52 protein-coding genes and 1 tRNA gene (2 of these 53 cut by a window edge) are annotated in these 57,671 nt (G+C 37.4%); 20 read left to right on the top strand and 33 right to left on the bottom strand.

Annotated elements, in window-relative coordinates; translation table 11 throughout:
• Together VL047_RS08800 and VL047_RS08805 are read right to left on the bottom strand one after the other, a co-directional pair.
• Positions 1-705, bottom strand: partial view of a 2-oxoglutarate dehydrogenase E1 component gene (locus VL047_RS08800; RefSeq protein ID WP_325359755.1) — the 5' portion only. It extends 2,085 nt beyond the left edge of the window; 705 of the gene's 2,790 nt are visible here — the first part of the coding sequence; it begins with the start codon at positions 703-705; its stop codon lies beyond the left edge, outside the window.
• 151 nt (positions 706-856) lie between these two features.
• Positions 857-2,041: a deoxyribodipyrimidine photo-lyase gene (locus VL047_RS08805; protein WP_325359756.1), complete on the bottom strand. Its 1,185-nt coding sequence runs from the start codon at positions 2,039-2,041 to the stop codon at positions 857-859.
• 177 nt (positions 2,042-2,218) lie between these two features.
• Between VL047_RS08805 and VL047_RS08810 the strand changes: the two genes are divergently transcribed.
• Entirely contained in the window at positions 2,219-3,082 is an 864-nt protein-coding gene (locus VL047_RS08810; RefSeq protein WP_325359758.1) for a hypothetical protein, read from the top strand.
• 84 nt (positions 3,083-3,166) lie between these two features.
• Here VL047_RS08810 and VL047_RS08815 read toward each other — a convergent pair whose 3' ends face one another.
• The 6 genes from VL047_RS08815 to VL047_RS08840 form a co-directional block, all read right to left on the bottom strand.
• Positions 3,167-4,135 carry an FKBP-type peptidyl-prolyl cis-trans isomerase gene (locus VL047_RS08815; protein WP_325359760.1) on the bottom strand — a complete coding sequence of 323 codons (969 nt, stop codon included), beginning with the start codon at positions 4,133-4,135 and terminating at the stop codon, positions 3,167-3,169.
• A 24-nt stretch (positions 4,136-4,159) separates the two neighbouring features.
• Positions 4,160-4,774, bottom strand: a complete 615-nt coding sequence (locus tag VL047_RS08820) for an FKBP-type peptidyl-prolyl cis-trans isomerase (protein WP_325359762.1) — start codon at positions 4,772-4,774, stop codon at positions 4,160-4,162.
• Positions 4,775-4,914: 140 nt separating this feature from the next.
• Positions 4,915-6,705, bottom strand: a complete 1,791-nt coding sequence (locus VL047_RS08825) for an acyl-CoA dehydrogenase family protein (RefSeq protein ID WP_325359764.1) — start codon at positions 6,703-6,705, stop codon at positions 4,915-4,917.
• Between the two features lie 11 nt (positions 6,706-6,716).
• Positions 6,717-7,892, bottom strand: coding sequence for an acetyl-CoA C-acyltransferase (locus VL047_RS08830; protein WP_325359766.1), 1,176 nt, complete (start codon positions 7,890-7,892; stop codon positions 6,717-6,719).
• Between the two features lie 4 nt (positions 7,893-7,896).
• Entirely contained in the window at positions 7,897-10,323 is a 2,427-nt protein-coding gene (locus VL047_RS08835; RefSeq protein WP_325359768.1) for a 3-hydroxyacyl-CoA dehydrogenase/enoyl-CoA hydratase family protein, read from the bottom strand.
• 3 nt (positions 10,324-10,326) lie between these two features.
• Complete coding sequence (locus VL047_RS08840) at positions 10,327-10,773, bottom strand: MarR family winged helix-turn-helix transcriptional regulator (protein ID WP_325359770.1); 447 nt, start codon at positions 10,771-10,773, stop codon at positions 10,327-10,329.
• 113 nt (positions 10,774-10,886) lie between these two features.
• On the opposite strand from VL047_RS08840, the gene VL047_RS08845 reads away from it, so the two are divergent.
• From VL047_RS08845 to nhaA, 4 genes are all read left to right on the top strand, one after another.
• Positions 10,887-11,759, top strand: a complete 873-nt coding sequence (locus tag VL047_RS08845; RefSeq protein WP_325359772.1) for a cupin-like domain-containing protein — start codon at positions 10,887-10,889, stop codon at positions 11,757-11,759.
• 1 nt (position 11,760) lies between these two features.
• On the top strand, positions 11,761-13,542 hold the full coding sequence (locus VL047_RS08850) for a TrkH family potassium uptake protein (protein WP_325359774.1): 1,782 nt from the start codon (positions 11,761-11,763) through the stop codon (positions 13,540-13,542).
• Between the two features lie 20 nt (positions 13,543-13,562).
• Complete coding sequence (locus VL047_RS08855) at positions 13,563-14,240, top strand: TrkA family potassium uptake protein (protein ID WP_325359776.1); 678 nt, start codon at positions 13,563-13,565, stop codon at positions 14,238-14,240.
• Positions 14,241-14,305: 65 nt separating this feature from the next.
• Complete coding sequence (gene nhaA, locus VL047_RS08860; RefSeq protein ID WP_325359778.1) at positions 14,306-15,502, top strand: Na+/H+ antiporter NhaA; 1,197 nt, start codon at positions 14,306-14,308, stop codon at positions 15,500-15,502.
• Here the strand turns inward: nhaA and VL047_RS08865 are convergent.
• Positions 15,495-17,267 (bottom strand): long-chain fatty acid--CoA ligase, encoded by a 1,773-nt coding sequence (locus VL047_RS08865; RefSeq protein ID WP_325359780.1) that lies wholly within the window; start codon positions 17,265-17,267, stop codon positions 15,495-15,497. The two genes, nhaA and VL047_RS08865, sit on opposite strands and share 8 nt — an antisense overlap.
• A 166-nt stretch (positions 17,268-17,433) precedes the next feature.
• Between VL047_RS08865 and VL047_RS08870 the strand changes: the two genes are divergently transcribed.
• From VL047_RS08870 to VL047_RS08880, 3 genes are all read left to right on the top strand, one after another.
• Entirely contained in the window at positions 17,434-17,925 is a 492-nt protein-coding gene (locus tag VL047_RS08870) for a hypothetical protein (protein WP_325359781.1), read from the top strand.
• Positions 17,926-18,071: 146 nt separating this feature from the next.
• Positions 18,072-20,531, top strand: coding sequence for a PIG-L family deacetylase (locus VL047_RS08875; protein ID WP_325359783.1), 2,460 nt, complete (start codon positions 18,072-18,074; stop codon positions 20,529-20,531).
• A gap of 103 nt (positions 20,532-20,634) precedes the next feature.
• Complete coding sequence (locus VL047_RS08880; RefSeq protein ID WP_325359785.1) at positions 20,635-22,335, top strand: sodium:solute symporter; 1,701 nt, start codon at positions 20,635-20,637, stop codon at positions 22,333-22,335.
• Here VL047_RS08880 and VL047_RS08885 read toward each other — a convergent pair.
• The 3 genes from VL047_RS08885 to VL047_RS08895 form a co-directional block, all read right to left on the bottom strand.
• Complete coding sequence (locus VL047_RS08885; protein WP_325359786.1) at positions 22,308-23,027, bottom strand: hypothetical protein; 720 nt, start codon at positions 23,025-23,027, stop codon at positions 22,308-22,310. The genes VL047_RS08880 and VL047_RS08885 overlap by 28 nt on opposite strands.
• Before the next feature lie 320 nt (positions 23,028-23,347).
• Positions 23,348-25,507, bottom strand: coding sequence for a DUF5916 domain-containing protein (locus VL047_RS08890; protein WP_325359788.1), 2,160 nt, complete (start codon positions 25,505-25,507; stop codon positions 23,348-23,350).
• 19 nt (positions 25,508-25,526) lie between these two features.
• Entirely contained in the window at positions 25,527-27,167 is a 1,641-nt protein-coding gene (locus tag VL047_RS08895) for a carboxylesterase/lipase family protein (RefSeq protein WP_325359789.1), read from the bottom strand.
• 153 nt (positions 27,168-27,320) lie between these two features.
• Here VL047_RS08895 and VL047_RS08900 point away from each other — a divergent pair, with 153 nt between their 5' ends.
• Complete coding sequence (locus VL047_RS08900; protein WP_325359791.1) at positions 27,321-29,342, top strand: TonB-dependent receptor plug domain-containing protein; 2,022 nt, start codon at positions 27,321-27,323, stop codon at positions 29,340-29,342.
• Between the two features lie 171 nt (positions 29,343-29,513).
• On the opposite strand, the gene VL047_RS08905 is transcribed toward VL047_RS08900, so the two are convergent.
• From VL047_RS08905 to VL047_RS08920, 4 genes are all read right to left on the bottom strand, one after another.
• Positions 29,514-29,954: a nuclear transport factor 2 family protein gene (locus tag VL047_RS08905; RefSeq protein ID WP_325359793.1), complete on the bottom strand. Its 441-nt coding sequence runs from the start codon at positions 29,952-29,954 to the stop codon at positions 29,514-29,516.
• Positions 29,955-29,964: 10 nt separating this feature from the next.
• Positions 29,965-30,993 carry an NADP-dependent oxidoreductase gene (locus VL047_RS08910; RefSeq protein WP_325359795.1) on the bottom strand — a complete coding sequence of 343 codons (1,029 nt, stop codon included), beginning with the start codon at positions 30,991-30,993 and terminating at the stop codon, positions 29,965-29,967.
• Positions 30,994-31,307: 314 nt separating this feature from the next.
• A tRNA-Val gene (locus VL047_RS08915) sits at positions 31,308-31,385 on the bottom strand.
• A gap of 179 nt (positions 31,386-31,564) precedes the next feature.
• Positions 31,565-32,077: a hypothetical protein gene (locus tag VL047_RS08920; RefSeq protein ID WP_325359797.1), complete on the bottom strand. Its 513-nt coding sequence runs from the start codon at positions 32,075-32,077 to the stop codon at positions 31,565-31,567.
• Positions 32,078-32,224: 147 nt separating this feature from the next.
• Here VL047_RS08920 and VL047_RS08925 point away from each other — a divergent pair, with 147 nt between their 5' ends.
• From VL047_RS08925 to VL047_RS08935, 3 genes are read left to right on the top strand one after another with little or no spacing between them, the layout of a single operon-like run.
• Positions 32,225-33,133 (top strand): lysylphosphatidylglycerol synthase transmembrane domain-containing protein, encoded by a 909-nt coding sequence (locus tag VL047_RS08925; protein WP_325359800.1) that lies wholly within the window; start codon positions 32,225-32,227, stop codon positions 33,131-33,133.
• 46 nt (positions 33,134-33,179) lie between these two features.
• Positions 33,180-33,884 (top strand): SDR family oxidoreductase, encoded by a 705-nt coding sequence (locus tag VL047_RS08930; RefSeq protein WP_325359802.1) that lies wholly within the window; start codon positions 33,180-33,182, stop codon positions 33,882-33,884.
• 10 nt (positions 33,885-33,894) lie between these two features.
• Entirely contained in the window at positions 33,895-34,401 is a 507-nt protein-coding gene (locus tag VL047_RS08935) for a hypothetical protein (RefSeq protein ID WP_325359804.1), read from the top strand.
• 14 nt (positions 34,402-34,415) lie between these two features.
• Here the strand turns inward: VL047_RS08935 and lpxB are convergent, their stop codons facing one another.
• From lpxB to acs, 4 genes are all read right to left on the bottom strand, one after another.
• Complete coding sequence (gene lpxB / locus VL047_RS08940; protein ID WP_325359806.1) at positions 34,416-35,528, bottom strand: lipid-A-disaccharide synthase; 1,113 nt, start codon at positions 35,526-35,528, stop codon at positions 34,416-34,418.
• 267 nt (positions 35,529-35,795) lie between these two features.
• Positions 35,796-36,644, bottom strand: coding sequence for a 5'/3'-nucleotidase SurE (surE, locus tag VL047_RS08945; RefSeq protein WP_325359808.1), 849 nt, complete (start codon positions 36,642-36,644; stop codon positions 35,796-35,798).
• 72 nt (positions 36,645-36,716) lie between these two features.
• Positions 36,717-36,902 carry a CsbD family protein gene (locus tag VL047_RS08950; RefSeq protein ID WP_325359810.1) on the bottom strand — a complete coding sequence of 62 codons (186 nt, stop codon included), beginning with the start codon at positions 36,900-36,902 and terminating at the stop codon, positions 36,717-36,719.
• An 82-nt stretch (positions 36,903-36,984) separates the two neighbouring features.
• Complete coding sequence (gene acs, locus VL047_RS08955) at positions 36,985-38,907, bottom strand: acetate--CoA ligase (RefSeq protein ID WP_325359812.1); 1,923 nt, start codon at positions 38,905-38,907, stop codon at positions 36,985-36,987.
• 251 nt (positions 38,908-39,158) lie between these two features.
• On the opposite strand from acs, the gene rpmB reads away from it, so the two are divergent.
• The 6 genes from rpmB (at position 39,159) to bshC (ending at position 43,920) form a co-directional block, all read left to right on the top strand.
• Positions 39,159-39,392, top strand: a complete 234-nt coding sequence (rpmB, locus tag VL047_RS08960; protein ID WP_132222334.1) for a 50S ribosomal protein L28 — start codon at positions 39,159-39,161, stop codon at positions 39,390-39,392.
• Positions 39,393-39,481: 89 nt separating this feature from the next.
• Positions 39,482-39,664 carry a 50S ribosomal protein L33 gene (rpmG, locus tag VL047_RS08965; RefSeq protein WP_132222336.1) on the top strand — a complete coding sequence of 61 codons (183 nt, stop codon included), beginning with the start codon at positions 39,482-39,484 and terminating at the stop codon, positions 39,662-39,664.
• A 38-nt stretch (positions 39,665-39,702) separates the two neighbouring features.
• Positions 39,703-39,888, top strand: a complete 186-nt coding sequence (locus VL047_RS08970) for a DUF4295 domain-containing protein (protein WP_325359818.1) — start codon at positions 39,703-39,705, stop codon at positions 39,886-39,888.
• A gap of 104 nt (positions 39,889-39,992) precedes the next feature.
• The gene (gene ftsY / locus VL047_RS08975) at positions 39,993-40,958 is read left to right on the top strand and encodes a signal recognition particle-docking protein FtsY (RefSeq protein WP_325359820.1); all 966 of its coding nucleotides are present in this window, start codon (positions 39,993-39,995) and stop codon (positions 40,956-40,958) included.
• 1 nt (position 40,959) lies between these two features.
• Positions 40,960-42,291 carry a 30S ribosomal protein S12 methylthiotransferase RimO gene (gene rimO / locus VL047_RS08980; RefSeq protein ID WP_325359822.1) on the top strand — a complete coding sequence of 444 codons (1,332 nt, stop codon included), beginning with the start codon at positions 40,960-40,962 and terminating at the stop codon, positions 42,289-42,291.
• Positions 42,292-42,336: 45 nt separating this feature from the next.
• Entirely contained in the window at positions 42,337-43,920 is a 1,584-nt protein-coding gene (gene bshC / locus VL047_RS08985) for a bacillithiol biosynthesis cysteine-adding enzyme BshC (RefSeq protein ID WP_325359824.1), read from the top strand.
• On the opposite strand, the gene hemJ is transcribed toward bshC, so the two are convergent.
• From hemJ to VL047_RS09010, 5 genes are read right to left on the bottom strand one after another with little or no spacing between them, the layout of a single operon-like run.
• Complete coding sequence (gene hemJ, locus VL047_RS08990) at positions 43,917-44,456, bottom strand: protoporphyrinogen oxidase HemJ (RefSeq protein WP_325359827.1); 540 nt, start codon at positions 44,454-44,456, stop codon at positions 43,917-43,919. The genes bshC and hemJ overlap by 4 nt on opposite strands.
• Before the next feature lie 8 nt (positions 44,457-44,464).
• Positions 44,465-45,502: a uroporphyrinogen decarboxylase gene (gene hemE / locus VL047_RS08995; RefSeq protein ID WP_325359829.1), complete on the bottom strand. Its 1,038-nt coding sequence runs from the start codon at positions 45,500-45,502 to the stop codon at positions 44,465-44,467.
• Positions 45,499-46,014, bottom strand: coding sequence for a hypothetical protein (locus VL047_RS09000; RefSeq protein ID WP_325359831.1), 516 nt, complete (start codon positions 46,012-46,014; stop codon positions 45,499-45,501). The genes hemE and VL047_RS09000 overlap by 4 nt, the downstream gene beginning before the upstream one ends.
• A gap of 7 nt (positions 46,015-46,021) precedes the next feature.
• Entirely contained in the window at positions 46,022-46,726 is a 705-nt protein-coding gene (locus VL047_RS09005; protein ID WP_325359833.1) for a response regulator transcription factor, read from the bottom strand.
• On the bottom strand, positions 46,716-47,591 hold the full coding sequence (locus tag VL047_RS09010) for a sensor histidine kinase (RefSeq protein ID WP_325359866.1): 876 nt from the start codon (positions 47,589-47,591) through the stop codon (positions 46,716-46,718). The genes VL047_RS09005 and VL047_RS09010 overlap by 11 nt, the downstream gene beginning before the upstream one ends.
• 154 nt (positions 47,592-47,745) lie before the next feature.
• On the opposite strand from VL047_RS09010, the gene uvrC reads away from it, so the two are divergent.
• Entirely contained in the window at positions 47,746-49,563 is a 1,818-nt protein-coding gene (gene uvrC, locus VL047_RS09015; RefSeq protein ID WP_325359835.1) for an excinuclease ABC subunit UvrC, read from the top strand.
• 2 nt (positions 49,564-49,565) lie between these two features.
• On the opposite strand, the gene VL047_RS09020 is transcribed toward uvrC, so the two are convergent.
• Together VL047_RS09020 and VL047_RS09025 are read right to left on the bottom strand one after the other, a co-directional pair.
• On the bottom strand, positions 49,566-50,333 hold the full coding sequence (locus VL047_RS09020; protein WP_325359837.1) for a uroporphyrinogen-III synthase: 768 nt from the start codon (positions 50,331-50,333) through the stop codon (positions 49,566-49,568).
• 14 nt (positions 50,334-50,347) lie between these two features.
• Positions 50,348-51,337 carry a DUF4271 domain-containing protein gene (locus tag VL047_RS09025; protein WP_325359839.1) on the bottom strand — a complete coding sequence of 330 codons (990 nt, stop codon included), beginning with the start codon at positions 51,335-51,337 and terminating at the stop codon, positions 50,348-50,350.
• A 108-nt stretch (positions 51,338-51,445) separates the two neighbouring features.
• Between VL047_RS09025 and VL047_RS09030 the strand changes: the two genes are divergently transcribed.
• Entirely contained in the window at positions 51,446-52,885 is a 1,440-nt protein-coding gene (locus VL047_RS09030) for an NAD-dependent succinate-semialdehyde dehydrogenase (protein WP_325359841.1), read from the top strand.
• A gap of 19 nt (positions 52,886-52,904) precedes the next feature.
• On the opposite strand, the gene VL047_RS09035 is transcribed toward VL047_RS09030, so the two are convergent.
• The 6 genes in view from VL047_RS09035 to VL047_RS09060 are tightly spaced (at most 56 nt apart) and all read right to left on the bottom strand, a layout consistent with a single transcriptional unit that may run on beyond the window.
• Entirely contained in the window at positions 52,905-53,192 is a 288-nt protein-coding gene (locus VL047_RS09035; protein WP_325359843.1) for a chaperone modulator CbpM, read from the bottom strand.
• A gap of 1 nt (position 53,193) precedes the next feature.
• A complete protein-coding gene (locus tag VL047_RS09040) occupies positions 53,194-54,114 on the bottom strand; it encodes a J domain-containing protein (RefSeq protein WP_325359845.1) in 921 nt (306 codons plus the stop codon).
• 56 nt (positions 54,115-54,170) lie between these two features.
• Positions 54,171-54,920, bottom strand: a complete 750-nt coding sequence (locus tag VL047_RS09045; RefSeq protein ID WP_325359847.1) for an ABC transporter ATP-binding protein — start codon at positions 54,918-54,920, stop codon at positions 54,171-54,173.
• Complete coding sequence (locus tag VL047_RS09050) at positions 54,921-55,787, bottom strand: ABC transporter permease (protein ID WP_325359849.1); 867 nt, start codon at positions 55,785-55,787, stop codon at positions 54,921-54,923.
• On the bottom strand, positions 55,787-56,758 hold the full coding sequence (locus VL047_RS09055) for an ABC transporter substrate-binding protein (protein WP_325359851.1): 972 nt from the start codon (positions 56,756-56,758) through the stop codon (positions 55,787-55,789). The genes VL047_RS09050 and VL047_RS09055 overlap by 1 nt, the downstream gene beginning before the upstream one ends.
• Positions 56,759-56,805: 47 nt before the next feature.
• Positions 56,806-57,671 carry the 3' portion of a peptide chain release factor 3 gene (locus tag VL047_RS09060; RefSeq protein WP_325359852.1) on the bottom strand. The gene runs 733 nt beyond the window's last position, so the window shows 866 of its 1,599 coding nt (coding positions 734-1,599); its start codon lies beyond the right edge, outside the window — the gene reads right to left on this strand; the stop codon is at positions 56,806-56,808.

Raw genomic sequence — 57,671 nt, forward strand, 5'->3', positions numbered from 1 at the left:
GCCACGATGTGCCATGCCTATTACAAATTCTTCAATACCCAGATCCGCACCCTTTTGAATAACAGAATCAAGACCGGGTATTAAGCTTTCTGCTCCCTCAAGAGAGAAACGTTTTTGCCCTAAAAACTTGGTTCCCAAGAAATTTTCAAAAACTACTGCTTCATTTAATTTCAGAAGCATTCTTTTTTTTGCTTCAATATTAAAATTCGGCTCGTTCCTTTCACTTTCCATCCGGTTCTGCAACCAGGATATCTTTTCCGGATTACGGATGTATTTGAACTCAGCACCGATAGTATCACAATAAGTGTCTTCTATCAATTGGCGAATATCGCGTAACTTTGCAGGCCCCAAACCCACTTCAATACCTGCATTAAATACAGTATCCATATCGGCCTCACTCAAACCAAATGTGGCTAGTTCTTTTCCCGGATAGTATTGTCTGCGCTCCCGAACAGGGTTTGTTTTTGTAAATAAATGACCTCTTTCACGATAACCATGTATCATGTTCAGTACATTAATTTCTTTTAAGATATGTTCCGGAGTCTCGGTCCCTTTAGCAGAACCTGCTCCTTGAGAACCGAAATCAAATCCTTCAAAAAACTTCTGCCATCCAAAATCAACTGATTCAGGATCAATTTTGTACGACTCATACATCGAATCAATGTAACGAGAGTCTGCATTGCTCAAGAAAGTAAGCTTATCCATGTCTAATTATACGTATATAGCAAAGTTATAAATAATATGATTGTTAGATAAGGAATCACCATCTTTTTTAGCGCTCCGTATCAAAAAACGAATATCCATCTTTGTTTTTCAGAAAGTAATTGAAATCAAGTGATATATGTATTTCTGTATATTACGAAATATTTTTAAGATTATTCTTAAAACTACTACCCACACCCGCAATATGCGCCCAACTACCGTAATTTGTAGCAGGATTATAATCAATTAATTTATCCTCGAAATAAGCAGCCCCTTTCAGCCAGCTTATTTGAAGGTCATTCACTAAATAAACAGCTACTTTTACACGCTCAGCATGACTAATATAACCGGTTTTATTCAGAGTCTCCATAATGCTATTCACCTGCACATTATCCGTATTTCCCGACTTCCAACTTTCAAATAAATCATCTCCTCCTGAGTAAGAAGGTTCAGCTTTAGAAAATCCCTTCAACTTAAAAAACTGATTACCATGTTTTTTAAACATAAAGCGATAATAATCATGCCACCATAGCTCATCCATCAATTTATTAAGAACAGCTTTGGGATAATCAACGCAGCTTACTAAAGAATGATAATAGGTGTGTACAGAAAGACAACCTAAAGAAATCCATGGCGAGAGCCTGGATTCAACTACATCTCCACACAACAGTAACGTGAGTTGTCTTTTTGCTTCAATTTCCCCTCCTAGAATTCCTGAAGTCGCTGCCAATTCAATTTCATTGTCGTTATAGCCAAGATCTTTCAATTCAGGCACATTCCATTGATCAGCGATTTCCAGAAAACTTAAGTTCTCAGGAAATTTTATACTTGGACGAATTGAACTTTCCCGACTGACCTTTTTCTTGAAGGTATTGAAATCATCAGGAATATCTTTAATAGGAAAAGGTAAATCTTCCTTATGATATAAAGTATGTCCAATAAAATGTCTTAAATTTAATTGAAGCTTCCAGAGAGCCTCCTCAACCAATGCAGATACTTTGGTTTCTTCATATGCAACTTCCCGATGATGATAAACTTCATCAATTTGATACTGTCTTGCCAACTCCGGCAGAATCTCCTCAGGCAAACCTCTTTCTATTATTAACTCTCCGTTTAGGGAACGGATGGATCTTTGAAGATCCTGTACACTTTCATTAATAAATTTGGCTCTTAATATACCTGTTTTCCTGGTACCATAGTTTGTTTCAGCATATGCACGAGTATCATAAATAAAAACAGGCAGAATAGCATTACCCTTATCGCTTGCAAAGCTGAGCATTTCATTGTCACTGATCCGTAAATCGTTCCTAAACCAAACTAATATGGTCTTTTTAATCATTCTAAATAAAAAACTAAACGACACAAATATACTTATTTTAAGCTTATTATTGTGATATTCACTCGTTCGTGCGGATATTGACAATCCATTTACAATAATTAATTTCACAAAAACAGAATAAATAGAAACATTAGCATTGCTGATTTGTAATATATACAGCATAATTATCTCTACCAGATGAATATACTCTTAACCGGTATCAACACTTATTTAGGAAAAAAACTGTCCTTGTTTTTTTTAGAAAAAAACTATGAACTAACCTGTTTGGTTAGGAATGAAAATATTCTAAAAAATGTAACGGGACGCAGCAACCTATCTGTTATACAGGGCGATCTAATTCGTGAAAAATATTCTCGCGAATTTCCTAAAGATCTAGACGTTGCATTTTACTTCAGCTATTATGTGGCAGAACAGGGTGACATTTATCAAGATATGGAGCTGCTATCCATTCAAAACTACATAAAAAAAGCACGTAGGGTTAATTGTGCTCATTTAGTATATGTGATGCCGTTACGCTCGCCGATAAATGAAGATATCATAGCTCTGTTTGAAAAGAGTTATATTCCTTATACAGTTATTAGAACCAGTAATATTGTAGGAAAAGATTCACTCTTGATACAAATCTTTAAAAAGATGGCTAGCAACTTTGCCATAATCTCGAACAGCAAATTGGCAAGTAGTAAATGTCAGCCGATAGCTTTGAGTGATGCTCTCACCTATTTAGATTTTATTGCTTCTAATCCGATAACTTTTAATCAGACTTTCGATATCGGTGGTCCGGAAATTTTAAGCTACCGGGAAATGCTCTTACAATTTCTACAGATATGCAAAATTAAGAAGACCATTATAACTTTACCTTTTGTGCATTCATTCTTCTCCAGTTTTTGGCTAAGCAAAAGTAGCGGATTGCCAAAAATGATTGCCCACGCCTTTAGTGAAAATATCCAAGGCGATTTGCTGTGTGAAAACAACAGAATCCATGACCTATTTCCACATACCAGCCTAAAATTCAAAGATGCTGTATTAGAAGCTATCCAATAAAAAAGGCCATAAGATATATCACCTTATGACCTTTTAAATTTTAAACCTCAAGAAATTTACAATCAGGAGGCTAGCTTATTCTTTTTAATTAAGAACTTTCTTTACGTTAATTTCAAAATCCAAAGAAGAAAACGGTGGAATACCTTCTGCAGTTGATGACGAACTTGGTTTTCCAGAAAGACCATATGCCTGAGATGAAGGCATAACCATACGCACTTTAGCACCCTCTTTTAGCTTAGGAAGCACCTCTCTCCATCCTGCAATAGTTGAATTTAAAGAAATACGAACTGAATCTGTCGATGATTCTTCAACAACAGTTCCGTTTAATGATTTCAAAACATATCCAACCTCAAGGGTCGATTCTGCACTAATTTGCTTACCGGTTCCTGGTTGAGAAATATGATAATAAATACCACTAGGAGTTTCTATATAATCATTCGTATTCGATCCAAGTTCGGAAAGATAATTCTTAATAGAATAATCTTCATAAGCCGGCAAGTCTGCAGGATCGATTGCATGAATAACATAATCTATAGATTGATTACTACCTATTTTCCCAGAATTACCTATTTTCCCGGAGCCATTACGCCCATATAAATATCTTGAAGGAACCAATACCCTAATCTTACCATTTGCATGCTTCAAGACTTGATTTAAAACTAATTTTAAACCTTCTTCTTTATCAAGCGGAGAACCTGGCTGACTACTGGCTACTTCAGAACCATAAGGAAAGTACCCTAAATAATCTGCATAACGGTTGATCGAACCAAAGGTATCAAGCGCACTGAAACTTCCATCATGGGTCTTCAACGTATAAACCATGGGAATAATTTCATCATAACCCAACTCTCTTCCATCTCCCTCTTCTAAAATCTGATAATACATTCCTGTATTTCCAAAAGGAATCATACTTAAATTATTCTGCCGAATGTAATTCTGGATATTCTCTTCATCCAATTCAACAATGGTCTGGTAATCTTTCTTCTCACAAGATGCAAATGCTAATACAGCAAAAAAGCCCAATACTAAGAATCGACTAGAAAATATGTTCATTCAACAGTGTATAAAATTTACAAATTAATTAGAAGGAGCTTTAACCTCTAATACCTCAATATAAAAATCTAATGGTGAGTTTGCAGGAATACCCGCTAAGGTCTTATTTTGATATCCATAAGGTGATGGCAGAACGATTCTGATTTTCGAACCTTTTTGTAAACCAAGTTCTGTTAAACCTGCTTTAACAACCTTACCATTCTTATCCTTAAGTTCTTTGGGAAGAAATGCAACTTGCCATCCCCCAAGCACTCCTCCCAGTGATAAATCTACCTTATCTTTCTTCTGGAATGAGGTGCCTGTTGCTACCAATTTACCGTCATAGTTCACTTGGATATCAGGTGCTTCGATATCATTAGCACTATTAAAATTGTAGGTATAGTAATCAGGGCTTTCTTTATCCTGCAATCCTTCACTTATTAACTTATACCAGATACCGGTTTCAGCATCCAATACAGCCCCTTCTAACTCAGGAGTTTTTTCTACGTATTCCTTCAATATCGGCTTCTCTAAACTCAAATATTTTTGAGCATCATAGGGTTCAAAATCATTGTCTTTCAGACAGCCGCTAAAAGCAACACCTGCAATTAAGGCAATAATTAAGAAGTTAATTTTTTTCATGGTCATTTTCATACTCATAAGTGCAAAGTTATTTATTTAATTGATTTTATTAAGGAATTAACATTTTTTAACAGCAACATGCCATTACAGCTAATTCCTTTAAAAGACGGAAACCACCCTAGATATGCTACAGTGGTTTCTAAATAAATAACAAATAATTAATAGCAATACTTATTGGCTTCAATTAGCTGTTTTGCAATTCGCTGCCTTGCCTCCTTACTATTAAAAGGTTGGGTTTTAGTAAAACGACGAAGTCCCATCAACATCATTTTCAATTCATCGCCTTCAGCAAATGCATTTAAAGCCTGCTTTCCTGCAACAGAAACATAATCTACTGTAGAGTCCAGATAGACCCGGGCAATATCAATCTGACCTTTAACAGCTTCCTCACCCCTCATAGCTACCAATTTCTCCACCCTCAAGATAGTAGATTCTGCTATATATACATATCCAATTATATCAGCAATATTCATTAAAATCTCCTGCTCCTTTGATAAAGTCATCATTAACTTCTGAACCGCAGCACCTGCTATCATTAAACCTGTCTTCTTCAAATTATTAAGAATCCTCTTTTCATAAGCAAAAAGCACATCTTCTGTTTCCTCGAAATCCGGAATAGACATTAATTCATTTGCAACTTCCTGCGCAGGCTTTATCAAGTCCAACTCACCCTTCATCGCACGCTTCAATAACATATCAACTATCAGTAAGCGATTTACCTCATTGGTACCTTCAAAGATACGGTTGATCCTGGAATCGCGATACGCTCTTTCCATCGGTGCTTCAGCAGAAAAACCCATCCCTCCATACACCTGAACACCCTCATCTACAATGTAGTCCAACATTTCAGATGCCCAAACTTTCAAAATAGCACATTCAATCGCAAATTGCTCAGTAGATTTCAACCTTGCTTTTCCACTGTCCATTCCTCCGGCAACTAACTGTTCATAGGCATCATCAATATTCTGTCCGGCCCGGTAAGCTGCACTTTCTACTGCAAAATTACGAATCGCCATTTCAGCTAATTTATGGCGAATAGCGCCAAATTTCGAAATCTGCAAGTCGAATTGCACCCGCTCATTTGAATAGTTGATGGCATAATCCAATGCCTTTTTAGAAGAACCAATGGCCGCAGCCCCAAGCTTTATCCGGCCAATATTCAATATATTTACAGCAATTTTAAAACCATTTCCTCTTTCAGAAAGCAGGTTCTCAACAGGAACCGGACAATCATTAAAAAACACCTGGCGGGTAGATGAACCTTTAATCCCCATCTTATGCTCTTCCGGGTTCATACTTATTCCACCAAAATCTCTTTCAACAATAAAAGCAGATAGATTCTTATCATCATCTATCTTAGCAAACACAATAAAAAGATCTGCAAAACCACCATTCGTAATCCACATCTTCTGTCCGTTAAGCATATAATGCGTTCCGGCCGAATTCAATTTCGCAGATGTCTTTCCTGAATTTGCATCAGAACCTGCATTTGGTTCCGTTAAACAATAAGCTGCTTTTAGTTCTCCAGTTGCCAACCGTGGAATATATTTCTTCTTCTGCTCTTCATTACCATAATATAAAATCGGCAGGGTGCCAATACCTGTATGAGCAGAAAGAGCTACTGCAAAAGAATGACCGGCTCCTACCGCATCCGTAACCAACATCGAAGTATTGAAATTCTTTCCAAAACCACCATATTCTTCTGGTATAGAAACACTTAATAAACCAAGCTCTCCAGCTTTATCCAATAAATTCTGCATCAGACCTTCTTCCTGAGCATCAATCTGATCCAGTTTAGGCAACACTTCAGCTTCAATAAAATCAATGCAAGTCTGCTTAATCATTAACTGCTCTTCATCAAATTCTTCCGGAATGAAAACATCTTTATAAGAGGTCTCACGAATTACAAATTCGCCACCTTTAATTACATTTTTAGATTCTTCTAACATCTTCTAAATAATTATAACATCTCAAAAATACCTGCAGCACCCTGGCCACTTCCCACACACATAGTTACCAACCCATATTTCTTATCTCTACGCTTCAATTCATTAAAGATTTGCACAGAAAGCTTAGCACCGGTACAACCCAATGGATGGCCCATAGCAATTGCACCACCATTCACATTCACTATTTCAGGATTCAAACCTGCATCTCTTATAACCGTTAATGATTGCGAAGCAAAAGCCTCATTCAATTCTATTAAATCAATTTCTTCTAATTTCATTCCTGCCATTTTCAAAGCAACCGGAATAGCCTTAACCGGACCAATTCCCATAATTCGAGGAGGAACTCCCGCTACGCCATAACTAACCAAACGAGCGATAGGCTCTACATTCAGTTCTTTCAATTTAGCTTCGGATACAACCAAAACAAATGCAGCACCATCCGAAGTCTGAGAAGAGTTACCTGCAGTTACTGAACCTCCTGCAGCAAAGACTGGCTTTAAAGCAGCCAACTTTTCCAAACTTGTATCCGCACGAGGGCCTTCATCTCTATCAACAACATAATCCCGACTTACAATTTTCTTTCCATCTTCTAAATAGTTCTCATGAACAGTGATCGGAACAATATCATCTTTAAATCTCCCGTTTTTAATCGCATCCAATGCTTTCTGATGTGAGTTAAAAGCAAATAGATCCTGCTCCTCACGGCTCACTTGAAATTCTTTCGCAACAGCTTCTGCTGTTAATCCCATACCCCAATACCAATCCGGATGTTTTTTCGCAACAGCTGCATTGGGCACCAGTTTCCATCCACCAAAAGGCATACCCGACATCACTTCCACACCTCCTGCAACAATCACATCAGCCATTCCCGATTTAATTTTGGCGACAGCAATGGCAATTGTTTCTAATCCAGACGAGCAGTACCTGTTAACCGTCATACCCGGAACCTTTTCTGTATCCAGGCCCATCAATGAAATCATTCGGCCAATATTTAAACCTTGCTCTGCCTCGGGTGTTGCGTTACCAACAATCACATCATCAATCTCTTCTTTGTCTAAAGTTGGAACAGAAGCAACTAAATGCTTAATTACGTCCGCAGCTAAATCATCTGCCCTTGTAAAACGAAACACTCCACGAGGAGCTTTTCCTACAGCTGTTCTATATCCTGCTATAATATATGCTTCCATAATCTTAGTTTCTTAAAGGTTTACCCTTGGTTAACATAAATTGGATCCTTTCCAACGATTTCTTAGTACCTACCAATGACAAGAACTCCTTTCGTTCCAAATCCAGGAGATATTGTTCAGAAACCTCGGTAGGTTCAGATAAATCTCCACCACACATTACCCATCCAAGTCGTTCAGAAATTAATTTATCATGCTCCGAAATGTAATTCCCTGTCATCATGGAATTCGCACCCACATATACAATACCCAAACCCTGCTTACCCAATACCTTGATATCCTTTCGTTGCACAGGCTGCGTGTATCCTGCATCAGCCAGTTCCAGCGCCTTTGCTTTTGCATCAGCTAATAGCCTGCTTCTATTCATGGTAATTGCAAACTTCCCTTCCTGCAAATATCCAAGTTCGAAAGCTTCTAACCCTGATGTAGAAACCTTTGCCTGCCCAATCGTTAAAAATTTATTTCTTAAAACGGTCTGTTCTATAGCTCCCTCTTTAAAATCATCCGATGCCCGTATCGTCATTTCCTTAGATCCTCCACCGCCGGGTATAACGCCTACACCAAATTCCACCAATCCCATATAAGTCTCTGCATGGAGCTGTACAAAATCAGCATGCATTGAAAACTCACAACCTCCTCCTAAAGTTAAATTAAAGGGGGCAGCTACTACCGGTATTGACGAGTAACGCAAACGCATCGACGTGTCCTGAAACATCTTTACCGCCATATTGAGCTCATCAAAATCCTGCTCCACGGCGAGCATGAAAATCATTCCAATATTCGCACCTGCAGAGAAAAGAGCGCCATCATTTCCAATAACCAATCCTCTGTATTCCTTTTCTGCTAAATCAATCGCCTTATTAATTCCCTGAATAACATCTCCACCAATGGTATTCATCTTTGAATGAATCTCTGCATTCAAAATACCATCTCCCAAATCAATAATGCTGACACTGTTATTTTTCCATAAGGTATGCTTTTCCCTCAAATTATCTAAGACAATAAAATCCTCAGACCCCGGAATTACCTGATAGCCTTTACTAGTAATATCATAGAACTTCTTAATACCATCTTCTATCTTATAGAAACTATCATTGCCTCCCTCCAACATCTCATATACCCAGGAAGCCACTTTTCCCTGCTGACCTGGTAATGATATTTCAGCCTTCTCTATTTTGTCAATTGTTTCTTTTACACCCAGAGCGTCCCATACCTCAAACGGTCCTAATTCCCACCCAAAACCTGCGCGCATAGCATCATCAATGCGATACAGTTCATCCGATATTTCAGGAATACGCTTAGAGACATATTCAAATAAAGGATAGTTAGCTGCTCTGAATAACTCTGCTGCCCGGTCATTTCCTTTATCAAAAACCTTCATCCGCTGACGCAGGTCATCTACTGCCTTTGCCTCTCCCAACGTTGCAGACTTCACTTTATCCTGCTTAGCATATTCTAATGTTTTAAGATTCAGAGCTAATATTTCCGTTTTCCCATCCTTATCTTTAACCTTCTTATAAAATCCTTGATCAGATTTCTCTCCCAGCCATTTATTATCTACCATTTTCTGAATATAAGCCGGCAGTTTAAATACTTCCTTCGCTTCATCCGAAGGAGCATTCTCATACAAACCATTTGCAACATTCACCAAGGTATCCAGCCCAACTACATCAGCTGTACGAAAGGTTGCTGATTTCGGCCTACCTAAAATGGGACCGGTAAACCTATCTACCTCTTCAACCGATAAATCAAACTTCTCAACCAAGTGAGTCAAAGCCAGCATAGCATATACACCAATTCTATTACCAATAAATGCTGGTGTATCTTTACATAGAACGGTAGTCTTTCCTAAAAATTTATCTCCATAGTGCATCAGGAAAGCAACTACCTCAGGATCAGTTTCTGCAGTAGGAATAATTTCAAGTAAACGCAAATAGCGTGGAGGATTAAAGAAATGCGTGCCGCAGAAGTGCTTTCGAAAATCATCTGAACGACCATCCGTCATCAAATGAATAGGAATACCAGAAGTATTGGAAGTAATCAATGTTCCTGCTTTACGGTATTGTTCAACTTGTTCAAAAACCTGTTTCTTAATTTCCAAACGCTCAATTACAACCTCAATAATCCAGTCTGCCGAAGCAATGTCCTTCATATTATCTTCAAAGTTCCCGGTCTTAATACTCTTTAAGACAGATTTACTGAATATCGGAGACGGGTTCGATTGAATGACACTCTTTAAATGACCTTCAACAATCCGATTACGCACGAAAGGACTTTCAATCTTCAATCCTTTTTTCTCTTCTACAGGCAATAATTCTTTGGGAGCAATATCAAGCAGTAATACTTCCACTCCAATATTTGCGAAATGGCAAGCTATTCTAGATCCCATAACGCCCGATCCTAAAACCGCTACTCTCTTAATCCTTCTTTCCATAATTTATGACTCTTTAATATGATCCTGTAAAAACCTTTGCGATAATTGATTGATCTTAATAAGCGAGCTCGCTAGCTTCAATCGTTCACTTTCTGACATATGAGCTATCAGGTAATTATTAAAATCGCGCACAATATCTTTTGCCATTTCCCTTTTCTCTAAACCCAAAGGTGTTAAAAACACCTTTACAGAACGCTTATCAAGCTCACTCGCTTCCCGATAAATCAAACCCTGTTTTTCCATAGCACTTAACATTCTTGATAAACTCGTAGATCGAACCCCCAATAAACTGGCTATCTGTGAAACTGCAGTACCTTCTTTATGAATATTGATTAAAACATAACCCGAAGCCTGTGTTAATCCCACCTTGGATGCAGCTTGATTATAAGAGTTTGCTACCGACTGCCAGGCTGTTTTTAAATAATAATCAATCGTATTGTCCTTTGCCATTCAACTAGATTTATTATGCTTGCATAACAAATCTATGTTTTATAGCTATAATATGCAAAGAAATCTTAATTAGATTATCTATTTTTGTTAATGGCATTAAACTGAATTACATTGTGCAATTAAAAAAAGTTGAAAGGGTATCGGGAATTAGCAGTGAGGAATTTATTGCTAACTATCTAAATCCGGGGAAACCTGTTATTCTTACTGACTTTATTCATAAAGACAGTCCGGCATTACGCAAGTGGAACTACGACTATTTTAAAGAAATAGCCGGTGATCAGGTTATCTCTCTTTATGGCAAAGAAGAAACCTCACGCGACCGGGTCGCGAGTGCACCGGTAGCAAAAATGAAATTCGCAGAATACCTAGATCTAATCGAAAAGGAACCAACAGACCTCCGTATCTTCCTGTTCAATTTACTGAAACTCAAGCCTGAACTCAACAATGATATCATCTATAACGATGTAACAAATGGAAAGATCCTAAAATGGCTTCCCTACCTTTTCTTTGGAGGAGAGGGCTCAAGCACACGTAACCATTATGATATCGATATGTCCCATGTTTTTATTTCACAATATAAAGGGATAAAAAGAATATGGCTATTTCCACTCGATCAATCTACCAATCTATATAAAATACCTTTTAGCTTTCACAGTCTTGCTAATTTAAAAGAACCCGATTATAAACAATTCCCGGCTTTAAAAAACATTCAGGGTCTTGAAGCAGAAATAAAACCCGGCGAAACCTTGTTTATGCCATCAGGATATTGGCATTTCATACAATATGTAACTGAAGGCTTCTCTATCAGCGTCAGAGCTTTACCAACCAAACCCATCAATCGCTGGCGGGGTTTCAGAAACCTTGTTTTTATCCGGTATTTTGACAATGCAATGCGCAGGATATTTAAACAACACTGGTTTAAGCACAAAATAAAGATTGCCCATAAAAGAGCAAATAAGGCCATAAATAGAAAAAGGTTAAAATAATATGGTTAAAAACATAAAAAACAATCTAACACAAATCCTAAAAACAACAGACCAGTGTTTATTGTATTTAAGTTTAGCCTGCTCAATAGCCATCTTATTAAACCTGGGCTACAACACAGATATAGATGTTATTCTACTAACAGATCATCTTCTCCGTTATACCTTTCTCCTTATCGGAATTTTACATATAGCCAGACTTGTCCTTGTTCTATTCTTTGTTAAAAAGCGAAAATTAATTCAATACGGAGAAATCCTCCTCTCTCTTTATTTTGCATTTATCATTTTCGCCAATGTATTTCAACTGGTAGTCGGCCACCTAAGTTTCATACAATCGGAATGGATATACTTCGGAATCTTTGCTACCTTACTAATCGCGGTATCAAAAGTCAGCCTCTTCTTTGATGACTTCTATTTTAACCCCACCATACTCTTCGTTTTAAGCTTTCTTATGCTTATTCTCATTGGCACCCTACTGCTTGCTCTGCCCAATTCAACTACAGACTCAAACCTCAGCTTTGTAAATGCCCTCTTTACAGCTACCAGTGCAGTATGTGTAACCGGATTAACTGTTTTCGATGTTTCAATCAAATTCACGCATTTCGGACAAACGGTTATTCTCGTTCTAATTCAATTAGGCGGATTGGGTATTATGACCTTTACAGGTTTTTTCGGATACTTTTTTACCGGTGGTTTTTCATATAAAAACCAATTAATGTACACCGAACTATTAAGCGAAGATAAGATCGGATCCGTTATAAAAACATTATCCAAAATTGTATTCATCACCTTACTATTTGAGGCAGTTGGTGCAGTATTTATATTCTTCAACCTGCCCGCAAGTGGATTTAGCTCATATGGTGAGCGGGTTTATTTTTCAATTTTTCATGCCATATCCGCTTTTTGTAATGCGGGTTTCTCAACCATCCACGACGGCCTCTATAATCCTGTTCTTCGTTTTAATTACAACGTTCATCTGATCATTGCTGTACTGATTATATTTGGCGGATTGGGATTTAATATCATGGCAAACACCTATGCCTACTTTAAAAGACGAATAATAGGCCTCTATCGTAAAGTCAGATACAATGAACCCATTAAATTCTTAGCGCAAGAGCTTACATTTACCTCAAGAATAATCCTGTATGCAACGGCCTTTCTGTTAACAGGAGCTACCATTTTATTCTTTATTCTAGAATATAATAACAGCCTTCAAGAGCATAAAAGCTTATGGGGAAAATTAGTAACTTCCTTTTTTCTAAGCGCAACACCCCGTTCAGCAGGTTTTTCCACCGTCAATATACAAAGCCTGGCCTCCCCGTCAATTTTACTTATGTTTTTTCTGATGTGGGTGGGTGCTTCGCCAGGATCGAATGGAGGCGGTATAAAAACCACGACTTTCGCTATTTCCTTTCTAAACATTTTCAGCATTGCGAGAGGTAAGGAAAACCTGGAGCTTTTTAAACGCCGGATAACAAAAGACACAAGTATACGCGCCCTGGCAGTAATCATCCTATCTTTTATGGTTGTAGGTACTGTCCTGTTTTTGCTATCCATTACCGATAGCGAGAAAGATTTCAGAGCTTTGGCATTCGAAAGCCTGTCTGCCTTTGCAATTAGCGGTTTAAGTCTGGGCATAACTCCGGATCTCTCTGAAAGTGGGAAAATCATTCTGGTATTCGCTATGTTTATCGGCCGAATCGGCGCACTAACACTATTAATCGCATTTGTTAAAAATACCAAAATAAAAGCCTATCGTTATCCATCTGATACGGTACAGCTATAAAATAATTAAATCTATTAGATATGAAATTCATCGTTTTTGGATTAGGGCATTTTGGAAAAGCACTCGCAATACGCTTAACAGAACTTGGGCATGAGGTCATTGGTATCGATAACGATATGAAGAAGGTAGAGAAGTTTAAAGATAAGATCACCCATACCGTTTGTTTAAACGCTACAGATCGGGATGCTGTAGGTTCACTTCCTTTAAAAGATGCTAATGCAGTAATCGTAGCCATTGGAGAAGATGAAGCTGCTTCTTTAATGACTACAGCCGTTTTAAAGCAATTTGATATTAAAAGGATCTTAACACGTGCAGTTTCCGATTTACAAAAAACTGTTTTAGAAGCAATGAAAATCGATGAATTTATTATGCCTGAAGAGGAATCCGCCGAACGCTTAGCAGTCCGATTGGTGAATCTCAACATTGTAGACTCCTTTAAAATATCAGAAAACTACAGCATTATCGAAACTAAAGTACCCGAACAATATGTAGGTAAAACATTGGCGGAAGCCAATTTCACCAATGAATTTAAAGTCATTATACTAACAACCATTAAAACAAACGAAGTAGAATCCAAAGGCGTTAAGAAAACCATTAAAGAAGCATCGGGTATTGCCACCTCCGGAACCAGACTGGAAGCCAATGATTTATTGGTCATATTCGGTGAGATGGAAAATATAAATAAATTATTGAATTAAAAAGCACAGCCTGTTTTTCTGCTAATAAATCAATAAAGGTTGCTTTATATTTATATTTTTGCAACATGACGAATCCTATCAACCTGAATAGCTTTAGAAATTTTCTAAAGTCTGAAACTTCCGGCGGAATAATCTTAATCATTTGTGTAGTAGTTTCTTTAATTATTGCTAACTCTCCTCTAGGTCCTGCTTTTGCCGCTTTACTGGATAAAGTTATCGGTTTCAAAACGGATAGTGTCGATTTAGAATACAGTATCGCATCCTGGATCAACGATGGCTTAATGGCAATTTTCTTCCTACTGGTAGGTTTGGAAATAAAACGCGAACTGGTTGAAGGTGAACTATCTTCTATTAAACAAGCGTCTCTTCCCATACTAGCAGCTCTTGGCGGAGTAATCGTCCCTGCTTTAATTTACCACTCATTTAATATCGGCTTAGAAACAGATGCAGGCTGGGCCATTCCAATGGCTACAGATATAGCCTTTGCTGTAGCAATCATCACCATGTTGGGGAAAAATGTTCCCGTTTCTTTAAAAATATTTTTAGCAGCTTTAGCAATCGTTGATGATTTAATGGCAATTCTGGTAATTGCTACCTTCTATTCAACCTCTTTAGAATATACTTACCTTTTATATGCGGCAGGATTTGTTGTACTGCTAATTATCTTCAATCGTCTCGGAGTAAAGAACCTTGCATTTTATCTGATTCCAGGAGCTTTTATCTGGTATTTTATACATCATTCAGGGATTCATGCAACCATTGCCGGAGTAATCACAGCCTTTACCTTACCAACTACACCTGATGCGAAAGAGTCTCCGTTAGAAAAATTAGAACATATCTTAATTAATCCGGTAAACTTTATCATCATCCCCATCTTCGCCTTAGCTAATACCAACATAACCTTCGAAAGCGGAATGGTTGAAGGACTCTTCACTCCATTAGGTTTCGGGATTATTTTAGGCTTATTTATTGGTAAACCAGTTGGTATATTTTTAGCATCCTGGATTGCCATTAAATTCGGCATTAGCAAAATGCCTGACCGGGCCCACTGGATTCATATTTTAGGTGTAGGAATGATAGCAGGTATTGGTTTTACCATGTCTATTTTCATATCCCTCCTTTCCTTCTCAAATTCAGCACATCTGATGTCCGAAGCAAAGTTTTCCATCTTAATCGGGTCACTTCTATCCGCTATAATGGGTTCTCTACTGTTAATTATGGTAACTAAAAAAGAAAAGAGAATCGAAGAAACAGCTAGCTAGTTCCTCCGTCTGAATAAAGCGCGTCGATATCTTGGGCATGATTTGTCAAAATAACCTTTCGCTTTAAGCTAAGCTTAGGTGTTAATTCGCCGGCATCTATTGTCCATTCTTTTGGCAAAAGAATAAATTTCTTAATCTGTTCCCAATGGCCAAAGTCAATATTTAAACGATCGATCTCGCGCTGATATTTATCAATAACTGCCGGTAATTTAATAACCTCCTCCTTGCTGGTCCATTCAATGCCCTTTGTCTTACACCAGGATTTTAATTGCTCAAACGCAGGCACAATCAGTGCTGACGGAAAACGTCTGCCTTCTCCTATCACCATCACCTGAGCAATCAAGAGCGATTCCATAAACTTATTTTCCAATACCTGGGGTGCAATAAACTTCCCGCCAGACGTTTTAAACATTTCCTTTTTGCGATCGGTTATCTTCAAAAAGCCATCCTTACTAAGTTCACCAATGTCACCTGTATGCATAAAGCCATCCTCATCCAACACATCCGAAGTAGCCTGTTCATTTTTATAATAACTTTTAAAAATACTCGGGCCCTTACACAAGATTTCACCATCTTCAGCAATCTTCACCTCCACATTGGGGAGCACCTTTCCAACGGAACCAAACCTGATCTCATCATCTCTGGTTCCATTCACTGCAATTACAGGCGAAGTTTCGGTAAGTCCATAACCCTCTAAAACCGGTATACCTGCAGCCCAGAAAACCCGAGCCAAACGTTCCTGCAAAGCAGCACCTCCTGATATCAATGCAACAATATTTCCACCCAAAGCCTCCTGCCATTTAACAAACACCAGCTTTCTGGCTATTTTCAATTGTAAATTATAGATCGCACCGTTTTTGAGAGGCTCCTGATACCTCAACCCCAAATCCAAAGCCCAAAAGAAGATTGCTTTTTTAATACCTTTTAGCGCTTTTCCTTTAGCAACGATTGCATCATACACTTTCTCTAAAACCCGGGGAACCGTTGTAAAACCATTCGGTTTAACCTCATTAATATCCTTTATGATGGTATCCATGCTCTCTGCATAATAAACAGATATCCCCAGAGAGAAGTAGATGTAAACCACCATTCTTTCAAAAACATGTGAAAGAGGAAGAAAACTCACAGCCGTTTTGTATTCTGAAGGGAAGAGAGATTGGCAAGCGGTTATATTGCTCATCAAATTCAGATGGCTCAAACAAACACCTTTAGGTTTACCCGTTGTGCCCGATGTATATATCAAAGTTAACAGGTCATCTTCTGAAACTTCAGCTCTGCATTCATCCAGATCTACACCGCTTAATTTTCCTTCTTCCAGCAAATCGAGCCAGCAATCCACCCCTTCAATTCTGTCAAAAGAATAGACAGGAATATCCAATGAAGTAGCATCTAGAGCAACTCTAAGCTTTGCATACAGTTCAGTATTTGATACAAAAATCATCTTCACTTCGGCATCCTTCAAAATATGCTGTAAATCCTGCTCTGCTAAAGTTGGATACAATGGAACAATGGCTGCTCCCAACTGCATAACACCAAAATCACAAAAATTCCACTCCGGCCGATTAGCAGACATCAATGCAACTTTATCACCTTTTACAATTCCTTTAAAAGCGATAGCTCTGCTCAAATCATTAACCCGATGTATAAAGTCTTCTGTACTATAAGTTTGCCACTTCCCATCCAACTTTCCGGCAACCATAACCTCTTTTGAAAAATGCTTTTTATAATTTTTCAGCAAATCGAATACTCTTTTTATTTCAGCCATTTTAGAAAATTTAGCACGGTTAAACTACCTACCCCAATTTAATAATTTATTTAAACAAAGCTTGCTCCAAAACAAAATATCCACAAAATTCAAAGACAAATCAGTGTTTCTTGATGCTTGGCATTAAATTTGGAGTATACACTGCATTATTAAATTAAAATCAAACATGAAGAAATTATTTTTACTTTTTTTGACGATCGGAGTCTTCGGTCTATCTCAACAACAAGCTCAGGCTCAAGAATTAGGCACTGAATACCGAAATGCAATTGGTGGTAGGTTCGGAGTTGCGAATGGTATAACCTTTAAACATTTTGTTGACAATGACCGTGCGTTGGACTTTATTGTAAACTTCAGAAGCAAAAAAGATGTTTATTCTACATTTCGTGTTATTGGTTTATATGAATTCCACAATCCAATAAATAACGCACCCGGCCTTAAATGGTACTACGGTGTTGGGGGTGGTATTGGTGTTTACAATAATAAAATCTCTGATAACTCTGATGTTGCATTAAGTCTTGACGGTGTGTTAGGTCTAGATTATAAATTTACCGGGGTACCTATCAATGTTTCATTGGATTGGAAACCAGCAATTGAACTTACTCCGGATACAGGTTTTGATGCAGAAGGATTCGGATTATCCATCCGCTTCGCATTCTAAAAAAGAATTTTAATACGGTGAAAAGCAGGCTGTCTCAATGAGGCAGCCTGCTTTTTTTATATACAATTTTGTTACACAGCTATTTAAGAGAATGATTTGGATTACCTCTGCAATTACCTATTTTTAACAAATTAATTATAACCAATATGAAGTATTTCCTCCTTATACTATCTGTATTATATTCTTTTAGTGCGTTTTCTCAACAAATTCGCCCTGCAACATCCGATGGTATTTATAAGGAAATTAACATGCTGAAAAAGCTACCGAGAGTGCTCTATCTAGCAGCACACCCGGATGATGAAAACACCGGATTACTAGCCTGGTTGGTTAATGAACAACATATCAATACTGCCTATCTATCGCTAACCAGAGGAGATGGCGGACAAAACCTGATTGGCAGTGAACAAGGTCCGGCACTGGGTCTGATCAGAACTTATGAACTGCTGGAAGCTCGGAAAGTTGATGGTGCCAAGCAATTCTTTTCAACGGCTATCGACTTTGGCTTCTCCAAAAACCCGGACGACACCTTTAAACAATGGAATGCTGATAATATTACTGCAGATATCGTATGGGTAATCAGAAACTTTCGTCCGGATATTATTATTACCCGATTTCCACCAACTGCAGCTGCCGGCCACGGCCAGCATTGGTCTTCTGCGATCTTGGCTGAAGAAGCTTTTAAAGCTGCAGCCGATAAAAACCGCTACCCTGAACAACTAAAAAAAGTAGATGTATGGCAAGCAAAAAGACTTGTAGGAAACACATTCCGATTTGGAAGTGAAAATACCACCAGCGAAGATCAGTTTAAAATTACAATCGGACAATACGATCCAGGATTAGGAATGGGCTATGGCGAACTGGCCGGATTAAGCAGGAGTATGCATCAAAGTCAAGGGGCCGGCACCGCATCTGTCGCCGGTATCCGGACCGAATACTTCGTACCGGTATTGGGTGATCCTATTAAAACCTCCCTGTTCGATGGTATTAAAACAAGCTGGACAGACATACAAAAGCCTGAAATCGATCATGCGCTCGACAAGCTGATTGCACAATATGATTTCAGAAAACCAGGTCAAAGCCTTCCGCAACTATTAGCACTAAGAAAACTCATCCATAGCATTGACGATAAAAAGCTTAAAGAAGAAAAATTACTTGCGCTCGATAAAATTATACTGAGTGCCTCTGGCTTCATGGCAGAAATGGTAACAAAAGTACCGGAAGCTGTAGCAGGTGATAAACAAGACTTCCAACTGAATGTAATCAGCAGATCAGAAAGTCCGGTAATCATCCAAAAAATACAGTATCCCAATCATATAGAACAGGTGGATAAAAAATTATTCCCTGATTCGTTAACTAGTTTTAGCTACGAGGTACAGATTCCGGAAAACAGCGAAATCTCTGAACCTTACTGGCTAAAACACCCTTTCAAAAATGCCGCACAATACGACGTCCAGGTCGACTCCCTTATAGGTTTACCATTGGCGCCATCTTCCTTAAATGCACAGCTATCACTGCTTATTGGTGATGAATCGTTTAAACTTAACGTGCCTTTCTCATACAAAAAGTTAGACCCTATTAAAGGTGATTTAGTAGAGCCGCTAAGGATTATACCTGCAGTAAACATTAAATTTTCGCAAGCATTATATTTCCAGAATACAGATCCTAACATAAAAGTTATTCTTCATTCTGAAAAAGACATTAACAATGCCAGCTTAAACATTAAAAGTGGCAATCAACTTTTATCTACTTTAAACAACATTCATTTAAGAGCCAATTCGGACACGACCATACAGATCCAAATCAATCCAAACGAAATAAGCCACAAATCCACCACGGTTAATCCTTCTTTGGAAGCTGTTTTACAGGTTGGAAATAAATCCTATACCAAAGACAAACACATTATTCGCTATAACCATATACCAACCTTACAGTACTTCAGCCAGGCAAACACATTGCTTGTTAATGGAGACATACAGGTGAAGGCCCATAAAATTGGCTATATTCAAGGAGCTGGAGATATCATTCCCGATTTCTTACGCATAGCAGGAATTGAGGTTACGATGCTACAAGAAAGCGACTTCGCTAATGTTGGAAAACTTGCAGATTTTGATGCCATTATAGCAGGTATCCGAGCTATAAACGTAGAAAGAAGAATGCCGCAATGGATGCCTGTTCTCAATCAATACATTCAAAACGGCGGAACAGTAATTATGCAGTTCAATACCCTGCAAGATATGTCGACCACCAACATCGGCCCCTATCCTTTCACCATTGGAAGAAACCGGGTAACCGAAGAAAATTCACCCGTTGAATTCCTTGCTCCAGCAAGTCCGCTTTTAAACACGCCAAACAAAATCACCCAAACAGATTTTCAAGGATGGATTCAAGAAAGAGGTCTATATTTTCTAAACACCTGGGATGAACATTATACCCCACTATTCAAAATGAATGATACGGGAGAGGAACCACTTGAAGGGGGAACCATCTATGCTCAATATGGAAAAGGTTACTTTATATATACTCCGTTGGCTTTTTTCAGACAACTAACCATTGGCAATCAGGGTGCAACCAAGCTATTCTTTAACATGCTTTCAATTGGTAAATAATGAGAAAGAAGAATTATGGAAGTTGGAATCTATGGTACTTTCTGTTATTTATAGCATTAGTTGCACAAATTATATTGTATTATTTCTTTACTAAATATTGGGAATGAGTAATCTGGACTGGATTGTTCTTTGTGCAACCTTAGTTGGAACCATCATATATGGAATATTCAAGGGGCGCGGACAGAAAAACGCACATACTTACCTGCTAGCAAGTCAGCAAATGCCCTGGTATATCGTTATGCTGGGTATTATGGCAACTCAGGCAAGTGCAATCACTTTTCTTTCTGCACCCGGACAAGCCTATACAGATGGAATGCGTTTCGTGCAATATTATTTCGGCTTACCCCTGGCCATGATCGTCATTTCCATCACCTTTATACCCATATTTCAACGGCTAAAAGTCTATACCGCATATGAATTTCTGGAACAGCGATTCGATCAGAAAACCCGTGTCCTTACCTCCTTCTTTTTCCTGCTTTCCAGAGGGTTGTCAACCGGTATAAGCATCTATGCACCCAGCATCATTCTATCAACTATTCTGGACTGGAATATCTATTTAACAAATATTCTTACCGGAGGACTACTGCTGATCTATACCTATACCGGAGGTGCTAAAGCAGTAGCTCATACCCAAAAGCTACAGTTCCTGATTATTTTAGGAACCATGGCTTTCGCCGGATTTCTATTAATCCAAAACCTCCCTGGAAATGTATCTTTCAGCGATGCTTTATTTATCGCCGGGAAATCAGGAAAGCTTAATGTAATTACAACAGAATTCGACTTAAACGATCGTTATAATATCTGGAGCGGAATAATTGGCGGATTCTTCCTTGCCCTTTCCTATTTCGGAACCGATCAAAGCCAGGTTGGTCGCTATATATCTGCAAAAAACACCCGAACGGGCAGGATCGGTTTACTCTTAAACGGCTTAGTGAAGATACCGCTACAATTCAGCATCCTATTGATTGGAGCCCTCCTGTTCGCATTCTTTGCTTTAAAACCTGCACCGGTCTATTTCAACGAACGCTCCTTTAATTTACTTGAAAACAACTATCCTCAAATTGCTTCCGATTTTACTGCTGAGCATAATATCCTGCAGGATAAACAAATTGCCCTCTCCAATCAGCTTCTGGCAGAACGCGATAATGGTTCAGATGCCCTCAACAATACCGTTCAGGAATACAAATTGAACCAACAAAAGATTAAGGAATTACATGGACAGGTTGAAACCACCATTAATGAAAAGAAAATCAGTATCGAGAAAACAGACACCAATTATATTTTCCTCTATTTTGTCCAGAATATCCTGCCAACGGGTATGATCGGACTGCTCTTTGCGGTTATCTTTATGGCCTCTTGGGGCTCCATTGCAGCTGCCCTAAGCTCGCTGGCAACATCATCCTATAAAGATATCCAGCTAAGCTTTTACAAAGGAGAGCATGAAGACAAAAAGCAACTGATTTATAGTCGCCTGCATACACTCGTCTGGACTATTTTCTCCATAGGCGTAGCCATGTTTGCCACCCAGATGGGATCATTGATTGAGGCTGTCAATATTCTCGGCTCTCTTTTCTATGGCCCTATCTTAGGAATATTTCTAGTGGCCTTCTACTTTAAGAAGGTCGAAGGCCCTAATGTTTTTGTAGCTGCTATTCTAGCAGAATTAACTGTAATTATTGTTTACAGTCTGGATATTATTTCCTTCCTGTGGCTTAACGTTATTGGCGCAGCAGCTGTTTATTTCTTCTGCATTATAGGATTAATTATCAAAAGAATTTACTCAACCCGGCCCCATACCTCGTAGATACTAGCGCCTGCAGAGCTTAATCCGCTATGATGCCATTCACCGTTTTCAAGTTTCCCATCGAAACTAAGGCTTGCTCCTACACGCTTATTATCTCTTGAAAATAATTCAATATTTTCAGTGTATTTGCCATTAACAAAGCTGTACGTTCCTCCACCGGTTCCTGAAAACATCTTAGTAGCTGGATCGATTGCGAACCATTGGAAACGACCACCCGTTAACATCTTCAATGTTTTACGCGTACCCGTTTGATGAATCGGAGCTACTTTACCCTCTTGCATTCTACCCGTTATCTGCCATACTCCATCTAAAGGAGCACTTCCATCGCCTGTACGCTGTAAACTTACTGACTTATTATTCAAAGCAAGCTGAAGGCTATTACCATTAATAGAATAGTTTGATGCTAATTGCTTTCCAACCTCTTCTGCATTTGCTGAATTGAACTCAACATGAATTTTAATTGTATTATTCTCTACCGAATACGGACCTCCGAAAGTCATAATAAACTCATTGGGAGTAAATACACTCTGCGTAAAATAATTATCTTGAAACAGCAGAACCGTTTTGGTATCACCCTCTTGTGATTGCCAGGATCCGTTAAGCGCGGACGTAGATTGCGCGTTTGCCGTTAACGAAACGGAAAGCATCAATGCCAGCATCAATACCGGCCTTCCTCTTAGATTTAATTTCATAATGTACAGATTTATAGGATATAACCAAATTTAATTCTCAACCTAAGATAGTGATTGTTTTCTGCTTTCTATAAATACGATAAAACAACCAATCGCACCTCCTTTATATTCCCCTCGAACATTCTAAATATGTTCTTCGGACGTTCAAGGGACATTCAAGGCATTGGCCCCTAGGAAGTCCGAACAATGTCCCTTGAATGTCCCTATGAAATCCCCATATGAGGAAAAGAAGGTACACAAAAAAACTTTACCTGTTATGGGTAAAGCTTTTCAATTAAAATGCGAAGAATAGACCAGTTTGGTATTTGTAAAACTCTTACTTACAGGTTCCACCAATAAGTCCATTTTACGACCAGTTGTCGGTTTTTAACATTAAATGAAGATGTAGGATCGTAGTTATCACCGTACACAATAAAGAGATCGGAAGCAGGTTTGTAACGCCATTGCAAACGGGTATTCAGGTTCATGTTATCGCGTTGTTGGTTATACTGTGCAAATGCTGTTAGATAAAGTGTATTGGTAAAGGAAACATCAACCCGCGGACCAGCAAGCCAAAAAGATGTATGTCCGAAAGGATCTGGTAATCGCAAGTCGTTAAACGAAGTTTTCAATCCGATTAGTACATAAGGCTGAAAGCGATATCCCATTTCTGAGGATATACTTGTTCGTGTTCCGTCGGCGTAATAACCTCCATAGGATGCCTCGAGTGCATAGGTAAATACTTTCGTTGGGCTAGATTCATACTCCACTTCAAAAGCACTCCACCGGTGCTTAGTGCCTGTTGTCAGGAAACCTTTTCCGCTGTTAGTAGGATCGAAGGGGTGCAATAGCTCTACATAGTTATGTTCAATGTCCATTTCCAAAACACTTTGATCACGGAAATTAAACTCATAAGCTAAGCGAGATTGATTATCTGTGGAATTCATTTTTGTATCAAAGAACTGATCAGATGAGAAACGAATCCCGTGGCTTAATATCTTACCTTCTGTCGGGAACATCAGATAACCAGCTCTTGGATTAATCTTAATATACCCGTTTCGAGGGATAAAGCCGACTTCAGATATGTAATTCTGACCTACGTATTGCTCCTCCAGAAAAAAGTTCCATGCTTTGCTCTTATATTCCAGATGGGCAGCTTGTACCAGTCCATTATTATCATCGGGTGAAAAAGACTGCATTACCAATGCCTTCCCATTCCATAAGTTATTAGAACTGGCAAGATTATACTCCAATCCTATATTCCGGTTATAACGATCTGACATGTCTGTTGAAAGAGGATTGGTTGCCTGTTTATTGATAACCATTAAGGAGATGTTCGAACGTGAAAACACTCTTCTTTGAAGGGTAAGCACCCCATAGTTCTGAGCAGAAACGTCATCCTCCCGTACATCGCCGGTCTGGATATTCATTAAACCTATTCGCCAGTTCTTATCGAGCTTACCAGACAATCTCGCTCCATACCGAATTGGCGCATTTAAGCCAATCCGTCTTGAAAAGAACGGACGAAGGTCTTCATATCCGAAATTGGAAAACAGGTCACCGTTCTCTAAAAAGAACTGCCGTTTTTCTGGCAAGAATAGTTCAAACCGGTCTAGATTAACCACTTGTTCATCCACATCAACCTGTGAGAAATCGGGGTTTACGGTAAGATCCAGATTAAGCGATGAGGTAATGGCAATTTTTGCATCACCTCCTATATCTTTACGATAATGTGTAGAAGTACCATTTTCATAGTCCTTTGAAACTCCTCCTAAAACATAGGGAATAATGGAAATATTGGTACCTGCAGAGGGAGGTGCCTGATCCCATACAAGTACACCCGTATAAGCTAGTGAATTTGCCGGGAACTGGCGAGGGATCGGGCCCCAACTTGATTTTTCATTTGTTTTAACATCGTTACGCGCAAAGTTAATCCCCCACTCCTTACTGTCTTTTGCATAGCGGATACTTGTAAATGGAATTGCAGCTTCGAAAACCCAGCGGTCAGAATATTTCGTTACAGTCGATGTCCACTTATTATCCCAGCTCATATCTTCTCTACCACCGTTAGATTGTGCAGCATCCATTTGTGCCCCGGCAGCATTCACTCCAAAAGAAAAGCCATCTGTGCGACTATCAAAAGGATCAAAAAAAACCTGAAACAGGTCATTCTTCAAAAATGAGAAATCGCGCTTAAGAGATTCAACAACATTCGGCCCGGGCACTCTATCGTGGTTTATAGCAATTATATAAATATTATGTTCATCGTAGGTCATACGAACCTCTGTTTGCTGCTTAGCGAAACTGGTGTCCATGGGTAAAATCATAAAGAAATCTTTGGCAACTTCTGCTTCTGTCCAGGTTTGCTCATCAATCGACCCATCTATCACAATTGGTGAAGTGGCCTTCTTTATATTATATCGATAACTCGCATTTTGCTTCTGGGCAGCAGCATAGAGACAAAGAAAACAGCAGATAAACAGGAGTACTTCTTTTTTCATAATTGATTAATTACGGTTCCTATAATTTTCCAATAGATCTCCACATAGCAAGTTCTTCGCTATATCTATTGTTAATTACTTCACATTGTGTATCGATTCGCATCATTGGTCGAGTTTGGAGATTATATGCAGGCCATTCTGGTGCATTTACAGCTGCGGGCTTACCGGTATGAGCAAAGGTAGTCCATAGTTCTGCAAAGTTGTGAGAAGCAGTAAACCTTTCCGGTCTATTACCGCCAAAAAAGCTGCCTGTGTTAGAACCATTTGATGGAACTTCGTTATTAAATTTAAAAGAAATATCCATTGCATGCGGAGTACCCATTGGATAGTCTGTGCCGGGAATTTTCGTCTCAGATTTATAGCCGAAATTATATAAATAAACAGGTGCACCATTCTGTTCATTCTTCTTTTCTGCAATCTTAACAGAGCCTAAACCCATCATTGTGATGGAGGAGATTGCTACAAAAATATCAGGTGCAGATGCCTTGGATCGAGATTTACGGTATACGTCGATAATCCTTTTAGTATTCTCTCCGTATCTTGGTTCGAGTTTCTTTTCAATACCATCAAAATCAAGTTTGAAAGTTTCAGTATCTTTTGACTGCCAAGCGAAGAAATTGTATTCATCTTCGTTCCATCCTACCAATAGAGGTTTGTTTTTTGATATTGCCGGTGCCGTTGGATCGAAAGGATGATGAGGGAGAGCTACACCATCTACCACCGGGCCAAAGCCTGTTAATTTACGATTAGGATTCTCTTCAATGAAAGGAGGTACAGGAGAGAACTTATTCTGTAGAGTCAATAAATCGCCAGCACTTATACTAAGTAGTTTCCTCCAGTCACTAGTAGAAATATTAAGTTCTTTCAAAAGTATAGCCGTAGTCTCAACTGCATTTTCTTTTGTCATCATACGAACACCCGGGCCGCTTTCAATAGACGCTTTATTAAAATAGGGTGAAGCATCAGGCATGGTATATAAACAAGATGTTTTTCCTCCTCCTCCCGATTCACCAAAAATCATCACATTATCAGGGTCTCCTCCGAATTGAGAAATATTCTCATTTACCCACTTTAAACCGTCCACAATATCCAACATACCGTTATTACCAGATCCTTTGTATTCTGATCCGGCAATTTCATCCAAGTAGAGAAATCCTAATAACCCTAAGCGGTGATTCGTTTCTACCACAACAACATCAAAATTACGAGCTAAATTGCTTCCATCCTGTCCGTTTGAGCCTGCAGAACCAGTAACATAACCGCCTCCATGACTGTAAAACATGACCGGCCGTTTCTTATTATCATTTGCGGGAGTCCAGACGTTTAAGAAAAGGCAATCTTCGGAAGGAGCTGGTTCATTCTGTCTTGGAGATTGAATTGTTGGTGCGCCCAATTGTAATGCATCTCGCACACCTGTCCAGGATTCTAAGGGAGCAGGCCTACGAAAGCGCCTATCACCAGAAACCCGCCCGGCATAGGGAATTCCTTTGAATGCATTAACACCTTCATTTCTAGCTCCTCTTATTTTACCATGTGCAATTTCTACATCAATAAACTCGTCCTGCTTTTTGAAAGATGAAAAACCATAATTTGGTATATAGAGTGCAGCGGTTGTTAGTGAGAGCTTTGCTAGAAAATCTCTCCGGTCTATTGGATTCATAATTTGGTTAATTAGGTTAATTAATACAAATATAATTTTCTAGCTTACGTATCTATCATGCACTATCCTGAAAATACTTTTAATCTCATTTAAGTGAATTACAATCGCTTTTAATCATTAAATCGATACCTTTGCTTTGTGAAATTACTGACAATGGCTATGCTGTTTCTCTCAGCATCTTCCTATGCCCAAAACACCAATAAGGCAATTACAAAAGATGGCTATATCAGCCAAGCGGATACTTTAACCATAACAAACGATACGATTCCGACACCTGTGCTGCCGGAAGCTACCAGCGAGCATGAGGAACTGGACGTAGTAGTGATCTCTGCTACCAGAAGCACCCGCACCATTGATAATATCCCTACCCGTGTAGAAGTTATTGCCGGAGAAGAATTGGATGAGAAGGGTAATATGAAACCAGGAGACATCCGCATGTTGCTTGCAGAAAGTACCGGTATCCAAACCCAGCAGACATCTGCTACTAGTGGAAATTCAAGCATACGCATTCAAGGACTTGATGGAAAATATACCCAGATGATTCGCGATGGATTTCCATTATATTCAGGTTTTTCAGGAGGGTTGGGATTGCTCCAGATTGCACCATTGGATCTGCAGCAGGTGGAGGTAATTAAAGGGTCTTCATCTACCTTATATGGCGGTGGTGCCATAGCGGGGCTTGTTAACTTAGTATCTAAAAAGCCAACGGAAGAGCCTCAATTAAATATTCTTTTAAACGGAACATCCGCTTTAGGCCTTGATGTGAGTAGTTTTTACGCCCGAAAATTTAATAAGACAGGTGCAACCCTTTATGCCGCTTATAATAAAGGAACAGCTTATGATCCTTCAGATATAGGACTTTCAGCCATCCCGAAATTCAATCGGTTCACCCTAAACCCGAAATTATTTCTATATTTTAATGGTGCCACCACACTCTCCGCAGGATTAAATACGACTATAGAAAAGCGAATAGGAGGTGATATGGAATATCTCAAAGGTAATGGCAACACGACTCATTCTTATTTTGAGGAAAATCAAACACAACGTTACAGTACACAAGTTGAACTTGAGCATATCCTGGACGATAAAGCAAAGTTAATCTTTCGAAATTCAGTAAGTTATTATGATCGCAGTATCCGTCTTCCGGATTATTCATTTTCCGGTTTGCAGCTATCTACTTACAGTGAAGCCAATTACAGTCGGCATAGTGAAAGCACCGATTTCGTAGCCGGGATCAACCTTCTTACAGATAACTTTAAAGAAGACAATAACAGCGATTTTGCTTTAAGAGATTATAACTACAAAACGATCGGGGGCTTTTTGCAGAATACCTGGAATGCGACCGAGAAATTTACAATTGAATCGGGTATTCGCGGTGATTATCACAACGAATACGGTTTCTTTTTACTGCCAAGAGTTTCCGGCCTATGGAAAATCAATGATCATGTTTCCACACGTTTAGGCGGAGGATTAGGCTATAAAGCACCAAGTGTTTTTACCGAGGATGCAGAAAGAGTACAATTCAGGAATGTTCTGCCCATTGATGTTGCCAATACAAAAGCCGAACGATCTTATGGTGCTAATTATGATATTAATTACCGCACAACGTTATTGGATGGTGAAGTTGGGTTCAGCATTAATCAGCTATTTTTCTATACAAGAATCAATAATCCTATTCTTTTAACAGCCGCAGCAGGTACTGATCTGACTTATTTACAACCAGATGGTAATCTGGATACAAAAGGACTGGAAACCAATGCCAAAATCACTTATGGGGATTTTAAATTATTTGTCGGATATACATTTGCTGATGTAAATCAACACATTGGAAATAGCAGTACCTCTTATCCCCTTGTATCTAAACACCGATTGAATAATGTGTTGATGTATGAAGTGGAAGACCAATGGAAGATTGGTGCAGAAGCCTATTATTTTGGTAAACAAAAGCTAAATGATGGTACTATAGGGAACGCGTATTGGACAGCTGGCTTAATGGCTGAAAAGCTGTGGGAACGTTTCTCAATTTTCATCAACTTCGAAAACCTAACCAATACTCTCCAGACAAAATTCGATCCGATATATACGGGTAGCATAAGCACCCCGGTTTTTAGGGATATTTATGCACCAGTTGATGGTTTGGTAATTAATGGTGGAATAAAGCTAAGGGTATATTAATAATGTTTCTATGACCGAGTGAATTTGTCATTTACAAAAGTAGTCGATTTGTTCTGATACAAAATCTCAATAGGTCGATTTGAGAGTTACGGATTATACTATTGAAAAGCCTAAGTACAAAGTACTGACTTTTACAGACAGTACTTTGTACTTAGGTAAAGTGTCAATTTTTCAGGATTTTATTTCCGTTTTATCTTGCCACATAAAGCGACCGACTCTTTTAGAAACTAACCATTGGTTATTTATACGGATGTAGTTATCTTCATAGGTAGCACCAATTGTAGTTTTTATTTTTTTGCCACTATCAGCGGCTATCAGCGTAATTAAACAACAACATTTTCCTGTAGCATTATCTCCATCAATTTGGACTACCTGCTGACCATTGAAATGATAAATAGTTTCAAAGTCTTGAAGGAATTTTGGAAATGCTTGTGCCATTTCTTTTCTGCCTTCAAGTCTTAATATCGTTTTCCCTTCTGATATCGTTTCAGATATAGCATTTGCTGAGAATAGCTGTACTTGATTTTCAAAATCTTTTTTATCTCCTAGAATTGAAATAGTATCAATAAGCTCTTTAAGCGCAAGTCTGTCTTCTAATTCCTTTATGTTCATATCCAATTTATTAAACTGTAAGTGCTATTTTTCCTTGTATATGTCCTTCTGCAGCTCTTTCATGTGCGTTTCTAGCATCCGATAAAGGAAAAACGCTATCAATAATAACTTTAATTGTACCATTATCAATCAAATCAGCAAGTTCTGAAAGCTGTGAGCCGTTAGAACGCACCTGTGTTGCAGATACCGTAACACCCAATTTTTTCGCTTCATCGGCACCAGAAAAACCTAAAGGAAAAATGGGAAATAATGCACCTCCTTTTTTAAGTGTCTTTAAAAAGCGACCCGTAGTTGAACCGCCAACACAATCAACAACTAGATCAATATCGGATACCATATTTTCAGGAGTATTTTTAGTATAGTCAATAAACACATCAGCACCAATTTCACGCAAAATACTTTCCTGCTTTCCGGAAGCAACGGCAATAACGTGCGCTCCTTTCCATTTCGCAAGTTGTACGACAAAATGCCCAACTCCTCCACCAGCTCCATTTATAAGTACTTTCTTGCCAGCGAGGGGAACCGGCACATGTTGGTTTGGTTGAAGAGGATTAGGTTCATTATGCCCAAGGTCAATCAAAAATTGCCATGCTGTAAGTAATGACATGGGTGCAGCGGCGGCTTGAATAAAATCAATATTTTTTGGCTTTAATGCTAATTCTGAAACTGGAACACTAACGTATTCAGCATAGGCTTGACTTGGACCGTAACTTGGAAATCGTACCATAGAATAAACTTCATCACCTATAAGAAATTCCTTTACATCTTCATCCACCTCAACAATTACTCCCGAAATATCTGTTCCAAGAATAATAGGAAATGGAACTTTAGGTTGCCATTCCGGAGGTAGCATTTTATATCCATCACGTAAATACCAGTCGGGAGGATTTAGTCCAATCGATTTGACTTTTACTAAAACTTCTCCTTTTTTTACTTCTGGTATTGGTGCATCCTCATAACGAAGAACTTCAGTTCCACCAAATTCGTGTTGTCTGATTGCTTTCATAACAGTAGGTCTGCCTTTTTTATCTAAACTCATACTATTTGTGCTTTTATTAAGTTGCAAAAGTATAGCATCTGTATATTTTTGGCAAGTATATACTTTTTTGTACTCTACATACCAATAGTAATGTACTATTGATTATCAATAGGTTAAAGACTTAAAAAGAAAGAGAAAATTTGTCTAGAGGTTGCAACTTGTGCTGTTGACTATGCTTTTAAGTGAATTGGCAGCAAATACAAAGGCAGAATTTTATGGTAAGATATCCATAAATGACTTTAGAAATCATTGTTAAAAACAAAACCCTGTAGATATTTTATCTACAGGGTTTTGTTGGGTTTATTATACCTTTTTGGTGGGAGATACTGGATTCGAACCAGTGACCCTCTGCTTGTAAGGCAGATGCTCTGAACCAACTGAGCTAATCTCCCCGTTTGGGATTGCAAATATAGAGTAGAATTCTATATTTCAAAAATATTAAGAAAGATTTTTGAAATAAAATTCTTAACCGGCTATTGTTCAATAAATTATTTTCTAATAAAAAGAAAAGCCTTCATGAAATTGAAGGCTTTTCTACATTATATATTGTAATTACTACAGATATCTGCTCTTATTGGTTCTTACTAAAATGGAAAACCAAATAACTAGTTTCTCCGTTAACATTTAAGGGCATACTAAGTACTAAACCATTATTGTTTGCACTTACCAAATCTAAGCTATATCCGGCTGTTACATCTTTTGCACGATCGCCGGGCATAATTTTCTTAAATTGAAATTGGAAGCTAGTTGTTCCAGGATCTTGATTAATTGACCAAAAGATATCGCGTACTGCACCTGGAGAACATGAACTTCCTGATTGACTGAAAGTGATTGATCCCTTTCCGCTACCGGTTAAATTCCATGTGCTTCCAATGAAACAGTCTACAGCGGCTTCATCAAAAATAGTTTTTACAGATGCTCCCGTTGGAAAGTTCTCTTTTTCAACTGAATTTAATGTCCATTGTCCTTTAACTCCATTACGCCAAGAAGAAGCCGTAGGAGAATTGTTGACTTGTCGAGCTGTACATGCTCCCAATAATGCAATCATGCTTATTAGGCAAAAAAGTTGAATGGTTCGTTTCATATCATGGATGTTATTTTACAAGTTTACAAATTAAATTACCAAAAACCATACCATGAAGAAGAAGCAACGCTATTTATAATATCAAACTCTTTCAAATTATATAGCTTTGTTTACCTTTGGCCAAATCATCTATTCAGCCATTATTAAATGACGAAACAGAAATTATGGGGGCTAACCAAGCTCATTCTTAAAATCGGCATCACGCTTGTTTCTCTTTACTTGGTATTTAGCAAGGTCTCTATTAAAGATTTGAAAGAAGCAATAACTGAATCTGATCCCATCTTTTTCATTCTGGCCTTTATTGTTTTCTTCATTTCTCAAGTCATTACTTCAACTCGTTTAAATGGCATCTTCAAAGGAGTTGGCTTGCATATTTCTGAGAAGTACAATTTCAAGCTCTACCTGTTGGGCATGTTCTATAATCTGTTTTTACCGGGTGGAATAGGCGGCGATGGCTATAAAATATTTTTCTTGCGTCGTAAATTCCATATTAAAGGAAGGCGCTTATTAATGGCTATTTTCTTCGATAGGTTAAGTGGTTTATGGGCGCTGTGCTTGATAACAGCAGCCTTAATTATTTTCATACCACAACTACAAATCCCATCCTGGATGCCTATAGCGCTTGTTTTAAGTGGTACTCTTATTTACTTCGTTGTTTTAAAGAAGTTTTTTGCCGACTATAGCCAGTCATTATATCTTACCCACTTTAAAGCACTTTGTGTGCAATCGCTGCAACTGATAAGTGCTATATGTTTGCTTTATGCTTTACATTTTGATGGTAAGTTTTCTCCCTACCTCTTTATGTTCTTGGTTTCCTCTTTAGTAGCTATTTTCCCTTTTACAGTTGGAGGACTTGGTGCAAGGGAAGTAGTATTTCTATATGGGGCCGACATTTTTAATCTGGATCCTCATTTAGCTGTTTTGATAAGTTTACTATATTATTTTATTGCTGCATTAATGTCTACCCTTGGCACCTATTTTATTTTCAATCCGCAAGCTTTGGGAGAGAAGGAGTTACCTCAGGAAAGCGATATAGAAGAGAAAGAAGAAGATTAAGAATAGTTTTCAAATTCGTAACTTTATATAATTAAAGCCAAACATAATGAATATTGTAATTACCGGGGCGAGTAGCGGCGTTGGTTTTGAAGCTGTTTTAGAACTGATTTTAAATTCCAATAATAAAGTCGTCGCCATAGCAAGAACAGCTAATAAATTAAAAACACTTTTTGATATCGCTAAAGGGTTAAATCCGGATTGCACGCTTTATTCTACCCAATTTGATATTGTTCATGATGATTATGAAGGGGGTTTAGTGCCTTTTCTTAAGCAAAGATTAGGGACTGTTGATATATTAATTAACAACGCAGGAGCATTAATTAACAAACCTTTTATGGAATTGGATCAGATTGATTTTGCTGAAATGTTGCAAAGCAACTTATTAGGGCATATAAAAATGATTCAAAACCTTGTACCTTTAATGAATGAGAACTCTCATATTGTAAATATTGGAAGTATGGGAGGCTATCAGGGAAGTGCGAAATTTACTGGATTAAGTGCTTATTCAGCTAGCAAAGGAGCTTTACATGTTATGACAGAATGCCTGGCATCAGAATTAGCAGAACAAAAGATCAATGTTAATTGTTTAGCTTTAGGTTCAGCGCAGACAGAGATGCTTGAGAAAGCATTTCCTGATTTTAAATCTCCTGTAGCTGCTTTTGAAATGGGTAAGTATATTGCGCAGTTTGCATTAACAGGACATAAATTCTTTAATGGTAAAATAATACCTGTAGCACATAGCACGCCTTAAATATAATTGTATGTATAGATTAAGAGTTAAGTTTTTGCTAATAACATGTAGTACGCTAATTTTATTGAATGGGTGTATAAGTGATAGTAGCGAGAACAAAGATGGGGTTACGGATACGCTAAGTACACAAAGTAAGGAAGTAGATAATGAGCGTGTACAGCTGCCGTATGAGGTTAATTACAACGAGGAAACGGCTCGTTTTTCAATAGTTGAAAACCCCGAAGCTGGAACAAGCTCACTTAGTGGTGAGAAGCTTGTAACTGCACTTAAAAATAAATATCCAGAGATAAGCCTTCATGTTGGTGACAGAAGGAATGATACACTGGATGTATATATTGATGATGCTGCTTACTTAACTCAAAGTATTGGAACAGCAGGTGCCAATGCTTATATGGCAGAAGCTACTTTTGCGTTTACTGCGCTCGATTCCATCCAAACGGTTAACTTCATATTTGAGGCAGGTGATCATGCTTCGCCTGGAGCTTATCAAAGAAGCGACTTTGATGACTTCGAGTAAAATCGGAAATTAGTTTACTCTTTTAAATAGTGAAGGATTAATTTGGCTGTCCGCTCGGATGCACCTATTTCACCCATCTTATGGTCGAGAGCTTTGTAGTTCTGCAACATATTGCTTCGGTAAGGTTCATTATGTAAGATTCGCTCAAGCTCTTCTTTCACCATATCTTCATTATAATCATCTTGTATTAATTCTCTAACTACAGGGACATGCATAATCAGGTTTACCAACGAGATGTATTTAACCTTGATTACCAATTTAGCAATCCAGATAGAAAGAAGATTTGCTTTATAAACTACTACTTGTGGTACATGAAAAAGTGCAGTCTCTAGAGTAGCTGTCCCACTGGCAACAATAGCTGCTTTGGAATTATTTAAGAGATCGTATGTTTGATTAAAAACTACAGGAATTTGTTGTTGATGAAAGAAACTCTGATAAAAAGAATCAGAAAAACCAGGAGCACCTGCGACTACAAATTGATAGCCTGGAAAAGATTTCGGTAAAATTGCCATTAAAGGCAGCAATTTAGTGATTTCCATTTTCCTGCTTCCAGGCAATAATGCAACGATAGGTTTCTCGTTTAATTGAGCATCATTACGAAATTCAGGGTTGGTTGAATAACGGCCGATTGCGTCTAACAATGGGTTTCCTACATAGTCAACATCCATCCCCCATTCTTTATAAAACTCTACCTCAAAAGGAAGTATGCAGAATAAATGGTCAACAATGCGTTTGATCTTTAATACCCGTTTCTGATTCCAGGCCCATACCTTGGGGGATATATAGTAAAAAGTTTCAATGTTATTTTTCTTGGCGAACTCCGCTATCTTAAGATTAAACCCAGGAAAGTCTATTAATATTAGTGCATCCGGACGGTTAGCTAATAGATCCTTTTTAACCTTACTTAAATTACCAAGAATTGTAAATAGATTGGCAAGAACTTCTATAAAACCCATAAAAGACATAGCAGAACTATGGATGACAGCCTTTTCGCCACTCTCCTTCTCCATCGCATCGCCACCTAAAAAGCGGAAATGAGCTTGAGGGTCCTCAATTTTAAGTGCCCGGATTAAATTAGCACCATGTAAATCGCCCGAAGTTTCGCCTGCTATAAGGTAGTATTTCATATCGCTATTTTAAGACTTCCTGAAAATAACAAAACCATTGTTATAATGAAGGTTATCAATATTACACCCTGGGCGCTGCGTGTTAGTTTTAAATGAAAAAAATAACGCGTTATTAGTAGATTTAATACAACAGCAATTCCATACAATGCAAATGGTTTATTATTTATTAAATTACCCATGTTGAAATGAATCAACAAATAGACTATGACTGGAGCTATTGCGCCCAAAATAGATCCTAGAATAAAATTGTCTTTCTTCAAAATATTATTATCCTAATCCAGGATTAGATTCAAAAGTTTGTCCATTGTTTTTTAAGTGTTTTCCATGTTCTCCTTGCTCTTTACCTACTTCAAACGCCCATGAATTCAATTCAGGGATAGCATGATGAGCGGTCATATCAAACTGAACCGGAACAATGGAAGCAAAACCATTCTTTAATGCCCAAACATCGGTATCTTCTCCTTGATCGTCTGATTTAAAAACACCCGTCAACCAATAATAGTGTCGGTTATATGGATCTGTTCTTTCTTCAAACTCTTCTGCCCATTTTGCATTAGCCTGCCGACAGATTTTAATACCTTTTATTTGATTAACATTCGGGAAATTGACATTTAATAAGGTGCCTTTTTGCAATCCATTTTTCAATACTTCTCTGGTTATAGCACCAACAAAAGGACGGCAAAGATCAAAATCAGCATCGTGAGCAAAATCATCGTAAGAAAATCCAATGGAAGGAATTCCTTCGATTGCACCTTCTACCGCAGCAGACATGGTTCCAGAATAAAGAACGTTAATGGAATTGTTTAAGCCATGGTTAATTCCCGACACACAAATATCAGGAAGTTTACCTTTGAATATCCTGTTAACAGCAAGTTTTACACAATCTACAGGAGTGCCGGAACATTTATACATTTTAACGTTTGGATACAGATGAACCTCATCAATCCTTAATGGCTTGCCAATTGTTATTGCATGACCCATTCCTGACTGAGGACTGTCAGGAGCGACAACGGTAACGTCTCCTATCTTCTGCATTTCCTCGATTAAAACTTTAATGCCAGGAGCTGTAATTCCATCGTCATTAACGATCAAAATAGTTGGTTTTTTTAAAGTCATACGCGAAAATAACAAAAGAAAAGCGTCGCAACTAATAAGTCACGACGCTTTTCTAAAAATCAGGGATATTGATTACAAATCATTCAGCCAGTTCACAACCTCGTCACGGCTTTTACCGATCTTATTTTGCAAACGACCTATTAATTCATCTTCTTTCCCTTCTTCATATAACAAATCATCATCTGTTAAATCAGCATATGATTGCTTTGCTTTTCCTTTAATTTGATTCCAAGCTCCTTTTAATTTCAACTCTGCCATCTTTTTTCTCGTTTAGAATAAATACTCTATTAATTATAAAGACAACATGAGCCAGTAGGAATTGTTTTAAAAAAATCTAAAATTAACCCTTCATCGCCTCTGCACCTTCTTTGATTTCTGCAACAACTGTTGGATCTAATAGGGTAGAAATATCTCCAACATTTGCAAAATCTCCCTCAACAATTTTTCGTAAAATCCTACGCATTATTTTCCCTGACCGGGTTTTAGGAAGATCTCTTACAAATTGTATTTTATCTGGCTTGGCAATGGCTCCGATAATACGTGCTACGGTAGCATTGATATCTTTGCGAGTTAAATCCATATCTTTTTCATGACCCTCCTCTATAATTACAAAGGCATATATTCCTTGTCCTTTAACAGGATGCGGATAGCCAACAATAGCAGATTCAACCACATCGCTATGCATATTAATAGCATTCTCTAATTCCGCAGTACCAATTCTATGTCCGGAAACATTCAATACATCATCTACCCTACCTGTAATTCGGTAATATCCTTCTTCATCTCTTAAACAACCGTCACCCGTGAAATACATTCCTTTATAAGTAGAAAAATATGTTAAACGGCAACGCTCATGATCACCCCAAGTTGTACGAAGCATACCTGGCCATGGAAATTTTATACATAAATTACCACTAACACCATTGCCTTCTAATACTTTTCCATTCTCATCCATTAGTACAGGCTGTACTCCAGGCAAGGGTAACATGGCATAACCAGGTTTAGTTGGCGTAATACCAGCAATAGCAGAAATTAATATTCCTCCATTCTCAGTCTGCCACCAAGTGTCAACAATTGGTGCTTTTCCCTTTCCTACTTTCTCATTATACCAATGCCATGCCTCTTCATTGATGGGCTCACCTACAGAACCCAGTTTGGTAATACTACTTAGATCTTTATTATCTATGTATTCATCTCCGGCAGCCATTAAAGAACGAATGGCAGTTGGTGCAGTATATAAGATATTTACTTTATGTTTTGCGACTACATCCCATAATCGGCCAGCATCAGGCCAGGTAGGTATCCCTTCAAACATTAAGGAGGTAGCGCCCTGAGATAAGGGTCCATAAACGATGTAAGAGTGGCCGGTTATCCAACCGATATCTGCAGTACAGAAAAAAACTTCATTTAGCTGATATTGGAAAACATTACTAAAAGTATAACCGGTATACACCATATAGCCACCAGTAGTATGAACTACTCCCTTTGGCTTGCCCGTAGAACCGGATGTATATAATACAAACAATGGGTCTTCGGCATCCATTTCTTCAGCAGGATAAGATGGGTTCCCTTGACTCTCTACTTTATGGATTTCATCTTCCCACCATACGTCGCGACCTTTAATCATGGAAATTCCTACACGCGCACGTGTCAAAACAATAACTCTATTAATAGTCTTACATTGAACCAAGGCATCATCTACAATGCTCTTTAATTCAACAAGCTTGGTTCCTCTATAATTACCATCGGCAGTAATTACTAGTGAACATTCCGCATCATTAATTCGATCGGCAATGGACTGTGCAGAGAATCCTCCGAATACCACTGAATGGATAGCTCCCACACGCGCACATGCTAAAACTGCAATGGCTAATTCGGGAACCATGGGTAAATAAATACAAACTCTATCTCCTTTGCTAATTCCGTTATTCTTTAAGACGTTTGCGAACTGCTCAACTTTCTCTAACAGCTGTTTATAACTTAAGATACGTGCACTTTCTGTTGGGTCATTGGGTTCCCAAATAATTGCAGGTTTATCGCCATTCTTATAGATGTGACGGTCAAGGCAGTTTTCCGTTATATTCAGCTTTCCATTTTCAAACCATTTTATATTGGGTTCTTCGAAATTCCAATTTAAAACATTTGTCCATTTTTTTTTCCAAAAGAAGGTATCGGCAATTTCTGCCCAGAATTCTTCTGGGTTTTCTACACTATAACGATAAGTCTTTTCATAGTCCTCAAAATCTTTAATTTGTAGTTCCATATGTAAAATAATTCTTAGAGTATTATAATTTTAGGTATTTTTGAATTTCTGGAATTCAGCATAAAGATACTGAAAAGCAGATAAGCATCAATTCTTTTGATGGTTAATTAGATTATTTAATCCGGTTTCTATTTAATACAGATCTTTTCATAAAAAAATAGAAACAAAATATAATTGCATAATCAAAATAAATTTCGATATTTGCAAACTCTTAAATAATTGAGAATTAATAGAACGAAATAGCATTAGTCATGTCAAGAGTTTGTGATTTAACAGGTAAAACAGCATTAAAGGGGAATAGGGTTTCTAACTCAAACGTTAAAACCATTCGTAGATTTTACCCGAACCTTCAAACAAAAAGGTTCTTTATTCCAGAAGAAAACCGGTGGATTACTTTAAAAGTATCTACTTCGGCAATCAAAACCATCAATAAACTGGGTATCTCAGCAGTAATTGATAAATTCGTAAAAAAGGGCTTTATTTAGTATTCCACTAAACAAATGCTTTTTCAGAATATCTATATATAAAATATATCGTTCAATTATAGCAGAGAACGAATCTAAGAAATACAATAATGGCTAAAAAAGGTAACAGAGTTCAAGTAATATTAGAATGTACTGAACACAAAGAAAGTGGTCAACCGGGAATGTCTCGTTATATTACCACTAAGAACAAGAAGAACACCACCGAGCGTTTAGAATTAAAGAAATTTAATCCTGTGCTTCGTAAAGTTACTCTTCATAAAGAAATTAAATAATATCTTTTTACGCGCTTGGCGCATAAAAGCTTAAAGAAATGGCAAAGAAATCAATCGCATCCCTGAAATCAGGAAAAGGTAAAGATTATACAAAAGTTATTACAGCTGCTCGGTCACCAAAGACTGGTGCTTACTCTTTCAAAGAGCTTATAGCACACAATGATCAGATTAAAGCAGCAGTAGAGGTTGCAAAAGATCTTGTAGCTTCAGCTCCTGCTGAATAGTAACATTTTAAAGTTCTTATATAAGCCGTTCCGATAATTTGGAAGGGCTTTTCTATTTTATACCTACGCAAAATCCTTACCTTTATATAATACATATATAATTTATGGCATTATTTGATTTTTTTAAAAAGAAGGAAAAACCCACTGTACAAATGCAGGAGGCCCTTGATAAGGGTTTAGAGAAAACTAAAGAAGGTTTTCTTGCAAAAATATCAAAAGCAGTAGTAGGAAAATCTACTGTTGATGATGCTGTTCTCGACGAATTAGAAGAGATATTAGTTACCTCTGATGTGGGCGTTACTACAACGCTTAAGATTATCAAAAGAATAGAGGCACGGGTAGAACGCGATAAATATGTAAACACCTCTGAGTTGAATCAGATTCTTCGGGAAGAGATTCAGGCCTTATTGGCAGAAAACAACAGCGATGATTTTGCTAATTTTGAATATGGTAAGCATAAACCCTATGTAATCATGGTGGTAGGCGTGAACGGTGTAGGTAAAACCACAACAATTGGGAAACTCGCTCACAAATTAAAGGAAAGTGGCAATAAAGTAGTTTTAGGCGCTGCCGATACCTTTAGAGCTGCAGCTGTTGATCAGATAAAAGTTTGGGGAGAACGGGTTGGAGTAAGAGTTGTGGCGCAACCCATGGGCTCTGATCCTGCTTCTGTGGCTTACGATACTTTGCAGTCAGCAGTATCAAATGGCGAAGATGTAGTAATAATTGATACAGCCGGGCGCTTACATAATAAAGTTGCGTTAATGAATGAATTAACCAAGATAAAAAATGTCATGAAGAAGGTGGTACCTGATGCCCCTCATGAAATACTCTTGGTGCTTGATGCCTCTACCGGACAAAATGCTATTGAGCAATGTAAACAGTTTACAGAAGCTACAGATGTAAATGCTTTAGCACTTACCAAACTGGATGGCACAGCAAAAGGCGGGGTAGTGATTGGAGTTTCCGATCAATTTAAAATACCAGTAAAATATATTGGTGTTGGAGAAAAAATAAATGACTTGCAGTTGTTTAATAAAACTGAGTTTGTAAACTCTCTATTCAAATAGAATGAAAACGAAGATAGCGGAAGCCCCCATCCAAAGGAAACCGAGAATAAATGTAGTAACCTTAGGTTGTTCTAAAAACATTCACGATAGTGAAGTATTAATGGGACAATTGAAAGGCAACAAGATGGAGGTTGTACACGAATCAGATGATGTACAGGAAGAGGATATTGTAATTATTAATACTTGTGGATTTATTGATAATGCGAAGCAGGAATCGATTGATACAATTCTGGAATATAGTGCATTAAAAGACGAAGGAAAATTAAAAAAGGTAATCGTTACCGGCTGCCTTTCTGAAAGGTATAAACCTGAACTTGAGAAGGAGATTCCAAATGTTGATAATTATTTCGGAACTAACGATTTAGAGAATCTATTGGAGTCTGTTGGAGCCAATTACAAATATGAGTTAATAGGTGAGCGTCTATTAACTACACCGTCTCATTTTTCATACTTTAAAATTGCAGAAGGTTGTAACAGACCTTGTTCCTTTTGCGCCATTCCATTGATGCGAGGAAAGCATGTATCAAAACCAGTTGAAGCTTTAGTAAAGGAGGCAAAATTTTTAGCTCAAAATGGTACTAAAGAGCTGATCTTAATTGCTCAAGATTTAACCTATTATGGTTTAGATATGTATGGAAAAAGAAATTTAGCAGATTTACTGCGTAACCTTTCTGATGTAGAAGGAATTGAATGGATACGTCTGCAATATGCCTATCCTTCAGGTTTTCCAATGGACATTCTGGATGCTATGAATGAAAGAAGCAATATTTGCAACTATTTGGATATGCCCCTTCAACATATTTCTGACAATATGCTCAAATCCATGCGAAGAGGTATTACCAAACAGAAAACACTTGATTTGGTAAGTGAGATCCGCGATAGAGTTCCAAATATAGCTTTAAGAACCACTTTAATCTGTGGATACCCAGGTGAAACTCAGCAAGACTTTGAAGAAATGAAAGAATGGGTTGCTGAAAGTAAATTTGACCGTTTAGGTTGCTTCACCTATTCACATGAAGAGAATACGCATGCTCATAGCCTAATTGATGATGTTCCGGCTGAAGTTAAGGAAGCTCGATTAGAAGAGATAATGGGAATTCAACAGGGAATTTCTTATGATATAAATCAACAAAAAGTAGGTAAAACCTATAAAGTTTTAATTGATAGAATTGAGGGTGATTACTTTGTAGGTAGAACTGAATTTGATTCACCTGAAGTTGATAATGAAGTTTTAATTCCAAAGTCAGACAGCTATGTCACGGTGGGTAGATATGCGAATGTTTTAATAAATAGAGCAGATGATTTCGACTTACATGGTTCAATTGTAAAATAATCATGATAAACTTTATACTCACTTCCAGAATATTACTTTTGCAGTATGAAGGCAACTTATATTGATTATAGCGATACTCTCAGCTTCTCGTCCTTATTAATAAACTATTTCGAAAATAACGACCAACTAGCAGCATTTTATGGTAATAGACCAGATCAGGAAGGGTTTTCAAAGCAAATCAATAACAAATCTTTTGCACATAGAAATGTATTAGTTGATGCTCTTCTGGAACAGCAAAAAGACTGTCAAACTTCTGATGAATCTTTAGCAAATATCCATTTACTAAAGGAAGCAAATTCCTTTACGATTACAACCGGCCATCAATTAAATATCTTTACCGGTCCTTTGTATTTTATTTTCAAAATAGCTACTGCTATTAAATTGTCAATGGATTTAAAGGAACAATTTCCATCTAGTAATTTCATTCCTGTTTATTGGATGGCATCCGAGGATCATGATTTTGACGAAATTAACCACACTCATATTTCTAAGCATACAATAAAGTGGAATAAAGTGGCTACCGGAGCAACTGGTCGCTTGTCTACAGCCGATATTAAGGAGGCTGTACAAACCTATCAGAATATATTGGGCTTATCAGATAACTCTACTAAATTAGCGAAAATAATAGAGAAAGCTTATTTAGAGCAGTCTAACCTTGCTGATGCTACCCGCAGCTTAGCTAATCAACTATTCGGGAACTATGGATTGGTAGTAATAGATGCAGACCAAGTTGAGTTAAAAAAGCTCTTTATCCCTATAATTAAAGAAGATATCGTTGAACAAAACAGTTCTCGTGAGGTCGAAAAAACATCAAAGGAACTTTCAGATGCTGGCTTTAAAACCCAGGTTCATGGACGAGATATCAACTTCTTCTACTTAAAGGATAATTTTAGAGAGCGAATCATTTTAAATAAGGAAGGAAATTACGAGGTCCTGAATCAGCAACGATATTTTTCTAAAGATGAACTTCTGAAAGAGATAGACAAACATCCGGAGCGCTTTAGTCCGAATGTTATTATGCGTCCTGTCTATCAAGAAATCATCCTTCCTAATTTAGCTTATATTGGAGGAGGTGCTGAGATAAATTATTGGATGCAACTGAAAGGCGTATTTGATTTTTATCAAGTAGACTTCCCTATATTAATACCTCGCAATTCTGCGATGATAGCCGATGGCAAGCTTGGAGAGAAAATATATCGACTTAATTTTACGTATAAAAGTATTTTCAAAAACACCGAGATTCTTAAGAAAGAATACGTACGCGTACATAGTAAACATCGTTTAAACCTGAATGATGAATGGCTGGAGTTTACTTCCCTATTCGAGAAAATTAAACTCAGGGCTTATAAGATAGATCCTACCTTAGGTCCTAGTACAGATGCCATTGAAGCACGATTGAAAAAGGCTATTAACCGATTGGAAAAGAAATTGCTAAAGGCCGATCAGAAGAATTACAAAGAAGCTTTGAATCAAATTGAGAGAATAAAGGAAGCTCTTTTCCCTGGTGGAGTTCTACAAGAACGGATAGAAAACTTTGGGCCTTATTATGTAAAATACGGGGATAGCTTTATTGAGGAGCTAATTCATAAATTTAAACCTCTTGAGTTTAAATTCACTGTATTGTATTAAGAGTTTCTATTACGATATCGCTTATAAATTTTCACAGCCATCATTAAGAGAACGGATAAAGCGATTAAACCGACTAAACCAAAAATCCAGTTAACAGCACTCTTTAACACCACAATAAATACAATTGCAAAAAGTATAATGGTGGCAACCTCGTTCCATAATCGAAGTTGTGTTGAAGTCCATTTACTAAGCTCATCTTTTAAATTCCGCATAACTCGCTGACAAATGAAATGGTATGCAAGCAGTGCCAGAACAAAACAAAGCTTTACATGCATCCATGGAGTCTGTAAGAGTGCCGGATTAATATATAACATAACTAAACCAGCGATTACTGTTAAATACATTGCGGGAGTTGTTATTACCCACCACAGTTTACTCTCCATAATTATAAACTGCTTATGAAGAAGCATGTATTCATCTGAAGACTTCAGTTTTGCTTCGGTATGGTAAACGAAAAGCCGGACTATATAGAAAAGTCCGGCCATCCAACAAATGACAAAAATGATATGAATAGATTTAGCGTATAGGTAAATCACGATAGTAATTAATATCTAAATTCTTTAATCAAATCTACTGCGTATTTTACCTTATCGAATGAGAAATCTGGCATAATACCATGACCAAGATTAAATATATAGCCATCTACACCCCGCATACTTTCAAACAATTGTTCGATGCGTTTTTTTATCACCGGTTTATCCGCATAAAAGATGTATGGATCTAAGTTCCCTTGAACTGCAATCCCCGCAGGAAGAGAATCCTTTAAACTTCTCAAGTTTGCATTCCAATCCACAGAAATCACATCTGGTCTGGACTCAACCATCAAAGGATAAAAAACAGAACTTCCTTTTGCAAAGGAAATAATCGGAACACCTTTACGGTTCAGCTTAGAGATTATTTCTTTATTATATTGATGTGAGAATTCATTATAATCATCCCATGAAAGTGCTTGTGCCCAGCTGTCAAATAACTGCAATGCATTTACTCCGGCATCGATCTGCATATTCAAGTAATCAACCGTTACCTTAGCTATCTTAGCAAGAATAAAATGAGCCAGCTCAGGGTCATTGTGTAAAAGATATTTTGTTTTCTTAAAGTCTTTTGAAGAGCCCCCTTCAATTAAGTAACTCAATATCGTAAATGGTGCTCCGGCAAAACCGATTAAAGGGATTGAACCGTTTAATCTGCTTTGAATTTCTTTAATTGCTTCGGCAACGTATTGCAGCTTATCAATAACATCAGTTTCTAAAGCCTCTGCATCAGACCTGTTACGTACTGGATTTGAGAACCGAGGTCCTACCCCTTCCTTAAAGCTTAAATCTCCACCCATAGCTTCAGGAGTAACCAATATATCTGAAAACAGTATTGCAGCATCAATTCCCAACAAGTTAACGGGCAACATGGTTACATCAGCCGCAATTTCGGGAGTTTTACACATTTCAAGAAAGGAGTATTTATTTTTAATTTCCCAATACTCGGGCATAAACCTCCCTGCTTGACGCATCATCCATACTGGCGGACGCTCAGTTTGCTGCGAAAGTGCAGCACGAATAAACAGACTGTTCTCTACGTTTTGATTCACTTCTTTGGTATTTCGTTTTCTATTCTATTAATAATCTGTGCAATTCTTGAACTAACTTCTATTTCAGAAGCTTTAGCTAAGTAAGCTCTGACGCGTTCATAATCTTTTTTCCTAAGGTTTATATTTGCCAAATGTACAAATACAATAGCCTTATCATTTGGCCTACGGAAAGGCAAACGGGATGCTAGCTGAAAGTGCCTTTCAGCTGAACTATCATCCAGAAGCTGGAGATATAAATTACCATTTATAAACTCGTAATAGCTTCTTCGCCTCCTTCTAAGATATTCCGGATTTTTAATATCAGCCAAAAGCTTTCTGGCTTTATCGTATTCTTTATTCTGAAATGCTTCTGAAGCTAATACAACGGTTCCCTCCTTAAAATGAGACCAAACCATATAAGCCACTATAGCTATCAGCAAAGAACCTACTTGATACGACCGATGATATACCGCCCATGCTAATAACAGCATTGCGATAACAATAATTATCCATCGCCATCTAGATGTCATCATAAATAAACTACGTGTGATCCGTAAATTTATATCCTACACCGCGGATCGAATGAAAATAAATAGGATTCTTCTGATCGCGTTCAAAATATTTACGAAATGTGAGGATAAAATTATCTATGGTACGAGTAGACGGATATACATCATAATTCCACACTGTTTCTAATATCTGCTCTCTTGATACAGCTTCATTCCTTCTTTCTACAAGCAATTTTAATAACATCGTCTCCTTTTTTGTAAGAGCTGTAATGCTACCATCTGCATTGTGTAATTCAAAAGAATTGAAATGAATGGTTTTGTCACCGATTTTATAGGTATTAACCTCCTTGAAATCATGACCCGTTAAACCCCGCCGAACAAGAATCCCTACACGCAATATTAATTCTTCCAGGTTAAATGGCTTAACAAGGTAGTCGTCAGCACCTTTTTTTAAGCCCATTACTCTATCTTCACTTGTATTCTTTGCGGTTAAGAACATTATTGGCACTTCCGTATTTTCAAGACGAATTGTTTCAGCAACCTGGAACCCATCGATTTCAGGAATCATTACATCTAAAATGACTAAGTTAAATCGCTCCTCTTTAAACACCTTAAGTGCTTTTTTACCGTCTGTGGCAGTACTAACTTTATAGCCTTCCATTTCCAGGTTTAACTTAATTGCTTCGAGTAAATGTTCTTCGTCTTCTACGAGAAGGATTCGTTGTTTAGTCTGCATAATTATTAAATGTTATTTCAAAAACAGTTCCGGATGGCTTATTATCCTTTACCTTAATTTGCGCCTGATGTTTATCAAGTACGGTTTTGACGATAAACAACCCTAAACCGGTACCTTTTGTTTTGCGGGTATTTTCACTTCCCACACGATAAAACTTATTAAATATATTTCTCTTCTCACTTTCTGGAATTCCAATACCAAAATCAGCAATCGATAAAATAACTTCATCCTTTTCCTTGTATAACTTAACGGAAACCTGCTCACAAGGAGGAGAATATTTAATAGCGTTTTCCAAAAGGTTAGTAACAACCGAAGATAAGGTAAAACTATCACCTCTCAAATAGATATCGTCCTCAACATTTAATTTTATACTCTGTGTAGTACAAGAGTAAACTTGTAAACGATCTGCTATTTTGGTTACAGCTTCAGAGAAGTTAAACGGTTCTTTTTGCATTTGAACCTGCACACTATCTAGTTTAGTGGCAATTAATACATTCTCTACCAAATCATCCAATCGTTCAATATCTTTCAATGAATTGCGCATAAACTGTTGTTGCTGATCCTTATCCAGCTCTCTTTTTAAAATAGTTTGGATATAAAGCTTTATAGATGCCAGGGGTGATTTCAGTTCGTGAGTTACTGAGAGCATAAAATTATGCTGCTGCTGATGAAGTTTTTTCTCCCTTTCAAATGCTTGCTTTAACTTAATAGCACCAAAAATAAAGATGATAAAAAAGAATATTGCCTCACCAATAAACATCCCCTTTCTTTGCGGAGCCATCTGTATAAGAAGTATACCCCACCAAATAAGCTGGGTTACAGCATAAAAAAACAAGAAATAAAAAAGAAAAAGCGGTTTACGCAGCATAGAATTTAACAAATTGACCTGTACAAAAATATCAATACTATTCGATAGTAAGTAAAAGGATGCGAATTATGACACTAATGCGAAGAATTTTAAATGCAAATCAGTCTTTAATTCAAAACAAGCTCCCTAACTTTGGTAACGGAGAGAATCTATGACACCATTCAATTATCGCGAAACAATCAGTAACATTCCACATAAGCCTGGAGTTTATCAATATTGGGATGCCAAGAACAATTTGATCTACATCGGGAAAGCCAAAGATCTAAAAAATCGCATTAACTCTTATTTTGTAAACGACCAGAACCTGAATACCAAAACACGAGTTCTGGTTAAAAAGATTCATAAAATAACGTTTACAATTGTAGATACAGAAATTGATGCCTGGTTACTTGAGAATAGCCTGATCAAAAAACATCAACCGCGTTATAATGTGATGCTGAAAGATGATAAAACATATCCATGGATTGTCATCAAAAACGAATTCTTTCCCAGAATCTTCTGGACAAGGAAAATCATTAAAGATGGATCAAAATACTATGGTCCCTATGCTTCCGTAAGTATGATGCATGCCATATTAGGAGTTATAAAAGAGCTTTTCCCATTACGCACCTGCAACTTGAACTTATCAAAAGAGAATATACTAAAAGGCAAATTCAGAGTTTGTCTTGAGTACCAGATTGGCAATTGCATGGGGCCTTGCGAAAATCTTCAATCAGAAGAGGATTATATGGCTAATATTGAACAAGTCCATAATATCCTGGAAGGGAAAATAGGTGTTGTTCTCAATCGTCTAAAGCAAGATCTTGAGATAGCAGTAGAAAATCTCCGTTTTGAAGATGCTCAAAGGATAAAACAGAAGCTCGAATTATTATCTAATTATCAAAGTAAATCGACAGTCGTAAATACCTCCTTAAGCAATCTGGATGTCTTCAGCATTGCTTCTGAACAAGAACTGGCATTTGTCAATTTCCTTAAGGTAATGAATGGAGCCATTATTCAAACGCAAACAATAGAGATCAAGAAACGCTTGGATGAAAGTGATGAGGAATTACTGGCCCTTGCAATTCCTGAATTGAGAAGTCGTTTTGAAAGTGACTCGAAAGAAATAATTGTACCCTTTAAACTAGAAATAGAAAACACTGAATATCTAAAGTTTACGGTACCCAAACAGGGTGATAAAAAGAAACTATTAGAACTATCTCAAAAAAATGTATTGTATTTCAAAAAAGAAAAGCTGGAACAATACGAGAAATTAAATCCGGAAAGCCGTACCAAACGCATTTTAGAAAAAATGCAAAAAGATTTACGAATGAATCAGCTTCCTCAATACATTGAGTGCTTTGACAATTCAAATTTTCAAGGCAAATATCCGGTGTCCGCCATTGTTGTATTTAAAGATGCGCGCCCGTCAAAAAAAGATTATAGACATTTTAATGTTAAAACCGTTGAGGGACCTGATGACTTTAAAACCATGGAAGAGGCGGTTTACAGACGCTATAAACGGCTGCTAGCCGAAGAACAGCCATTACCTCAGCTCATCGTAATTGATGGCGGCAAAGGGCAGCTATCATCTGCCATGAAAAGCTTAAAAAAACTAGGAATAGAAAAAGAAGTTACGATTATAGGAATTGCAAAAAGGTTGGAAGAAATTTACTATCCCGGCGATCAGTTTCCACTTTACTTAGATAAAAAATCAGAGACCTTACGGATTATTCAGCAATTAAGAGATGAAGCACATCGATTTGGCATTACATTCCATAGAAACCAACGCAGTAGAAAGACCTTTCAAACTGAACTGACATTGATACCGGGAATAGGGAAAACGACTGCAGAAAAGCTCTTACAAACTTTCAAATCAGTTAAAAGAATTCGGGAATCTTCAGAGGATGATTTGCTTAAAGTAATAAATCGAAAGCAATTAGATAAACTTCTACTCTTCTTCGGTCAACAAGAATCTCAGCAGCAATAATACTATTTAACCACCTGTGTTACGTATTGCTCAACAGCCATAGTCATACTCGGCGCTTCAGAAGTTGGAGCCGCAATATCTAAAATCAAACCACGATCTAAAATTGCCTGATGAGTGCTTGCTCCAAAGGCTGCTAAACGTGTATCTTTCTGTTCGAAATCAGGGAAGTTCTCATAAAGAGACTGAACACTTGACGGACTAAAGAAAACAATAATATCGTAAAAAACGTCTTTCAAATCGGACAAATCACTTACTACTGTTTTAAACAAAACGGCTGGCGTGAAGTCATAGCCATTTTCTGTAAGCCAGTTCTGAGTTTCCTCTCCAGCAACATTTGAACACGGAAAAAGGAACTTTTCTTTTGCGTGTTTTTTAAGAATATCTTCTAAATCCTGGGCTGTTTGCTTACCAAAGAATATTTTACGCTTGCGATACTGAATATATTTTTGAAGATAGAGAGCAATTGTTTCAGAAAGACAGAAATACTTTAAATCAGCAGGAACATCATAACGCATCTCTTCACATATCCGAAAAAAGTGATCTACGGCAGTTTTACTTGTAAAGATGATCGATGTAAACGAAGCAAGATCTATTTTTTCCTTTCTGAAGTCTCTTGCAGGAACACCTTCTACGTGAATAAAGGCCCTAAAATCTAGTTTCAGATTATACTTCTTAGCAAGTATAAAGTACGGCGATTTTTCATTTTCAGGCTTTGGTAAAGTTACCAAAATGCTTTTTACTTTCTTTGCTCTGTCTACTGATTCTTGCATTTTTATAATTTTTATTAAAAACCTAATACCTTCACTAAAATAAGAATAGGACCTATTTCGAGGGTGCAAAGATACAGAAATAAATAAAACTTTGAAAGGGAATACGTTTTAAAAATCGTAGTGCCTGCTCTTAGAACCTGTACAAAGAAAATCACAGCAAGTATCATCACCCCAAATATCATAAAGGAACCCACTAAATTTTTTGGGGAGAACGCCATAATAATTACGACTGGTAAAAACATAAGAGCCGTATTAAAATAGCTCAAATATAGAATAGAAACATATTCTCTCACCAACCTTGGCACATCAAATAGAAAACCTATAAACCTCAAGGTTATAATCTTCAAACTAAATAAGACCATAATACTTATAGAGAATATAAGGTATAGATTAAAACCTTCAGCTATACCACCCAACTGGGTGAATGTACTTACCAAATAAAGAAAAAGCCCGATTGTAAATCCAAATAATAAATACAGAAAGACAAAGGGCCATGAATTAAACAGGCTTTCTTCTTTACTAATCTGAGTTAATACTCGATTGTTAAAAAAACCTTGAATCATCACAATAATCTCATTAGGGTAACTAACCCGAATTATAGCAAAGAACAAGAGCAATGAAAGTATAACCGCAACAATCCAATTATCTCGACCATATTTAGGAGTTCCAGCTTTAAAATGTTCAATTCTATCTTTAAATTGATTATGCCAAGTAAAGAAATCACCATTTTTAACCGTATAAAGATCTTTTAAACTATCCAGAAAGATATTAGGTCTATTAGCATCTGGCATTTTCACCCACTGCATCTGGAGAGAATCCTGAACATGTTTTACTGAGTCATAAATCCGCTTTTTTTCTAAAGCATTAGCAAGTCGAATGGAATCTAGTCGTTCACGGTATGTTAAAGGTTTTACAGCTTTTATTTCATTTTGATTGATATCACCTTGGGCATAGGTACCAAGCGACAGGAAACAAAAAAAGAATAAAAACAAATACTTATTCATGAATGTTTGAAATGAAAATCGCTATAAAGTTATTGGTTTAAATTAGTTAAATTTAACCTTTCTCGAAAAATTAGAAGAATCCCTCCTCTTCTATAGAAATAAAACAGAATGAAAGCAACAAATAATCTCCTCATTACCGAATCATTAATAGATGGAAAATGGATCAGCGGCAAAAAAACATTTGATGTTAATAATCCGGCAAATGGCAAAACCGTTGCTAAAGTGGCTGATTTAACCGTAAGTGAAGCAAAGCAAGCGATAAAAGCTGCGAACATAGCATGGAAAAAATGGAAAGATACTACTGCGGCAGAAAGAGCAGATTTACTATATGCATGGTATAGCCTTATTATTCAAAATAAAGATCAGATTGCAGAGATCATGACCTTAGAATGTGGAAAACCAATAACTGAAAGTTATAACGAAATCACTTATGGCGCATCTTTTATATCTTGGTTCTCAGAGGAAGGAAAACGTTCTTATGGAGATACCATTCCATCTTCTAATCCGACAAATCGAATTGTTACGATAAAGCAAGGTATTGGCGTTGTTGCAGCCATTACGCCTTGGAACTTTCCACTGGCCATGATTACAAGAAAAGTTGCACCCGCACTGGCTGCAGGTTGTACTGTAGTGTTAAGACCTGCTTCAGAGACTCCGCTTACAGCTTTGGCCTTGGGTAAACTTGCACAAGAAGCTGGCTTTCCTAAAGGTGTTCTAAATATAATCACTGGAAAAGACAGCTCTGGCATAGGCAAAGAGCTAAGCACCAACCCATTAGTGAGAAAAATTTCTTTTACAGGCTCAACAAAGGTTGGACGAATCCTTATGTCTCAAGCAGCTGACACTATTAAGAAGGTATCGCTTGAATTGGGAGGGAATGCACCCTTCATTGTTTTCGATAATGCCAATATTGATGAAGCAGTAAAAGGTGCTCTTATTGCAAAATTTAGAAATTCAGGTCAAACCTGCGTTGCTGCAAATCGCTTCTTAATTCAAGATTCAATTTTTGAAGAATTTACCAAAAAACTTACGATAGCCGTCAGCAAATTAAAAACAGGAGATGGTTTAAAAAAGGATGTGCAGGTTGGTCCGTTAATTAATAAATCAGGATTAGAAAAGGTTCAGGAACATCTGAAAGACGCAACTGAAGGTGGAGCAAAAATACAGATAGGAGGTCATGTAATTAAAGATTTATTCTTTGAACCAACGGTCCTTTCTGATGTCTCTACCCAATCATTAATAGCACGCGAAGAAACCTTTGGACCAGTGGTTTCTTTATTCAGATTTAAAAATGAAAAGGAAGCCATAGAGTTAGCCAATAATACAGAGTTTGGCCTAGCAGCCTATTTCTATAGCCAAGACATCCATCGTTGTTGGCGTGTTGCAGAACAAATAGAATCAGGCATGGTTGGAATAAATACAGGAATGGTATCAACAGCGTCAGCTCCATTTGGAGGAATCAAGCAATCTGGAATTGGACGCGAAGGCTCTAAGCATGGCTTAGATGAATTCATGGAAATAAAATACCTTAGCTTTGGTGGAAATTAATCTACTTAGTTCACCCACCTTACTCATAAATCCGAAGTCTTTCTTTAAGGTGTTGAATTTCAGTTTGTAAGTGCTCTAAATTAGAAAGCATATTCCGTAAGGCATCAATTCCTTCGATATTAATATCCATTTCGTAATGCCAGGCTGTATATCTTTCCAGATCTCTCAACTGCTCTTCGTGAATGAAGCGCTCACCTTCAATTATAAGGGTTTCTATTAAACCTACACCTTCTAAAGAAATTACAAAATCCGGTTCTATTTTATAATAACTACAATATTCTTTAATTTTAATTACTGAGCTTTCCATATTATGTCTCATTAGCTAAATTTCTAAATATTTCCTTTTGCTCTTCATTCAAACCTGTCGGAATCTTTACTTGATAGGTGATAATCAAATCTCCAAATTCTCCATCTTTTTTATATACCGGGAATCCTTTTCCCTTTAATTTCACCTTTGTACCATTTTGTGTTTCCGGCTTTACCTTTAACTTCACTTTACCGGAAAGTGTATTAACGTATATTTCGCCCCCTAAAACAGCAGTATACAAATCAATTTCTTCGGTAGCATATAAATTGTTTCCTATGCGTTTAAAATCTGAATCATCGGCGATAACAAATGTTATGTACAAATCACCATTGGGTCCATTATTAATTCCTGCACCACCATAGCCCTTTAATTTTATCTCTTGTCCGTTTGATACTCCGGCAGGAACAGTAATCCGGATTGTCTTCCCATTAACAGTTATACTTTGTTTGTGAGTTTCTGCAGCTTTTCTAAAATTAAGATGAAGCTCTGCTTTCAGATCATTACCCCGAAACTGAGTTTGTCTAGTTCGAGAGCCTCCGCCTCCGCCAAACATAGAGGAAAAGAAATCTGAAAAATCTTGTCCGCCGAAATCTGCTGACCCAGAATAGCCACCAAAAGGATTCCCTGCTGATCCTCCTTGATAACCTTGTCCTTGATAAGCCCCTTGCGATTGCTTAGCTTGTTCATAAGCATCTGCATGCTGCCAGTCCTTACCATATTGATCGTATTTCTCCCGCTTTTTAGGATCGCTCAAAACCTCATTAGCTTCATTTATCTGCTGGAATTTTTTCTCAGCCTCTTTATTATTAGGGTTTAAATCGGGATGGTGTTTTCGAGCGGCCTTACGGTAAGCTTTTTTTATATCTGCAGTTGTTGCAGATTTATCAATTCCTAAAATTTTATAATAATCTATAAATTCCATGTAACAAAATAACTTATACTAATTTAAGGATTAAATATTTAAATTGTTTTTACATTTCAGATAAACCATTCATACATATCTACATAGCTCAACAGCTCTTTCTTGTCCTTACTGATATCCCGCTTGATCTTACCATCATGTAACTGGATAATTCGTGAACCATATTGATAAGCATCTTTGAGATTATGTGTAACCATAATCGCCGTTATCGAATAGTCTTTAATAAGTTTGTCGGCTGTCTCCAAAACAATTGTCGCCGATCGTGGATCCAGCGCGGCAGTAGGTTCATCCAATAATAAAATCTGAATATCGGCCATTACCGCCATTAATAAACTAAGAGCTTGTCTTTGTCCTCCGGAAAGACTTCCCATAGCCTGTTGCAATTTATTCTCAAGACCTAACCCCAAAACTGCAATACGATCACTTATCTCCTCTTTAAAATTAGCATTCAAACCAATCTTTAAACTTTTTGATGATGTTCTTAAAGAAGCTAAACGAAAATTCTCTACTATACTCAGTTCTGGAGCTGTTCCCAGAAGTGGGTTCTGAAAAACTCTTGCCAGCCATTTACTTCGCTTGTATTCAGGGAGTTTGTTTACATTTTGGCCGGCAATCTTAATATTACCACTTGTAGGAAAAATATTACCAGCAATAAGATTTAACAGAGTAGATTTACCAGAACCATTGGAACCCACCAAAACCAAGAATTCTGAGGCTTCAATATGTAAATTAATACCTCGTAAAGCAGCTATTTCATTAGGTCTGCCTACATTAAAGCTTTTATAAACGTGATTAAATTCAATCATTTAGTTCCTAATTAAGTTAAGCCTTGGCAAACTCACGATAGACAAAACAAACAATGCAGTAATTAATTTCAACAAAGTTGGATCAACGCCTATACTCAATGTAAAAGCCAGAACCAGTTGAAAGAGAATAGCACCCAAACAAACTAGAATCAGGCTTGTCCAGATTGAATTTATATTCATCCAATTAATAAAAGTATCAGCAATTATTACAGATCCCAATCCGACGATCACAATACCTATACCCATATTGATATCTGCAAAACCCTGGAATTGTGTCATTAAAAATCCGCTTACAGCAGTCAGCGCATTTGCAAAACCAAGTCCGACAATCTTAATTCTATCAATATTAACCCCTAGCGCACTCACCATTTTCTCACTATTCCCAGTAGCACGCATGGTTATACCATAATCTGATTTTAAAATATAGCCAATCAAAAGGATTAATAGAGTTGCGATAAGTAAAAGAATAACCAAACTGTTCAAATTCAAATCGGCAATAAAATGAAAGCTATCAAAAAGAGTTTTATAATTAAGTAAGGGAATGTTTGATCGCCCCATTATACTGAGGTTAATTGAGTACAAGCCAGTCATTACCAATATACCGGAAAGCAAAGGGTTTATCTTCAGTTTTGTATGAATTAGACCGGTAAATATCCCAGCCAGTCCTCCAGCTATAATAACAATGGGAAGAACAATTCCTGTTGGCAAATGGTTCGACAATAACATACCCGTAACGGCTCCTCCAAGCGTATAACTCCCATCTGTTGTAATATCCGGGATGTTAAATATCTTCATGGATATATATATACCAAGAGCGATCCCTGATAAACATAATCCTTGAAGTAGCGCTGTAAGGTAAAAATCCATTATTCAATCATCTCAAAGTTCTCTGGAAAAGTAAGGTTGTAGTGTTTTGCAATTTGCGAATTATAAACCCTTTTACGGAGCTTAACCATTTCGATCTTTAACCCTGAGGTATCTCCTTTTTTCAGGAATTCTGCTGCCTGCTCACCAGCTTGGTAACCCCACTGATAAATATCAGCTCCAAAAGCAGCAACCGCACCTCTTTTTACTAAACCAGCTTCACTGGTAAAAATTGGAATATTTTTTTCATTACAATTCTTCAAAATAGTTTCGAAAGAAGCAAAAACTGTATTATCAGGATTAGCAAAGAACACATCAATACCTTTATTCAACAACGACTGAGTAACTAATTGAGCATCTGCAGAACTGTTAACGGGCATAGCTTCAATAAGGATATTTAATTTTTCCGCCATTGCTTTTACCCTTTGAAGGGCATCTTGAGATTGAGGTTCTGATTGGTTATAAACCATCCCCACGATAAGTCTATCTCCTTTTGGCTTAATAAATTTAGGAATCAAAGCAAACGAAGTATCTATATAAGCGAGAGACTCTCCTACTCCAAATAAATTACCAGGAGCTTCTCCTTCGTCGTTGACCACTCCCATTCGTTTGGGCTCAGGCGAAACCATCATAAAAATGGGGACAGTTTTTGCACGCTGAACGGCTGTGATAGTCGCTACGGTGGTACTAGTTCCGATTAAAGTAACATCTTGAGAAACAAAATAGTTGACAATTTGAGTTAAGGTAGGTATATCCCCTTGTGCATTTCGATATAAAACTTTCAATGTTTTTTCCTCTTCGCTAAACCCTTGTTGCTTTAATGCATCAATGAACCCATCATGAGCTTGAGAAATCGTAGCATCTTCAAAAGCATCCACAAAGCCTATGGTAGGAATAGAAGTGTCAGAAGCTTTACATCCTATTAAGAAGAGAAATAGTATTATATAGAAAGGATAGATATATTTAGCAATCATATTGCTAAGTTATTATATATTTATCATTGAAGAAATAGAGACTAAGATTAAACCTTAACCTCGACTATATCCCATTCTGAATTTTCATGAAATTGGATTTTAGGATATTGCCCTAAAGCATAATCAATATCCCATTGCGAACCAGCTAAAAATACCGGACGATCTTCTTTATCATATGCAATTTTTGATGCATTACTATAGAGGAATTTCTTTAAAACTTCAGGATCTTCAGAAGATACCCAGTTCGCTTTACGGGTATTCATTGGTCTGAACCGGCAAGAAGCACCATATTCTTGCAATAATCTAAATTGTATCACTTCAAACTGAAGCTCTCCAACTGTACCAATAATTTTTCGATTACCCGGATTTTGAACAAATAACTGTGCTACACCTTCATCACTTAATTGAGTGATTCCCTTCTCTAATTGTTTAGTTTTAAAAGGATCTGCATTTTCCAATTCCTTAAATATCTCCGGAGAAAAGCTAGGGATTCCTACGAAATTCATCACTTCACCTTCGGTCAAAGTGTCCCCTATCTTAAAATTGCCAGAATCATACAAACCTATTACATCACCTGGCCATGCTTCTTCTACCAAGCTCTTACTATCCGCCATAAAACTAGTTGGAGATGCAAACTTTAAGTTTTTATTTGAGCGCACATGGTGGTAGAAAGTATTCCGTTCAAATTTACCTGAACATATTCTGCAAAAGGCGATTCGATCTCGATGCTTAGGATCTAAGTTAGCGTGGATTTTGAAAACAAAACCTGTAAACTTCTTCTCATTAGGTTCAACGAATCTTGTATCTGTTGCCCGACCTTGTGGTTCCGGAGCTATTTCAATAAATGTTTCAAGTAGTTCCTGAACTCCAAAATTATTAATTGCACTACCAAAGAAAACGGGAGCCAAATAGC

This window comes from Albibacterium sp., assembly GCF_035514885.1.
In the GTDB taxonomy this organism is placed as follows: Bacteria; Bacteroidota; Bacteroidia; order Sphingobacteriales; family Sphingobacteriaceae; genus Albibacterium.

Excerpts from the sequence above, each read along its gene's own strand:
- VL047_RS08935 (WP_325359804.1), top strand. The coding sequence starts at position 33,895 with ATGTATAGATTAAGAGTTAAGTTTTTGCTAATAACATGTAGTACGCTA.
- VL047_RS09035 (WP_325359843.1), bottom strand. The coding sequence starts at position 53,192 with ATGGAAAGCTCAGTAATTAAAATTAAAGAATATTGTAGTTATTATAAA.
- VL047_RS08815 (WP_325359760.1), bottom strand. The coding sequence starts at position 4,135 with ATGAACATATTTTCTAGTCGATTCTTAGTATTGGGCTTTTTTGCTGTA.
- VL047_RS09025 (WP_325359839.1), bottom strand. The coding sequence starts at position 51,337 with ATGAATAAGTATTTGTTTTTATTCTTTTTTTGTTTCCTGTCGCTTGGT.
- VL047_RS08820 (WP_325359762.1), bottom strand. The coding sequence starts at position 4,774 with ATGAGTATGAAAATGACCATGAAAAAAATTAACTTCTTAATTATTGCC.
- VL047_RS08925 (WP_325359800.1), top strand. The coding sequence starts at position 32,225 with ATGACGAAACAGAAATTATGGGGGCTAACCAAGCTCATTCTTAAAATC.
- VL047_RS08890 (WP_325359788.1), bottom strand. The coding sequence starts at position 25,507 with ATGAAAAAAGAAGTACTCCTGTTTATCTGCTGTTTTCTTTGTCTCTAT.
- acs (WP_325359812.1), bottom strand. The coding sequence starts at position 38,907 with ATGGAACTACAAATTAAAGATTTTGAGGACTATGAAAAGACTTATCGT.
- VL047_RS08880 (WP_325359785.1), top strand. The coding sequence starts at position 20,635 with ATGAGTAATCTGGACTGGATTGTTCTTTGTGCAACCTTAGTTGGAACC.
- surE (WP_325359808.1), bottom strand. The coding sequence starts at position 36,644 with ATGACTTTAAAAAAACCAACTATTTTGATCGTTAATGACGATGGAATT.
- VL047_RS09050 (WP_325359849.1), bottom strand. The coding sequence starts at position 55,787 with ATGGATTTTTACCTTACAGCGCTACTTCAAGGATTATGTTTATCAGGG.
- VL047_RS08830 (WP_325359766.1), bottom strand. The coding sequence starts at position 7,892 with ATGGAAGCATATATTATAGCAGGATATAGAACAGCTGTAGGAAAAGCT.
- VL047_RS09020 (WP_325359837.1), bottom strand. The coding sequence starts at position 50,333 with ATGCAAGAATCAGTAGACAGAGCAAAGAAAGTAAAAAGCATTTTGGTA.
- VL047_RS08885 (WP_325359786.1), bottom strand. The coding sequence starts at position 23,027 with ATGAAATTAAATCTAAGAGGAAGGCCGGTATTGATGCTGGCATTGATG.
- rpmG (WP_132222336.1), top strand. The coding sequence starts at position 39,482 with ATGGCTAAAAAAGGTAACAGAGTTCAAGTAATATTAGAATGTACTGAA.
- VL047_RS08930 (WP_325359802.1), top strand. The coding sequence starts at position 33,180 with ATGAATATTGTAATTACCGGGGCGAGTAGCGGCGTTGGTTTTGAAGCT.
- VL047_RS08825 (WP_325359764.1), bottom strand. The coding sequence starts at position 6,705 with ATGTTAGAAGAATCTAAAAATGTAATTAAAGGTGGCGAATTTGTAATT.
- VL047_RS09005 (WP_325359833.1), bottom strand. The coding sequence starts at position 46,726 with ATGCAGACTAAACAACGAATCCTTCTCGTAGAAGACGAAGAACATTTA.
- VL047_RS08950 (WP_325359810.1), bottom strand. The coding sequence starts at position 36,902 with ATGGCAGAGTTGAAATTAAAAGGAGCTTGGAATCAAATTAAAGGAAAA.
- ftsY (WP_325359820.1), top strand. The coding sequence starts at position 39,993 with ATGGCATTATTTGATTTTTTTAAAAAGAAGGAAAAACCCACTGTACAA.
- VL047_RS08840 (WP_325359770.1), bottom strand. The coding sequence starts at position 10,773 with ATGGCAAAGGACAATACGATTGATTATTATTTAAAAACAGCCTGGCAG.
- VL047_RS08900 (WP_325359791.1), top strand. The coding sequence starts at position 27,321 with ATGGCTATGCTGTTTCTCTCAGCATCTTCCTATGCCCAAAACACCAAT.
- uvrC (WP_325359835.1), top strand. The coding sequence starts at position 47,746 with ATGACACCATTCAATTATCGCGAAACAATCAGTAACATTCCACATAAG.
- VL047_RS08910 (WP_325359795.1), bottom strand. The coding sequence starts at position 30,993 with ATGAGTTTAGATAAAAAAGGCAGACCTACTGTTATGAAAGCAATCAGA.
- bshC (WP_325359824.1), top strand. The coding sequence starts at position 42,337 with ATGAAGGCAACTTATATTGATTATAGCGATACTCTCAGCTTCTCGTCC.
- nhaA (WP_325359778.1), top strand. The coding sequence starts at position 14,306 with ATGACGAATCCTATCAACCTGAATAGCTTTAGAAATTTTCTAAAGTCT.
- lpxB (WP_325359806.1), bottom strand. The coding sequence starts at position 35,528 with ATGAAATACTACCTTATAGCAGGCGAAACTTCGGGCGATTTACATGGT.
- VL047_RS08905 (WP_325359793.1), bottom strand. The coding sequence starts at position 29,954 with ATGAACATAAAGGAATTAGAAGACAGACTTGCGCTTAAAGAGCTTATT.
- VL047_RS08810 (WP_325359758.1), top strand. The coding sequence starts at position 2,219 with ATGAATATACTCTTAACCGGTATCAACACTTATTTAGGAAAAAAACTG.
- VL047_RS08855 (WP_325359776.1), top strand. The coding sequence starts at position 13,563 with ATGAAATTCATCGTTTTTGGATTAGGGCATTTTGGAAAAGCACTCGCA.
- VL047_RS08850 (WP_325359774.1), top strand. The coding sequence starts at position 11,761 with ATGGTTAAAAACATAAAAAACAATCTAACACAAATCCTAAAAACAACA.
- rimO (WP_325359822.1), top strand. The coding sequence starts at position 40,960 with ATGAAAACGAAGATAGCGGAAGCCCCCATCCAAAGGAAACCGAGAATA.
- VL047_RS08865 (WP_325359780.1), bottom strand. The coding sequence starts at position 17,267 with ATGGCTGAAATAAAAAGAGTATTCGATTTGCTGAAAAATTATAAAAAG.
- VL047_RS08875 (WP_325359783.1), top strand. The coding sequence starts at position 18,072 with ATGAAGTATTTCCTCCTTATACTATCTGTATTATATTCTTTTAGTGCG.
- VL047_RS08920 (WP_325359797.1), bottom strand. The coding sequence starts at position 32,077 with ATGAAACGAACCATTCAACTTTTTTGCCTAATAAGCATGATTGCATTA.
- VL047_RS08835 (WP_325359768.1), bottom strand. The coding sequence starts at position 10,323 with ATGGAAAGAAGGATTAAGAGAGTAGCGGTTTTAGGATCGGGCGTTATG.
- VL047_RS08970 (WP_325359818.1), top strand. The coding sequence starts at position 39,703 with ATGGCAAAGAAATCAATCGCATCCCTGAAATCAGGAAAAGGTAAAGAT.
- VL047_RS09055 (WP_325359851.1), bottom strand. The coding sequence starts at position 56,758 with ATGATTGCTAAATATATCTATCCTTTCTATATAATACTATTTCTCTTC.
- rpmB (WP_132222334.1), top strand. The coding sequence starts at position 39,159 with ATGTCAAGAGTTTGTGATTTAACAGGTAAAACAGCATTAAAGGGGAAT.
- VL047_RS08805 (WP_325359756.1), bottom strand. The coding sequence starts at position 2,041 with ATGATTAAAAAGACCATATTAGTTTGGTTTAGGAACGATTTACGGATC.
- VL047_RS09040 (WP_325359845.1), bottom strand. The coding sequence starts at position 54,114 with ATGGAATTTATAGATTATTATAAAATTTTAGGAATTGATAAATCTGCA.
- VL047_RS09045 (WP_325359847.1), bottom strand. The coding sequence starts at position 54,920 with ATGATTGAATTTAATCACGTTTATAAAAGCTTTAATGTAGGCAGACCT.
- VL047_RS09030 (WP_325359841.1), top strand. The coding sequence starts at position 51,446 with ATGAAAGCAACAAATAATCTCCTCATTACCGAATCATTAATAGATGGA.
- VL047_RS09000 (WP_325359831.1), bottom strand. The coding sequence starts at position 46,014 with ATGATGACATCTAGATGGCGATGGATAATTATTGTTATCGCAATGCTG.
- VL047_RS08870 (WP_325359781.1), top strand. The coding sequence starts at position 17,434 with ATGAAGAAATTATTTTTACTTTTTTTGACGATCGGAGTCTTCGGTCTA.
- VL047_RS08895 (WP_325359789.1), bottom strand. The coding sequence starts at position 27,167 with ATGAATCCAATAGACCGGAGAGATTTTCTAGCAAAGCTCTCACTAACA.